The 57,671-nt window shown below is 50.0% G+C and carries 56 protein-coding genes and 1 riboswitch (1 of these 57 running past the window's edge); of the genes, 26 read left to right on the top strand and 30 right to left on the bottom strand.

The window, feature by feature from the left end; genetic code table 11:
- Both pepN and metG read right to left on the bottom strand, forming a co-directional pair.
- A protein-coding gene (pepN, locus tag ABUL11_RS03255) for an aminopeptidase N (RefSeq protein WP_350282431.1) crosses the window boundary here: on the bottom strand, nt 1–3 show its beginning. Its footprint begins 2,658 nt before the window's first position; 3 of the gene's 2,661 nt are visible here — the first part of the coding sequence; the start codon lies at nt 1–3; the stop codon falls past the left edge of the window.
- 106 nt (nt 4–109) lie between these two features.
- Nucleotides 110–2,230 carry a methionine--tRNA ligase gene (gene metG / locus ABUL11_RS03250; protein ID WP_350282430.1) on the bottom strand — a complete coding sequence of 707 codons (2,121 nt, stop codon included), beginning with the start codon at nt 2,228–2,230 and terminating at the stop codon, nt 110–112.
- A gap of 99 nt (nt 2,231–2,329) precedes the next feature.
- Here metG and apbC point away from each other — a divergent pair, with 99 nt between their 5' ends.
- Both apbC and dcd read left to right on the top strand, forming a co-directional pair.
- Nucleotides 2,330–3,415: an iron-sulfur cluster carrier protein ApbC gene (apbC, locus tag ABUL11_RS03245; RefSeq protein ID WP_350282429.1), complete on the top strand. Its 1,086-nt coding sequence runs from the start codon at nt 2,330–2,332 to the stop codon at nt 3,413–3,415.
- Between the two features lie 9 nt (nt 3,416–3,424).
- Complete coding sequence (dcd, locus tag ABUL11_RS03240; RefSeq protein WP_350282428.1) at nt 3,425–3,991, top strand: dCTP deaminase; 567 nt, start codon at nt 3,425–3,427, stop codon at nt 3,989–3,991.
- Nucleotides 3,992–4,085: 94 nt separating this feature from the next.
- Here dcd and ABUL11_RS03235 read toward each other — a convergent pair whose 3' ends face one another.
- The gene (locus ABUL11_RS03235) at nt 4,086–4,433 is read right to left on the bottom strand and encodes a cupin domain-containing protein (protein WP_350282427.1); all 348 of its coding nucleotides are present in this window, start codon (nt 4,431–4,433) and stop codon (nt 4,086–4,088) included.
- 205 nt (nt 4,434–4,638) lie between these two features.
- Between ABUL11_RS03235 and ABUL11_RS03230 the strand changes: the two genes are divergently transcribed.
- Together ABUL11_RS03230 and ABUL11_RS03225 are read left to right on the top strand one after the other, a co-directional pair.
- Nucleotides 4,639–4,959 (top strand): antibiotic biosynthesis monooxygenase, encoded by a 321-nt coding sequence (locus ABUL11_RS03230; protein WP_350282426.1) that lies wholly within the window; start codon nt 4,639–4,641, stop codon nt 4,957–4,959.
- Entirely contained in the window at nt 4,959–6,143 is a 1,185-nt protein-coding gene (locus tag ABUL11_RS03225) for an iron-containing alcohol dehydrogenase (RefSeq protein ID WP_350282425.1), read from the top strand. Before ABUL11_RS03230 ends, ABUL11_RS03225 begins: the two co-directional genes overlap by 1 nt.
- A gap of 134 nt (nt 6,144–6,277) precedes the next feature.
- Here the strand turns inward: ABUL11_RS03225 and ABUL11_RS03220 are convergent, their stop codons facing one another.
- Complete coding sequence (locus ABUL11_RS03220; RefSeq protein WP_350282424.1) at nt 6,278–6,445, bottom strand: hypothetical protein; 168 nt, start codon at nt 6,443–6,445, stop codon at nt 6,278–6,280.
- 374 nt (nt 6,446–6,819) lie between these two features.
- On the opposite strand from ABUL11_RS03220, the gene ABUL11_RS03215 reads away from it, so the two are divergent.
- Complete coding sequence (locus tag ABUL11_RS03215; RefSeq protein WP_350282423.1) at nt 6,820–9,558, top strand: cation-transporting P-type ATPase; 2,739 nt, start codon at nt 6,820–6,822, stop codon at nt 9,556–9,558.
- A gap of 302 nt (nt 9,559–9,860) precedes the next feature.
- Here the strand turns inward: ABUL11_RS03215 and fur are convergent, their stop codons facing one another.
- The gene (fur, locus tag ABUL11_RS03210; RefSeq protein WP_350282422.1) at nt 9,861–10,301 is read right to left on the bottom strand and encodes a ferric iron uptake transcriptional regulator; all 441 of its coding nucleotides are present in this window, start codon (nt 10,299–10,301) and stop codon (nt 9,861–9,863) included.
- A 212-nt stretch (nt 10,302–10,513) separates the two neighbouring features.
- Between fur and ABUL11_RS03205 the strand changes: the two genes are divergently transcribed.
- From ABUL11_RS03205 to ABUL11_RS03195, 3 genes are read left to right on the top strand one after another with little or no spacing between them, the layout of a single operon-like run.
- On the top strand, nt 10,514–11,008 hold the full coding sequence (locus tag ABUL11_RS03205) for an outer membrane protein assembly factor BamE (RefSeq protein WP_350282421.1): 495 nt from the start codon (nt 10,514–10,516) through the stop codon (nt 11,006–11,008).
- A complete protein-coding gene (gene dapB / locus ABUL11_RS03200; RefSeq protein ID WP_350282420.1) occupies nt 11,005–11,811 on the top strand; it encodes a 4-hydroxy-tetrahydrodipicolinate reductase in 807 nt (268 codons plus the stop codon). The genes ABUL11_RS03205 and dapB overlap by 4 nt, the downstream gene beginning before the upstream one ends.
- Before the next feature lie 6 nt (nt 11,812–11,817).
- The gene (locus tag ABUL11_RS03195) at nt 11,818–12,618 is read left to right on the top strand and encodes a symmetrical bis(5'-nucleosyl)-tetraphosphatase (protein WP_350282419.1); all 801 of its coding nucleotides are present in this window, start codon (nt 11,818–11,820) and stop codon (nt 12,616–12,618) included.
- Here the strand turns inward: ABUL11_RS03195 and ABUL11_RS03190 are convergent.
- Nucleotides 12,566–13,318, bottom strand: coding sequence for a lysophospholipid acyltransferase family protein (locus ABUL11_RS03190; RefSeq protein WP_350282418.1), 753 nt, complete (start codon nt 13,316–13,318; stop codon nt 12,566–12,568). The genes ABUL11_RS03195 and ABUL11_RS03190 overlap by 53 nt on opposite strands.
- 4 nt (nt 13,319–13,322) lie before the next feature.
- Between ABUL11_RS03190 and ABUL11_RS03185 the strand changes: the two genes are divergently transcribed.
- On the top strand, nt 13,323–13,508 hold the full coding sequence (locus ABUL11_RS03185; protein WP_350282417.1) for a hypothetical protein: 186 nt from the start codon (nt 13,323–13,325) through the stop codon (nt 13,506–13,508).
- Here the strand turns inward: ABUL11_RS03185 and ABUL11_RS03180 are convergent.
- The 10 genes from ABUL11_RS03180 to nhaC all read right to left on the bottom strand — a co-directional run bounded on the left by ABUL11_RS03180 (nt 13,505) and on the right by nhaC (nt 23,500).
- A complete protein-coding gene (locus ABUL11_RS03180) occupies nt 13,505–14,440 on the bottom strand; it encodes a carbohydrate kinase family protein (RefSeq protein ID WP_350282416.1) in 936 nt (311 codons plus the stop codon). The genes ABUL11_RS03185 and ABUL11_RS03180 overlap by 4 nt on opposite strands.
- 1 nt (nt 14,441) lies before the next feature.
- Nucleotides 14,442–15,893 carry an aminomethyl-transferring glycine dehydrogenase subunit GcvPB gene (gcvPB, locus tag ABUL11_RS03175; protein WP_350282415.1) on the bottom strand — a complete coding sequence of 484 codons (1,452 nt, stop codon included), beginning with the start codon at nt 15,891–15,893 and terminating at the stop codon, nt 14,442–14,444.
- A gap of 71 nt (nt 15,894–15,964) precedes the next feature.
- Complete coding sequence (gene gcvPA / locus ABUL11_RS03170) at nt 15,965–17,326, bottom strand: aminomethyl-transferring glycine dehydrogenase subunit GcvPA (RefSeq protein ID WP_350282414.1); 1,362 nt, start codon at nt 17,324–17,326, stop codon at nt 15,965–15,967.
- Between the two features lie 68 nt (nt 17,327–17,394).
- Nucleotides 17,395–17,784, bottom strand: coding sequence for a glycine cleavage system protein GcvH (gene gcvH, locus ABUL11_RS03165; protein WP_350282413.1), 390 nt, complete (start codon nt 17,782–17,784; stop codon nt 17,395–17,397).
- 72 nt (nt 17,785–17,856) lie between these two features.
- Nucleotides 17,857–18,945 carry a glycine cleavage system aminomethyltransferase GcvT gene (gene gcvT / locus ABUL11_RS03160; protein ID WP_350282412.1) on the bottom strand — a complete coding sequence of 363 codons (1,089 nt, stop codon included), beginning with the start codon at nt 18,943–18,945 and terminating at the stop codon, nt 17,857–17,859.
- A 94-nt stretch (nt 18,946–19,039) separates the two neighbouring features.
- Nucleotides 19,040–19,138: riboswitch (glycine riboswitch) on the bottom strand.
- Between the two features lie 337 nt (nt 19,139–19,475).
- Nucleotides 19,476–20,273, bottom strand: coding sequence for a carbonic anhydrase (locus ABUL11_RS03155; protein WP_350282411.1), 798 nt, complete (start codon nt 20,271–20,273; stop codon nt 19,476–19,478).
- 31 nt (nt 20,274–20,304) lie between these two features.
- Nucleotides 20,305–20,547: a hypothetical protein gene (locus ABUL11_RS03150; protein WP_350282410.1), complete on the bottom strand. Its 243-nt coding sequence runs from the start codon at nt 20,545–20,547 to the stop codon at nt 20,305–20,307.
- 376 nt (nt 20,548–20,923) lie between these two features.
- Nucleotides 20,924–21,595: a YoaK family protein gene (locus ABUL11_RS03145; RefSeq protein WP_350282409.1), complete on the bottom strand. Its 672-nt coding sequence runs from the start codon at nt 21,593–21,595 to the stop codon at nt 20,924–20,926.
- A 50-nt stretch (nt 21,596–21,645) separates the two neighbouring features.
- Nucleotides 21,646–22,023, bottom strand: coding sequence for a hypothetical protein (locus ABUL11_RS03140; protein WP_350282408.1), 378 nt, complete (start codon nt 22,021–22,023; stop codon nt 21,646–21,648).
- 43 nt (nt 22,024–22,066) lie between these two features.
- Entirely contained in the window at nt 22,067–23,500 is a 1,434-nt protein-coding gene (gene nhaC, locus ABUL11_RS03135) for a Na+/H+ antiporter NhaC (RefSeq protein ID WP_350282407.1), read from the bottom strand.
- 226 nt (nt 23,501–23,726) lie between these two features.
- Here nhaC and lplT point away from each other — a divergent pair, with 226 nt between their 5' ends.
- Nucleotides 23,727–24,992 carry a lysophospholipid transporter LplT gene (lplT, locus tag ABUL11_RS03130; protein WP_350282406.1) on the top strand — a complete coding sequence of 422 codons (1,266 nt, stop codon included), beginning with the start codon at nt 23,727–23,729 and terminating at the stop codon, nt 24,990–24,992.
- A 103-nt stretch (nt 24,993–25,095) separates the two neighbouring features.
- Here lplT and ABUL11_RS03125 read toward each other — a convergent pair whose 3' ends face one another.
- From ABUL11_RS03125 to ABUL11_RS03100, 6 genes are all read right to left on the bottom strand, one after another.
- On the bottom strand, nt 25,096–25,290 hold the full coding sequence (locus ABUL11_RS03125; protein WP_350282405.1) for a DNA gyrase inhibitor YacG: 195 nt from the start codon (nt 25,288–25,290) through the stop codon (nt 25,096–25,098).
- Nucleotides 25,291–25,306: 16 nt separating this feature from the next.
- Nucleotides 25,307–26,062, bottom strand: coding sequence for a cell division protein ZapD (zapD, locus tag ABUL11_RS03120; RefSeq protein ID WP_350282432.1), 756 nt, complete (start codon nt 26,060–26,062; stop codon nt 25,307–25,309).
- Nucleotides 26,063–26,135: 73 nt separating this feature from the next.
- Nucleotides 26,136–26,747 carry a dephospho-CoA kinase gene (gene coaE, locus ABUL11_RS03115; RefSeq protein WP_350282404.1) on the bottom strand — a complete coding sequence of 204 codons (612 nt, stop codon included), beginning with the start codon at nt 26,745–26,747 and terminating at the stop codon, nt 26,136–26,138.
- A 2-nt stretch (nt 26,748–26,749) separates the two neighbouring features.
- Nucleotides 26,750–27,610, bottom strand: coding sequence for a prepilin peptidase (locus tag ABUL11_RS03110; RefSeq protein ID WP_350282403.1), 861 nt, complete (start codon nt 27,608–27,610; stop codon nt 26,750–26,752).
- Nucleotides 27,611–27,657: 47 nt separating this feature from the next.
- Complete coding sequence (locus ABUL11_RS03105) at nt 27,658–28,878, bottom strand: type II secretion system F family protein (protein ID WP_350282402.1); 1,221 nt, start codon at nt 28,876–28,878, stop codon at nt 27,658–27,660.
- A gap of 53 nt (nt 28,879–28,931) precedes the next feature.
- Nucleotides 28,932–29,843 carry an SDR family oxidoreductase gene (locus tag ABUL11_RS03100; protein ID WP_350282401.1) on the bottom strand — a complete coding sequence of 304 codons (912 nt, stop codon included), beginning with the start codon at nt 29,841–29,843 and terminating at the stop codon, nt 28,932–28,934.
- A 28-nt stretch (nt 29,844–29,871) separates the two neighbouring features.
- Here ABUL11_RS03100 and ABUL11_RS03095 point away from each other — a divergent pair, with 28 nt between their 5' ends.
- Complete coding sequence (locus tag ABUL11_RS03095; protein WP_350282400.1) at nt 29,872–30,921, top strand: CDP-6-deoxy-delta-3,4-glucoseen reductase; 1,050 nt, start codon at nt 29,872–29,874, stop codon at nt 30,919–30,921.
- 4 nt (nt 30,922–30,925) lie between these two features.
- Here ABUL11_RS03095 and ABUL11_RS03090 read toward each other — a convergent pair whose 3' ends face one another.
- From ABUL11_RS03090 to hemC, 4 genes are read right to left on the bottom strand one after another with little or no spacing between them, the layout of a single operon-like run.
- Nucleotides 30,926–32,095, bottom strand: coding sequence for a heme biosynthesis protein HemY (locus ABUL11_RS03090; RefSeq protein ID WP_350282399.1), 1,170 nt, complete (start codon nt 32,093–32,095; stop codon nt 30,926–30,928).
- Nucleotides 32,096–32,123: 28 nt separating this feature from the next.
- Complete coding sequence (locus ABUL11_RS03085) at nt 32,124–33,125, bottom strand: uroporphyrinogen-III C-methyltransferase (RefSeq protein ID WP_350282398.1); 1,002 nt, start codon at nt 33,123–33,125, stop codon at nt 32,124–32,126.
- A gap of 23 nt (nt 33,126–33,148) precedes the next feature.
- Complete coding sequence (locus ABUL11_RS03080) at nt 33,149–33,955, bottom strand: uroporphyrinogen-III synthase (RefSeq protein ID WP_350282397.1); 807 nt, start codon at nt 33,953–33,955, stop codon at nt 33,149–33,151.
- A gap of 3 nt (nt 33,956–33,958) precedes the next feature.
- Nucleotides 33,959–34,885: a hydroxymethylbilane synthase gene (hemC, locus tag ABUL11_RS03075; protein WP_350282396.1), complete on the bottom strand. Its 927-nt coding sequence runs from the start codon at nt 34,883–34,885 to the stop codon at nt 33,959–33,961.
- A gap of 123 nt (nt 34,886–35,008) precedes the next feature.
- Between hemC and ppc the strand changes: the two genes are divergently transcribed.
- Both ppc and ABUL11_RS03065 read left to right on the top strand, forming a co-directional pair.
- The gene (gene ppc / locus ABUL11_RS03070; RefSeq protein ID WP_350282395.1) at nt 35,009–37,810 is read left to right on the top strand and encodes a phosphoenolpyruvate carboxylase; all 2,802 of its coding nucleotides are present in this window, start codon (nt 35,009–35,011) and stop codon (nt 37,808–37,810) included.
- A gap of 210 nt (nt 37,811–38,020) precedes the next feature.
- A complete protein-coding gene (locus tag ABUL11_RS03065; protein WP_350282394.1) occupies nt 38,021–40,006 on the top strand; it encodes a GumC family protein in 1,986 nt (661 codons plus the stop codon).
- A gap of 19 nt (nt 40,007–40,025) precedes the next feature.
- Here ABUL11_RS03065 and ABUL11_RS03060 read toward each other — a convergent pair whose 3' ends face one another.
- Together ABUL11_RS03060 and ABUL11_RS03055 are read right to left on the bottom strand one after the other, a co-directional pair.
- The gene (locus ABUL11_RS03060; protein ID WP_350282393.1) at nt 40,026–41,459 is read right to left on the bottom strand and encodes a DUF3482 domain-containing protein; all 1,434 of its coding nucleotides are present in this window, start codon (nt 41,457–41,459) and stop codon (nt 40,026–40,028) included.
- Nucleotides 41,459–42,850 (bottom strand): DUF2868 domain-containing protein, encoded by a 1,392-nt coding sequence (locus ABUL11_RS03055; protein WP_350282392.1) that lies wholly within the window; start codon nt 42,848–42,850, stop codon nt 41,459–41,461. The genes ABUL11_RS03060 and ABUL11_RS03055 overlap by 1 nt, the downstream gene beginning before the upstream one ends.
- A 273-nt stretch (nt 42,851–43,123) precedes the next feature.
- Between ABUL11_RS03055 and ABUL11_RS03050 the strand changes: the two genes are divergently transcribed.
- Nucleotides 43,124–43,837: a type 1 glutamine amidotransferase gene (locus ABUL11_RS03050; RefSeq protein WP_350282391.1), complete on the top strand. Its 714-nt coding sequence runs from the start codon at nt 43,124–43,126 to the stop codon at nt 43,835–43,837.
- Nucleotides 43,838–43,875: 38 nt separating this feature from the next.
- Here the strand turns inward: ABUL11_RS03050 and rpoH are convergent, their stop codons facing one another.
- Nucleotides 43,876–44,718, bottom strand: a complete 843-nt coding sequence (gene rpoH, locus ABUL11_RS03045; protein ID WP_350282390.1) for an RNA polymerase sigma factor RpoH — start codon at nt 44,716–44,718, stop codon at nt 43,876–43,878.
- Between the two features lie 283 nt (nt 44,719–45,001).
- On the opposite strand from rpoH, the gene ABUL11_RS03040 reads away from it, so the two are divergent.
- The 12 genes from ABUL11_RS03040 to ABUL11_RS02985 all read left to right on the top strand — a co-directional run bounded on the left by ABUL11_RS03040 (nt 45,002) and on the right by ABUL11_RS02985 (nt 57,337).
- Nucleotides 45,002–46,576, top strand: a complete 1,575-nt coding sequence (locus ABUL11_RS03040; protein WP_350282389.1) for an alginate export family protein — start codon at nt 45,002–45,004, stop codon at nt 46,574–46,576.
- A 28-nt stretch (nt 46,577–46,604) separates the two neighbouring features.
- Entirely contained in the window at nt 46,605–47,612 is a 1,008-nt protein-coding gene (locus tag ABUL11_RS03035) for a sulfate ABC transporter substrate-binding protein (RefSeq protein ID WP_350282388.1), read from the top strand.
- Nucleotides 47,613–47,670: 58 nt separating this feature from the next.
- Nucleotides 47,671–47,976 (top strand): DUF2325 domain-containing protein, encoded by a 306-nt coding sequence (locus ABUL11_RS03030; protein ID WP_011111207.1) that lies wholly within the window; start codon nt 47,671–47,673, stop codon nt 47,974–47,976.
- Between the two features lie 3 nt (nt 47,977–47,979).
- A complete protein-coding gene (locus tag ABUL11_RS03025) occupies nt 47,980–48,999 on the top strand; it encodes an EAL domain-containing protein (RefSeq protein WP_350282387.1) in 1,020 nt (339 codons plus the stop codon).
- Between the two features lie 90 nt (nt 49,000–49,089).
- Nucleotides 49,090–49,878, top strand: coding sequence for an EAL domain-containing protein (locus ABUL11_RS03020; RefSeq protein ID WP_350282386.1), 789 nt, complete (start codon nt 49,090–49,092; stop codon nt 49,876–49,878).
- Nucleotides 49,879–49,943: 65 nt separating this feature from the next.
- A complete protein-coding gene (gene cysT, locus ABUL11_RS03015) occupies nt 49,944–50,777 on the top strand; it encodes a sulfate ABC transporter permease subunit CysT (RefSeq protein WP_011111204.1) in 834 nt (277 codons plus the stop codon).
- Nucleotides 50,778–50,786: 9 nt separating this feature from the next.
- Complete coding sequence (cysW, locus tag ABUL11_RS03010) at nt 50,787–51,668, top strand: sulfate ABC transporter permease subunit CysW (RefSeq protein WP_350282385.1); 882 nt, start codon at nt 50,787–50,789, stop codon at nt 51,666–51,668.
- Nucleotides 51,665–52,753, top strand: a complete 1,089-nt coding sequence (locus tag ABUL11_RS03005) for a sulfate/molybdate ABC transporter ATP-binding protein (RefSeq protein ID WP_350282384.1) — start codon at nt 51,665–51,667, stop codon at nt 52,751–52,753. Before cysW ends, ABUL11_RS03005 begins: the two co-directional genes overlap by 4 nt.
- The gene (epsC, locus tag ABUL11_RS03000) at nt 52,753–53,691 is read left to right on the top strand and encodes a serine O-acetyltransferase EpsC (RefSeq protein ID WP_350282383.1); all 939 of its coding nucleotides are present in this window, start codon (nt 52,753–52,755) and stop codon (nt 53,689–53,691) included. The genes ABUL11_RS03005 and epsC overlap by 1 nt, the downstream gene beginning before the upstream one ends.
- A 106-nt stretch (nt 53,692–53,797) precedes the next feature.
- Nucleotides 53,798–54,715 carry a family 2A encapsulin nanocompartment shell protein gene (locus ABUL11_RS02995; RefSeq protein ID WP_350282382.1) on the top strand — a complete coding sequence of 306 codons (918 nt, stop codon included), beginning with the start codon at nt 53,798–53,800 and terminating at the stop codon, nt 54,713–54,715.
- Nucleotides 54,702–56,327, top strand: a complete 1,626-nt coding sequence (locus tag ABUL11_RS02990) for a family 2A encapsulin nanocompartment cargo protein cysteine desulfurase (RefSeq protein ID WP_350282381.1) — start codon at nt 54,702–54,704, stop codon at nt 56,325–56,327. Before ABUL11_RS02995 ends, ABUL11_RS02990 begins: the two co-directional genes overlap by 14 nt.
- Nucleotides 56,328–56,419: 92 nt before the next feature.
- Complete coding sequence (locus tag ABUL11_RS02985) at nt 56,420–57,337, top strand: CysB family HTH-type transcriptional regulator (protein ID WP_350282380.1); 918 nt, start codon at nt 56,420–56,422, stop codon at nt 57,335–57,337.
- 45 nt (nt 57,338–57,382) lie between these two features.
- Here ABUL11_RS02985 and ABUL11_RS02980 read toward each other — a convergent pair.
- Nucleotides 57,383–57,671, bottom strand: a 289-nt coding sequence (locus tag ABUL11_RS02980) for a hypothetical protein (protein ID WP_350282379.1), incomplete at its 5' end; no start/stop codon positions are given.

The raw sequence follows: 57,671 nt of genomic DNA, 5'->3' as shown, positions 1-57,671 counted from the left end.
CATGATCAGTAAACAACAATAAGTGGGTCAAATAAGCATTAACCCACTTATATCTCCTGATTTCAAGTTATCAAGCGTAATCAGCACAGATGCATTGCACTGCATAACACTATTTCACTCGCATACCTGGTTGGGCGCCACTATCCGGCGCAAGCAGGAAAGGTCCTCCTCCGTTCTCACCACTTGCAGCCAGTACCATGCCTTCGGATAACCCGAATTTCATTTTTCGTGGAGCAAGATTAGCTACCATGACTGTCAGACGCCCTTTGAGCTGTTCCGGATCATAGGCAGATTTGATGCCGGCGAAGACAGTACGCTGTTCAGAGCCGATATCCAGTGTCAGTTGCAGCAGCTTGTCAGCGCCCGGGACATGTTGCGCATCCACAATACGGGCAATGCGCAGATCGATCTTGCCGAAATCTTCGATAGAAATGGTTTCCGCAATCGGCGCAACGGGATGCTGTTGTGCCTGACCGTGTCGCTGCGGGGAATGTGATTCAGTTCCTGTATTCATCGTCTGTTGCATGGTTTGTTGATTGGCCGTAATCAGTGCAGTGATCTGCTTTGGGTCGATACGGGTCATGAGATGCTGATAAGGGTTGATCACATGGCCGGGCGGCAGCAGCGTGCCGGATAAAGGTTGCCCGGCCTGCTGCTTCTGCCAGCTCAATTCACCCAGATTGAGGAAATCCTCGATCTGCGCAGCAGTGCGCGGCAGGATCGGCTTCAGATAGCAGGAAAGCAGATAAAACATCTGGATACCCAGGCTGCAGGCGCGGTGCAGCTCCTGCTCCCGCGTTTCATCTCGGGCAATTTCCCAGGGAGCCAGCATGTGAATTAGTTCATTGACCTCATCTGCACGGCGCATGATATGGCGTACCGCCGCAGAAAAATCACGTGCTTCATAAGCGGCCTCGATTACCCCCGGCTGCCAGCCGGCAAAATGTTCATCCACCATTTGCTGCAGCAGACGATAATCCTCACCGCTCACCAGCTTGCCGCCAAACCGCTTGCTGATGAATCCCGCACACCGGCTGGCGATGTTGATGTATTTGCCCACCAGATCGGAATTGACACGCGCGACGAAATCGTCCAGGTTGAGATCGATATCCTCCATGCTGCCATTCAGCTTGGCGGCATAGTAGTAGCGCAACCATTCCGGGTTCAGCCCCTGTTCCAGATAGCTTTCCGCAGTAATGAACGTACCGCGTGATTTACTCATTTTTTCACCGTTCACAGTCAGAAAACCGTGGGCAAAAATCTGTGTGGGTGTCCGGTAGCCTGCGTTCTCCAGCATCGCCGGCCAGAAAAGCGCATGAAAATAAAGAATATCCTTACCGATGAAATGATAAAGCTCAGTTGTGGAATCCTTTTTCCAGTACGTATCGAAATCAATCCCCTTCCGGGCACAGAGTTTCCTGAAGCTGCCCATGTAGCCGATGGGCGCATCCAGCCAGACGTAAAAATACTTGCCTGTTTCACCGGGAATCTCGAAGCCGAAATAAGGGGCATCACGCGAAATATCCCAATCGGAAAGCTTGTTCTCTCCCGCTTCGCCCAGCCATTCCGCCATTTTATTGGCTGCTTCCGCCTGCAGATGATTCCCTTCACGCGTCCAGCGACGCAGAAAATCCGCACAGCGGGTATCTGATAATTTGAAGAAGAAATGCTCTGAAGCTTTTCTGACGGGAGTCGCACCGGAAACAGCAGAATAGGGATTTTTCAGCTCAGTCGGCGTATAGGCTGCGCCACAAGCCTCGCAGGAATCTCCATATTGCTCAGCCGCACCACATTTGGGACATTCACCCTTGACAAAACGATCCGGCAGAAACAGGTTTTTGACCGGATCATACAACTGTTCGATTGCACGCACAGCAATCAGCCCCGCTTCTTTCAGTTTCCGGTAAATATCCTCGGCATAGTAACGTGTCTCGTCGGAGTGCGTACTGTAGTACTGATCGAAAGCAATATGAAAACCGGTAAAATCGCGCAAATGTTCCGTGTGAACACGGGCAATCAACGTTTCCGGCGAAATCCCTTCCTTTTCCGCACGCAGCATGACGGGTGTACCATGGGTATCATCCGCACAAACATAATGGATGGTATGCCCCTGCATTTTCTGGAAACGCACCCAGATATCGGTCTGGATATACTCGACCAGATGTCCGAGATGGATGCTGCCATTGGCATAAGGCAGTGCGGAAGTTACCAGGATATCGCGTGTAGTCATCAGTTATCGATCGAATATAGGAAAAAAGAATTGTATAACAAACCAGCCGGCGCGATATTTGCTAACATCAATAGTTTTTGATCACAGGAGCTTTCTCAATTGATCACACAACAACAGATTGAGATGGTACTGGAGCAGACCATCGACCCCACGACCGGCAAGGATTATCTGACCAGTAAGGCGGTCAGCGATATTCAGATCAACCAGGATAATGTCTCGGTCAATATCGAACTTGGCTATCCGGCCAAAAGCGTGCTGAACACCGTTCACCAGCAGATCGAACAGGCTGTGCGTACCGTACCGGGAATCGGATCGATAACAGTCAACGTAACCAGCAATATCATTGCCCACAGCGCCCAACGCAAACTCAAGCTGATTCCCGGCGTCAAGAACGTCATCGCCGTGGCTTCGGGCAAGGGGGGCGTAGGTAAATCCGCGACTGCCGCCAATCTCGCACTGGCACTGGCCGCCGAAGGCGCAACCGTGGGAATTCTGGATGCGGACATTTACGGCCCTTCACAACCGCAAATGCTCGGTGTCAGCGGGCGGCCCGATTCTCCGGATGGCAAAACCATCGAACCGATGCGGGCACACGGCATCCAGATGATGTCGATTGGATTGCTGATCGACGTGGAGACCCCGATGGTCTGGCGCGGCCCGATGGTGACACAAGCCTTACAACAGTTGCTGAACGATACCCTCTGGCATGATCTCGACTATCTGGTCATCGATCTGCCTCCCGGTACCGGCGACATTCAATTGACACTTGCCCAGAAAATCCCGGTGACTGGTGCGGTAATCGTCACCACGCCGCAGGACATCGCACTGCTGGATGCTCGCAAAGGCTTGAAAATGTTTGAGAAAGTCGGCATTCCCATTCTGGGGATCGTGGAAAATATGAGTCTGCACACCTGTTCACACTGCGGACACACCGAACCGATTTTCGGAACCGGTGGGGGCGAGAAAATGTGCCGGGATTACAACGTTGAACTGCTCGGGGCACTGCCGCTGGATATCCGCATCCGCGAACACACTGATGCCGGCACGCCCAGCGTAGTAGCCGAACCGGACGGACAGATTGCAGCCATCTACCGCACCATTGCACGCCGGACAGCGGCCAAGATCTCCGAAATGGCACGCGATTATTCGGATGTATTCACTCAGATCATCATGGAAGACGATTAAGGACCTCGAATGTCAATCAAGTCAGACAAATGGATCCGCAGGATGGCTGCTGAATACAACATGATCGAGCCGTTCGAACCCAACCAGATCAAGCAGCGAAATGGCGAGAGCATCGTTTCTTATGGTACGTCCAGCTATGGCTACGATATTCGCTGCTCGGACGAATTCAAGCTGTTTACCAACCTGAATTCAACCATTGTCGATCCGAAACGTTTTGATTCCAACTCGTTTGTCGATGTCAAAGGCGATATATGCATCATCCCGCCCAACTCTTTTGCACTGGCACGTACCGTCGAATATTTTCGCATCCCGCGCAGTGTACTGACGATTTGTCTCGGAAAATCCACCTACGCCCGCTGCGGCATCATCGTCAATGTCACTCCGTTCGAACCGGAATGGGAAGGCTATGTCACGCTGGAATTTTCCAATACCACTCCTCTACCTGCCAAAATTTATGCCAATGAAGGCGTAGCACAGGTCATCTTCTTCGAATCGGATGAAGTGTGTGAAACGTCATACAAGGATCGCAGCGGTAAATACCAGTTTCAGCAAGGAGTTACACTGCCCAAAATATAAACCTGAGAAATACCTGCCCCCAGTATTTCTCATCCACTAATCTCCTTTCATCTCTATTCCATTGCCGATTGCTTACCACAAAAAACAGAATCTATCAGACTTCCTTCCCATCGTTTATCTGATAGGTGTATTCGGCCGGCGCAAAAAACACCAGCACGGTCAGATCTTCCGTAATGTCGCAGAAACAGTGGTCAACATTAGCCGCCACGAAAATAATACTGCCGGCTGATATCTGCCGATGATCACTGCCTATCCGCATCGTTGCCTTACCGTGCGTCACGTAATAAACCTCATCCTCGGTATGCGGCTCCTGCAGATCTTCTGATCCTGCCGGCAAGGTATAAACCCCCATACTCAGCGAAGGTACCCGCAAGAACTCCAGATAAGCTTCACCCGATTCTTTCTGCCTGCCCATCAAATCAGGCAGTTGATGGATATCCATGCGCAAAAATTCTCCTTAACTGATAATTTCGATCAGATCTCGATGAAAATTCGATCTATCAGCAATTATAAGATCGCAAACCTGAAATATTCGGTTTATGCCAAACCTAATGCATCAAAAAAACGTTTCACAAGAATCCAGGAAATCTGGCTTGCACCCGGAAAACTGCACGCCCATAATCACGGCACTTATTTAGAACCCGTAAATGCAGAGGATTTATATCATGTATGTCACTATCGTCTACGCATCCGTCAAAGCAGACAAAGTAGAAGCATTCAAGGAAGCCACCCGTCTGAATCATGAACAATCGATTCACGAACCGGGCAATAGGCGTTTTGACATTCTGCAGTCTGCCGATGATCCAAGCCGGTTCGTACTTTACGAAGCGTACAAAACCCGGGAGGATGCTGCAGCGCATAAAGAAACTGCACATTATCTGACGTGGCGCGATACCGTCGCAGACTGGATGGTTGAGCCGCGCAAGGGGGTCATATATGAGGGTCTGTACCCGGCTGTGGATAACTGATGATGCCCTTTTCTATTGCCCGACTGCCGCGCATCGAATTTGGTGCAGGCGTTCTGAAAAAACTGCCGGATATCATCGAAAGTTATGGCACCCACGTTTTATTGGTTACGGGCGCGCACTCCTTTACAGACACGCCGTACTGGCAGTTCCTGATCGATCAGCTCGAGCATCACGCCATTACCTGGCAACACGCCACGGTAACGGAAGAACCTTCCCCTGCTTTGATCGATGATCTCGTCAGAGATTATGCCAATGAGCACTTTGCCGCAGTCATCGGCATCGGTGGCGGCAGTGCGCTCGATACCGCCAAAGCCGTGGCCGGATTGTTGCAGATACAACATTCGGTGATGGATTATCTCGAAGGAGTTGGCCCGGAGTTGCCGTATCAGGGGCCCTCCCTACCATTCATCGCTGTCCCTACGACTGCCGGTACTGGCAGTGAAGCAACCAAAAACGCCGTGCTCAGCGTGCAAGGTGAGAATGGTTTCAAGAAATCCTTCCGTCACGACAAGCTGGTTGCCGAATATGCAATCATCGATCCGGAGTTACTGGCCAGTTGCCCGCCCGGTGTCATTGCTGCCAACGGTATGGATGCCCTGACGCAACTGCTGGAATCGTACGTATCCCTCAAAGCAAATGCTCTCACCGATGCACTGGCGGTCAGTGGATTGCAGGCTGTTCGTGACGCACTGATCCCGTTTTACCACCAGCAAGGCGAACTGGCGCAACATCGGGAGAAAATGGCTTACGCCGCGCTGCTCTCCGGTATCACGCTGGCACAAACAGGTCTGGGATCGGTACACGGCTTGGCATCCCCGCTTGGTGCGTTCTACCCGATTCCGCATGGTGTCGTTTGCGGTACCTTGGTCGCGGCCGCCACCCGGATCAACCTTCACAGCATGCATATGCGTGAACCGGATAATCCGGCATTAGCAAAATACCAGTATGTTGCCGAAATTTTGTGCGGGCAGCGCTTTAACGATCCGGAAGCCGCCTTAAATGCCCTGATCGATCTGTTGACACAATGGACAGAAGAACTCAATCTGCCCCGGCTATCGCACTACGGTCTGCACTCTACCGAGCTCGATAAAATCATTGCCCACTGCCGTGGCAGCAGTATGAAAACCAATCCGATCGTGCTTACTGATGATGAGATTCGGCAGATTCTGCTGGAAAGACTGTAACCATTTTGAAAACTGTAGCTTGGTTACTTATCCACCTCTGGCAACCTCAATAGATGATGAGTTTATTGCCTTCGCTCATACCACTCCCATGGGTGAGATCGGTACATATCTAGCAACACCCATACGGCTGATATTCAGCCCATTTCCGCAGCTGCCTGAACCATCCTGCGCCAACGTTGGAAAGGATCCACTATAGACTGCCAGATGAATTCCAGAATCGATTTATGTCGAGAATCCAGCGCCGCCTCCATTTTTCCGGATACCCGATCATGAGTTGCGAGATTTCCAATAGCAGCCGGCATAAAATTATTACCATCCCTTCAGCAGTATTATTTTTTGCTTAAAACCTGAAGACTTTGCTCTATTCGTTTAACGTCGAGCCTGTTTAGCAATGAAACAACCGGCTGGCCACCTAGGGAACTGGAGCAGATCACTCCTGGTCAACCAAAATAGAAATCGATAAGAGGTTAGTGGCAGACAATCATGGCATTCTGCTGTCTGATCAACTGTAAACGGTAACTTTCCAGTTCGGCCATCTCTAATAAGAAAGTCATACGCGGCAAAAAGCATACGCATCATGCCCGAATAACACGTCAGAAAATAGATCTGGCACAGCCGGCCTACCACTAGCCAGGATATTAATTACTTACCAACCATCAACAGTATATTTCTCACTATGACGGATCATCCTGTTACCAATCACACTGAAACCTTACGGCAAACAGCATGGCATGCGCTGACTCTGCCGGAGATCGAGCAGATTCTGCATACCGGCCTGGATGGTCTGAGAATGACCGAGGTCAATGATCGCTTTGCCCAGTTCGGACCAAACAGCCTGATCCCGCCCAAACGTCGCGGACCACTGCTGCGCCTGCTGCTGCAATTCCACAATGTCCTGCTGTATATCATGATTGCCGCAGCCGCCATTACCGCTGTACTGGGTCACTGGGTGGATACAGGCGTCCTGCTGGCAGCCGTGCTCATCAATGTCATCATTGGTTTCATCCAGGAGGGCAAAGCAGAAACAGCACTTGATTCCATCCGTGCCATGCTGTCACCACACGCGACAGTCGTCCGAGACGGTACTCGCTATGAGATCGATGCGGCCGGACTAGTACCCGGCGATCTGGTTCTGCTTGCTTCCGGTGACCGGGTACCAGCGGATGTACGCCTGATTTCAATCAAAGAACTGCAGATCGAAGAAGCCGCACTGACTGGTGAATCGCTACCAGTCAGAAAACGAATCGAAACAGCACTGCCGGACACGTTACCCGGAGACCGCTATGGGATGGCTTTTTCCGGCACACTGGTCGTTTATGGTCAGGCCAGCGGGATCGTCGTAGCAACCGGCAGCACAACTGAACTGGGCAAAATCAACCAATTGCTGAAAGATACTCAGCATCTGTCTACTCCGTTATTACGCCAGATCGATCACTTCGGATTCAAACTGGCTGTTTTCATACTGGCTGCTTCTGGTGCGACTTTCTTACTGGGAACCCTGTGGCGTAACCATGCACCAGCAGAAATGTTCATGATGGCGGTAGCTTTGATTGCTTCCGCAATACCGGAAGGATTACCGGCTATCATGACAGTGACGTTGGCACTGGGCGTTCAGCGCATGTCACGGCGCAATGCTATTATCCGAAGACTGCCTGCAGTCGAAGCACTGGGGTCCGTGACAGTCATCTGCTCTGATAAAACCGGGACACTAACACGCAATGAAATGACAGTACAGCGGGTCGTCTGTACTGATCATACGATCGATGTCAGCGGGGTCGGTTATGTACCGACGGGTGAATATAGTATCGATGGACAAACCGTCGACCCTACCCATTATCCAGCACTCACTCTGGCAATTCGTTCCGGTGTGCTGTGCAACGATGCTTTATTACGGGAAAAGGATGGCCTCTGGAGTGTGGAAGGAGATCCCACCGAAGGAGCTCTGCTGATTCTGGGCGCAAAGAACGGTTTTTCCAATCATCATGCCAATACAGCCTGGCCGCGACGGGACGTCATCCCATTCGAATCCCAGCATTCCTTCATGGCAACGTACCACCATGACGATGAGAATGAACCTTGGATTTTCGTCAAAGGTGCGCCAGAACGCATTCTGGATATGTGTACCACCCAGTTGCAGCAGAATGGTAAACAGCCGATTGATATCGACTACTGGCAACGGATGGTAAGCGCCACGGCTGCTAAAGGATTACGCCTGCTGGCATTGGCCTGCAAACAATCAGCCCCGCAGGAAAACAACCTGAGAATCAGCGATATTAAAACAGGCTTCACTTTCCTTGCGCTGGTTGGCATCATCGATCCTCCGCGTGAAGAAGCCGTTCAGGCCGTGGCAGAATGCCATCGGGCAGGCATCCGGGTCAAAATGATTACGGGAGATCATGCAGAAACCGCCCGTGCCGTCGGAGCACAATTGGCCATCGGAGTCGGCAGGCCAGTACTCACCGGAATGGACATCGCTGCCATGGATGATCATACGCTGCGTGATATCGTCATGAATGTCGATATCTTTGCCCGGACCAGCCCTGAACACAAACTGCGCTTGGTAAAGGCCTTACAGTCTGGTGGCCAGGTAGTGGCAATGACCGGAGATGGGGTAAACGATGCACCGGCACTCAAGCGTGCCGATGTGGGTGTTTCAATGGGAATGAATGGCACTGAAGCTGCCAAGGAAGCATCTGACATGGTATTGGCCGATGACAACTTTGCTACGATTGCTTACGCAGTACGCGAAGGCCGAGTTGTTTACGACAATCTGAAAAAATTCATCCTGTTCATGCTGCCAACCAATGGTGGCGAAGCTCTTGTCATCATAGCCGCCATTCTGTTCGAACTCACTCTGCCACTCACACCGGCACAGGTGTTGTGGATCAATATGGTGACAGTCAGTACCCTGGGATTGGCACTGGCTTTTGAACCGGCAGAACATAACATCATGAATCACCGCCCAAGGTCACCCAAGGAAGCATTGCTGTCCGGCTTCTTTGTCTGGCGGGTCTTGATGGTATCCGTACTGATGATGATTGGCGGGCTGGGCCTCTTTCTGTGGGAGCAACACATTGGGGTCAGTACGGAAACAGCCCGCACGATGGCGGTCAACGCCATCGTAATGTCCGAGATGTTCTATCTGATCAACAGTCGCCATACCTTTGCATCGGTTCTTCATCTCGAAGGATTGACCGGTAACCGTTATGTCCTGCTGGCGATTGCTGCCTGCCTGCTGCTGCAGATTGCCTATACTCATCTGCCGACCATGCAGGCCATATTCAATTCGACCGATTTGACGATACTGCAATGGTGCAAATCTATTGCTGCCGGATTGATGGTGTTCTGTGTCATCGAGATCGAGAAGTCACTCATCCGGCATACCCGTCTTGCCTCGGTCATGACATCGGCCTGATAGACTGCCCTGTCACAGTCGAAGCGATCATCAACCAGGCCATGAATCACGAATAAGCTGGAAATCCCACTCACACAATAATTTCTTTGGAATCATGGGTGCCATAATACCTGCCCTGTCAAGGATTGAAAGAGCACATCACACTTGCAGAATCGGCCTTGATTCCGCAGAGTACATCAAACAATTAGACTTCACGCAAGTGAGATGCGGGCCCGATCGCTCTGGATGATCATACCAACGTACAGGAAGATACGGCCAAAGCTCGTCGCCGCTTCTCAATCTCCAGACAAGCACATTGTTACCTATTTGCGATGCGGACAATTTTCCTTGGTGCAATCAGCGTACAGTGACAGAGAATGCTCCTGCAATACGAACCCGCGCTCCTTGGCAATTTTTGCCTGGCGTTTCTCGATTTCCGCATCGTAAAATTCTTCTACCCGACCACATTGCAGACATACCAGATGGTCATGGTGATTATCGCTTGCCAGTTCGAATACTGCCTTGCCGCTTTCGAAATGGTGGCGTTCGAGCAAGCCGGCCTGTTCAAACTGGGTCAATACGCGGTAAACCGTTGCCAAACCGATATCCTCCCCTCCATTAAGCAATTCTTTATATACATCTTCTGCCGAGAGGTGCCGAATCAAACTGTTCTCGAACAGATTCAGTATTTTCAGACGCGGGAGAGTCGTCTTCAACCCCATCGTTTTAAGGTCTATATTCTTCAAATTCTCCGATTTTTTCATAGGTTATTTATCCAGAAATATTTGCCGTATCTATGAGACAATTACGACGTTTTAGCCTCCATCGTAATTTCCTTTTGATCCGAGGGAACCTCGCTACTCGCCATAAAGATACGTATTATTACAGTCATTTTCGTTTACACTTTACCCCGCTCCGGGAGAGCTGACCGTCCATAGTATCCTATCCCAGGCGGATTGAAAAATATTGATCTGGTATGCATGCATTTTTCCCACGACTGTTACTCCTGTTGCTGTTTCTTCCTCTGACGCACTGCACCTATCTTCCTTCACTGCCTTATAAAATCGATATCCAGCAGGGTAATGTCGTGACAGATGAAATGGTGGCAAAACTGAAACCTGGGATGACTCGTTCACAAGTTCGATTCACGCTGGGTACACCGTTGGTCATGGATATATTTCATGGTGACCGGTGGGATTATATCTATCGCACTGCACCAGGTGGTCGAGTCGCCGAAGAAAAGAAACTGACCGTTTTCTTCCAGGATGACCGGTTATCACATATTCAGGGAGATTTTCCGCAACCGCCGGCTTTCAGCGAAAGTGAGCCCGCTCAAAATATCTTTGCGCCCGAACAAACATTTACCCCTGTCCCGGATACCGACAACAATATGAATGAAGAGCCGGACAAAAAAGGGACGATCGACTTCCTCAAAGAAAACCAGACAAATTTTTACAAGGATGATCAATGACGCCGTTAAACATAGCCGTTGCCGGAAGTACCGGCCGCATGGGCCGGGCAATCATGGAAACCATTGCAGAAGCAAACGATCTGCGATTATCCGCGGCACTCGAGCAGCCGGGCAATCCATATCTGTCGCAGGATGTAGGCAACCTGACCGCAACACCTCCGGGGGTCGCCATCAGCAGTGATTATGTTTCTGCACTGGTTGGCAGCGATATACTGATCGACTTCACACGCCCTGCCGGCACGCTGTCACACCTTGCTGCATGTCGTAAACTGGGGGTCGGAATGGTGATCGGTACTACCGGATTTTCACCGGAAGAAAAAGACATCATCCATGCTGCCGCCCAAGACATCGCCATCGTACTGGCACCCAACATGAGCGTAGGAGTCAACCTGCTGTTCAGGCTGCTCGAAGTAGCCGCAAAAGCGTTGCCGGAAGGCTATGATGTCGAAATTATCGAGGCACATCATCGCCATAAGGTTGATGCTCCCTCCGGAACAGCTCTACGCATGGGTGAGGTAATTGCCCAGGCCCAGAGCAAGGATCTCGAAAAAGTTGCAATTTACGGCCGTGAAGGCAATACCGGTGAACGTCGTGCAGATACGATCGGCTTCTCGACCATACGTGGCGGAGATATCGTAGGCGACCACACGGCATTATTCGCCGGAATCGGTGAACGCCTGGAAATCACTCATAAAGCCAGCAGCCGTAAAACATTTGCTGCCGGGGCACTGCATGCAGCACGTTTTCTCATGACCCGGAAATCAGGATTGTTCGATATGCAGGATGTATTGGGGCTGCGCTGATTCTCAATGGCAACCTATGCGATCGGTGACCTGCAGGGCTGCCATCGGCATTTTCTCGAACTGCTCGACCTGATCGGTTTCAACGCTACCCGTGATAGACTGTGGCTGGTCGGTGACATCGTCAACCGCGGACCGGATTCGCTTTCATTACTGCGCACCTTGATAGAACTGGATAATGCCGCTACAGTCGTACTCGGCAACCATGATCTCCACCTTCTGGCCGTAGCAGCAGGCTCCACCCGGCAACAACATGGAGACACCCTGCAACCGGTTCTGGAAGCGCTCGACAGCAACAGGCTGCTCGATTGGCTACGGCATCGGCCGCTGTTTCATCACGAAGATGAATACACACTGGTTCACGCCGGCCTGTTACCGAATTGGAATATCGAACAGGCGAAAATTCTGGCGCAGGAAGTCGAGACAATCATCCGCAGCGACCGATTTCAGGCATTTTCCCGTTCGATGTATGGCAACGTGCCTGATCACTGGCATGACCGGTTGCAGGGAGAAGATCGCTGGCGGGTCATCATCAATGCTATGACACGCATGCGTGTCTGTTCGCCGGAAGGCAGAATGAATTTTTCCTGCAAGGGTGAATTGCCATCTATTCCGCACGGTCTGCTACCCTGGTTCGAGATTCCCTGGCGAGCCAGCAAGGATACAACGATCGTGTTCGGGCACTGGTCGGCACTGGGATTACATCTGACGCCCAACCTCATCGCCCTGGATACAGGCTGCGTCTGGCAGGGCTGTCTTACATCCGTCCGACTGGAAGATCGGAAGGTATTTCAGGTATCGTGCGTATGACACTGAGTGACAGGGTCTGCGCAATGGCTTTCTCTGCCAGACGCGCCAGCTCGCGCCGGTTTCTGCCAGCTCCCGGAATGGGTTCCCTGAAAATCAGTTCTACCTGAATCTCCGGCTCTGTCAGTATCTGTATCAGGGATTGCAGTATCGTTACGCTGACATAGGCAACACTCGAATTCCGTGAACCGTCGCGGTTACGATAACGGATTGCAACCGGGTAAAGCAATGTTTCGGCCGTTACGGCAGGCTGCAGTAGAGAAGCATGAAAATGCTGAAGCACATCCCCATCACCGGTCGTACCCTCAGGGAATATCACGACCGAGCGTCCATCTTTCAGAGTACTGCTTATTTGCTGATTGATTCTTAACGTATCCCCGCGTTTCTCGCGTTCGATAAACAAGGTTCCAGCATTGCGACATAACCGGCCCAGTATCGGCCAGGTGCTGATTTCCGCCTTGGCAACGAAATGCACCGGATATACCGCCAGAATGACCATGATATCCAGCCATGAGATGTGATTGGCTACAAAGACAATCCCTTGCGGACCACAAACAGGCAATGTACCGCCAGGACACAACTCCACCTTGAGAATTCGAAGAAACTTTTGTGCCCAGTTACAAGCCATCCGGTTCTGCCTGGCCGCACTTACATACGGCAGAGCAAACGATTGCACCAGTCCGAAGGTGATATGTAAAATCAACCTGATGAACCGGATACTTCTGGTTAACCTGTTAACTCCGGTTGCGGCCATGGCGGATAGCGGAACGTCGATCCGAGAAAAATTTGATTTGACAGGTCTGCTCTATGGCGCCGAATCAGAACAGATACCTGTTTATCTGGTGGATTACAGTCCCAGCAACAGTCCTGTTGCCGGAAATAGTGCAGACTAGAATATACGGTAGCCAAAAGCTTCAAAGTAGCGCTGGCCAATCTCATCACGCTGATATTGATGATTCTGACCGCCACGATGAGCAATTTTCAACGTGCCCATAAGTGATGCAAGTTGCCCGGTCGTCTGCCAATCCATGTCCTGGCCGATACCATAAAGCAATCCAGCACGATAGGCATCTCCACAGCCGGTTGGATCGATAACTTTCTGCGGACGAACAGCAGGGATCTGAAATTGCTTACCTTGTGCGTAGATTATCGAACCCTCCGCCCCTTTGGTCTCAACAAGTGCCTTGACCCGGGTGGCCAGTTCACTCAATGTATAGCCTGTGACTGACTGTAACAGCTGAGCTTCATAATCATTGACCGCTATATAGTCTGCCTTGTCAATGAAATCAGTCAGCTCATCACCACTGAACATCGGCATACCCTGCCCCGGATCAAACATGAAGGGAATACCGGTTTCATGAAATTCCCGGGCATGGGCGAGCATCCCATCCCGACCATCTGGAGCGATGATACCAAGACTGACATCGACAGCATCTCTCACACTGTTCTGGTGGGAAAAATTCATTGCACCAGGATGAAAGGCAGTGATCTGATTATCGTCCAGATCAGTAGTAATGAATGCCTGTGCCGTGAAGGTATCCTGTATCCGGCGGATATAGGTCTGCACCAACCCGAGCTTTTCCAGTCTGTAGGTATAGGGTTGGAAATCATCCCCGACCGTTGCCATTATCAACGGTTTGCCCTCCAGCATCTTCAGGTTGTAGGCGATATTTGCCGCGCAACCGCCAAATTCCCGTCGCATTTCCGGCACCAGAAACGCGACATTCAGAACATGAATCTTGTCTGGCAGGATATGGCGTTTGAAACGATCTTCAAATACCATGATCGTGTCATAGGCGATGGAACCGCAGATCAGTGTATGCATATCAGCCCGCCGGATCCCAAACCAGGTCGAGTTCACGGGCAGCCTTGACATCATCGATTTTCCGCAGGGGCATATCGTGTGGAGCGGCCTTAACCATATCCGGCTGGGTGGCTATTTCATCCAGAATCTCCTTCATCGCAGCAACAAAGCGATCCAGTGTTTCTTTGGATTCGGTTTCAGCCGGCTCGATCAGCAAGCATTCGGGTACCAGCAAAGGAAAATACGTGGTGGGTGCATGAAAACCTTTATCCAGCAGACGCTTGGCAAGATTCATGGCAGTTACCCCGGTCCTGTCTTTGATTTCTTTCATCGTTACGATGAATTCATGACTGGCACGGCGATTGGGATAGGCAATCTCGAAACCCAGTTTGCGCAACTCGGCCATCAGATAATTGGCATTGAGTGTTGCATACTCGGAAATGCGGTGCATCCCTTCTGCCCCCAGCAATCTGACGTAAATATAGGCACGCAGCAATACTCCGGCATTTCCCATGTGAGCGGATAAACGCCCGATGGTTTGAGGACGATCTTTTTCGGTCAGCCAGCGGTAAACCCCTTGCTCATGTGCCACGATCGGTACTGGCAGATAGGGCAACAGGCGTTCACCCACACCGACGGGTGCCGCACCTGGTCCACCACCCCCATGAGGGGTCGAGAAAGTTTTGTGCAGATTCATATGGATGACATCGAATCCCATATCCCCCGGCTTGACTTTACCCAGTACCGCATTGAGGTTGGCACCATCGTAGTACAGCAAACCACCTGCCGCATGTACGATCCGGCTCATTTCAGCGACTTTCTTTTCGAATACGCCCAATGTGGAAGGATTGGTCAGCATCAGGCCAGCCGTTTTGGGCCCGACTGCTGCTTTCAGGGCATCCATATCCACGTCCCCATCACGATTCGTGGGAATCTCGATAACCTTGTAACCACACATGACGGCAGTAGCAGGATTGGTACCGTGCGCGGCATCCGGGATGATGATTTCGGTACGCTCGGTATCTCCATGCGCTTCATGATATGCACGAATCATCGTAATACCAATCAGCTCACCCTGCGCACCTGCCATCGAAGTCAGGCTGACGGCTGCCATACCCGTGACGTCCTTCAGAATCTCCTGCAGCTCATACATACAGGCCAGAAATCCCTGGCCTGTATCCTCAGGTGCCAGCGGGTGGCGTGACAGGAATTGCGGTAGCATGGCCAGCGAATTACAGGCACGCGGATTGTATTTCATGGTGCAGGAACCGAGCGGATAAAACTCCGTATCTATCGAGAAATTTTTCTGGGACAGGCGAGTATAGTGGCGTACTGTGTCCATTTCAGAAACTTCGGGCAACAGGAGAGTAGATTTACGCTTCAGATTATCCGGAATATTGTTTTTGGCTGGCCGGGTTGCCGGAGCCTGAGAATAATTCCGACGATTCTTGCGGGAATGTTCGAATATCAGCATGTTTTATCTTATATTGGTGAGATTGGTTCAGTACAGTACGCGTAGTACAGCTCTATTCCGGTTTATCCGTCTCAGGCACTGGCTGCCAGTGCCTGCCGCAGCACTTCGGTGTATTTATCCAGATCCTCAGCCGTTTTGGTTTCCGTTGCGCAAACCAGCAATGTGTTCTTCAAATCCGGATAATGATTTTCAAGCAGCACACCGCCCAATACACCTTGTGCTTTGAGTCTGTTCAGGACTTTATCAGCTGGTACGGATAACTGAAGGGCTGCCTCATGGAAGAATGGGCTATGGAATGCCTTTTTCACACCAGGTAATTTTTCCAGCTGTTCTATCAGTGCCACCGTATTTGCATGAGAATGAGCAGCGACCCGATACAACCCCTCCGGCCCCAGCAGCGACATATAGATCGTGGCTGCCGTCACCATCAACCCCTGATTAGTACAGATATTGGAAGTTGCTTTCGAACGGCGAATATGCTGCTCCCTTGCCTGTAATGTCAGGGCAAAACCTTCCTTACCTTCCAGATCGGTAGTCCGCCCGATGATACGTCCGGGCATCTGCCGTACCAGCTCCTGTTTGCAAGTCATGAATCCGAAGTACGGCCCGCCACTGGAAAGCGGAATCCCCAGAGGCTGACCTTCTCCAACAGCGATATCTGCTCCCCGACGTCCCCATTCTCCTGGTGGTTTCAGCATGGCAAGTGAAACCGGGTTGACTACCGCGACTGCCAGAGATTGCTTGTCGTGTGCCCAATCGGTCAGTGCATCGACCTGTTCAAGCACACCGAAAAAATTAGGCTGGGGAATGATCAGCGCCGCAAATTCTTCCTGTGCAAACTGATCGAGCGTATCGATGGCTACCTGTCCGGTTGCAGGATCATAGGGAACCTCGACCACCTCGATTGCCTGATTTCTGACAATGGTGCGCATCACATTGCGGTAAACCGGATGCACAGTCTGAGGAACCAGAATGCGCCTGGAGGTCCTGTGCTGGCGCACAGCCATCAGCGCTGCCTCGGCCAGCGCTGATGCGCCGTCATACAGGCTGGCGTTGGATACATCCATTCCGGTCAGTGAAGCCATCATGGTCTGGTATTCGTACAATAACTGCAATGTACCCTGGCTGGCTTCTGCTTGATAAGGCGTATAGGAAGAATAAAACTCACCCCGGGTCGTTATCTGCCAGACCGCAGCTGGAATATGGTGTTCATAGGCACCTGCGCCGATAAAACTGAGATAAAACCCGTCTTGCTGCGCGCGTTCGTACATGAGACGTGAAATTTCCATTTCACTCAAACCGGGTGGTACCTGAGTCAATTTTCCAGTCTTGAGATCGGCAGGAATTTCATCGAATAATTCATCAATCGACTTGGCACCGATGCTGGCAAGCATCTCGGCCACATCTTCTTCTGTATGGGGAATAAAAGGCATGATTGGCTGTAATTTATCCAGAAAAACTCATAAAAATGATGATTTGTAACAGCTTCGTTGAATAATTCTTAATGCGCCTCGCTATCCAGCAGTTTCTGATATCCACTGGCATCGAGCAGACCATCTATTTCACCAGCATTGGCCGGTTTGAGCTTGAACAGCCAGGCTGTGTAGCAATCCTCGTTTATTTTTTCCGGAGATGTTTCCACTTCAGAATTGACTGCAATAACCTCTCCGCCAAGTGGCGCATAAATATCCGATGCTGCCTTGACCGACTCCACTACTGCACAATCTTCACGCTGCGCCAGCGTACGCCCGACATCGGGCAATTGAACGAATACCATATCTCCCAGTAACTCCTGGGCATGCTGGGTAATCCCTACTGTGACACCGCCATCTGCTTCCAATCTGACCCATTCATGTGACTCTGTATATTTCAGTTCTACCGGAACGCTCATTTACCTGTACTCCCCAAACTTAAAGTTTAAAAAATTTAATGACTCTGTATTCGTTGTCATTTCAGCAAACAATCAGACCAATGCCTGACCATTGCGAACAAACGGGTATTTAACGACCTTTGCCGCGAGTTGTTTATCTCGCACGACGACATGTACCTGCTCACCGACAGCAATTCCTGCAGGAATACGCGCCAGCGCAATCGACTGGTTCAAAGTTGGTGAGAATCCGCCGCTGGTAATCTCTCCTCCTGTTTTACCTTCCTTCTGTGTAATTACTTTCTGATGATTACGCAATACCCCTTTATCCAGCAGCACCAAGCCGACCAGCTGTTGATTAACTGGTGTTTCCAGCAGTACTTGCTTCCCTATAAAATCACGCTCGCTTTTCAGATCTACTGTCCACGCAAGCCCTGATTCAAGCGGATTGACGGTCTCATCCATATCCTGACCATAGAGATTCATACCTGCTTCCAGGCGCAGAGTATCACGCGCCCCCAGCCCGGCTGGAGCCACACCTGCTGCATACAGTTTTTGCCAGAAATCAACCGCCTGGCCGGCAGGTAAGGTGATTTCAAAACCATCCTCACCGGTATAACCGGTACGTGCGATGAAATAATCACCCAGCATCACAGACTGAAATGGCTTCAAATCTTCTGAAATTGCCTGGGAATCGGGAATGACATTCCAGACTTTTGTACGTGCATTGGGTCCCTGGACTGCGATCATAGCAAGATCACGACGCGGCGTAATGGTCAGATCGGGGGCAAGCTGGCGGGATTGTGCGGTAATCCAGTCGATATCCTTATCAGCCGTACCGGCATTGACTACCAGACGGAACCAGGACTCGGACAGGAAGTAAATGATCAGATCGTCGATGATTCCACCTGTGGGGGTCAGCATGCAGGTATAGAGTGCTTTGCCCGGGATGGTCAGTTTATCGACATTGTTGGCCACCAGTCCTCGCAGAAACTGGCGTACGTTTTCGCCACGAATATCGACGGTCAGCATATGAGACACATCGAACATACCGGCATCACGCCTGACACAGTGATGTTCATCCAGTTGAGAACCATAGTGCAGGGGCATATCCCAACCGCCAAAATCTACCATTTTGGCATTCATGGTCCGGTGCGCTGCATTTAAAGGAGTTGTTTTCAGCATCTGTTTTCTCTCAAAAGTAAAAAGGAAGTTTTTATCCCTACCGCTCAGCATCGCCCGATATCATTTACATTCGCGAAGCAGCCGACAGATATCAACTTACCCCTCTGTCCTTTTACCTGAGAGTTTTACGGTCAACTTCCCGCATGCCCCTTCGGTGGCTGAAATTGTTTCAGCACTCTCCAGATTGCCAATCACAAGCAGTTACTCAAGCCTTACGGCCACACCTGAGCGATTCCGGGGGGTTACGCCTTCGGTGACACTGTACTGTATCTACTTAATACAGTGCACTCTCCTGCCTGGATGAAATATCAGCAGAGCGAACTATACCTTAGCTTGGGATATTAAGACAAGGTGAAGCGAGGCTGTAAAAACCAGGGGAACTACTGGTGCTTAATCCACAATGTGATGTTTCTACTGCCAGACTGGCAAACATCCAAATTACGATAAAATCTAGGAGAATTCATGCAAGCAAGAATCTTCCCCGGCTACCGGAATTCTACCGAGGAAGATAAAAAATGACTCATAACAACTTAGTAATTTGAAAGAATCGATCTTTCATGGAGATCTTGTGCTGATCTGGCGTTGTTATGGTAAAAAGATTTCAACTGCTCCAGTTGAGCAGCCGAAATTGTGATCGATTTCTTTAGAATGTACCATTGCACTCCCTCACTGCAGGGCGGAGTCGTCAATGAACCAGCTAAAGTCAGATATTTCAAATTAGCAGCACTCATCCCCGAAGGTAATAATTTTTCCGGATTGAATCTGATTCCTGAAGTTGAGTTTGCTTCACCTTCATGATGAGGCATATTGTCAAGAATAGTCTGGAACGCAGCATTTTCTTTACCGATATCGATCACTACACCCAGTACCGCAATTCTTCCATCTTTATTAATATGTACGAAATGTAATTCTGCAGGGAATTTTCTACCGCCGGAAACATGCTCACTGGGTTCGTGGAAATGCAACTGAACCAATGGTAGCAACTCCTTCCCAACTTTCAATCCCCCGGTAAAACCTTTGGAAGTGTTGACCTGTATGGCATGCCCTGTGTTAAAGAAAGTCGGCGTATCTGTGCCATATTTTGCGGCAAGTTTATTTAACGATCTGGAATCAACAATGCTTGCATCTGCCAGATCTACTGGGGACTGATGCTGGCCGATGCCGCATTCTGCATAAGGATAACGTAATGGCACCGGTCGAGTAACATCTTCAAGAGCACCCCAATCGGGTTCTTCATCATAAGACCAGTGAGGTGCTGCAGAAATTGCAACGCTCACGTAACTCGTAAAGATTATTGAAACCAGGTTCGCCACTATTTTTGTTTGCATGAATTAACTCCGAGCACAATATATTATTAAACTAACAAGTATGTTTTCTGCAATAGTCGATCATCAAAGATTTTTTGTCTAAGCTGGTCTCTTGTGAAGACTGTGATTCAGCTTCTTTCTTTCCTGCTTCGATCCGTGTCGGTTGTTTATTCCCGGTCGAGATGTTTTTCGTTTGACCGGCTTCTGGCGACGATTCGGACTGATTTCTCTCCGATTCAGCAAAACAGGAAACACTCAAACTCAACACAGCTAACAAGAAAAGCTTAATTCGCATAATTTTCCTCCTCCCACAAATATGCAAACCACATTCGCTATATATTGAATATACGTTTAGATTATCATGAGATAAATGACAAAAGGTTATAAAAATAATCGACAGAACGTACCTATATAGCCTGACTTCGAACTTCCAGAAATGATATCTTCTCAATCAGCTTCATAAGCAATGGCAACATCGCCCACATACCCTATGCCATAGAAATCTCCTGCAAAGAAATGATTAATGTTCAAGCAAGGTAGCTTGTGGTTTTCTTGTTGCTGAACAGGTATTACCTGCATCGCTCTATATTTGTAAAACCTCAGTTGGAAAACAGGATATCGGATTGATCGATTATTACCCTGAACAAGTCTGATTTTATAACTTCCATCGATTATTTAAGTCGCCAATACATTTGATGTGTAAATAGCCAATAACCGGCACCAAGAAGGGTCGTAACAATACAGGGAACCAGTATTGCTGAGAAACGGTACTGTCCGAAACAAACTGCACCCGCTACTCCACCCGATATAAATCCGATAATCAGTATCAGATACAACACTATTCTTCTGGTATCAGCAGGCTGACCACGAACCCTCAAACCCAGAGCAACCCCTAAATCAGTAAACAGTCCCGACACATGAGTAGTTCTAACAACCGCGCCACTATAAGTACTGGTCATAGCATTTTGCAGCCCACACGCTGCGGATGCAAAATAATGGCCAACCGGGGAACCGTGATTCAGCAGAAGCATGGAAATTCCAAGCAGGAATGACTCGGTTATCAACGCCAGACTATAGTTTCTTCCGAGCTTCAATGCGACATTACCAATGATAAAACCGCTATAAGCAGCCCCGACGATAAAACCAACCATTACCAGCAGTAAATGCGCTACTGCCTGCATATTATGATTGGCCAGTTCCAGTGAAAGAAAGGTCGAGATACCGGTAAGATGTGAAACTGCCTGATGCTCGAATCCCAGAAGGCCAATGGCATTCACATAACCGGCGTTGAATGCCAGCAGAAATCCCCCGATTTCGACCCATTTTGGCAATTTGTGAATCACTGATTCATTTCCTATATTCTTTCGATATCACCGTTTCACTCTACACAGCCTTATGCGCTCGGCTGACAAGGGTAGTAACTCCGGGAAATGAATAACCAGAATATCAGTACGCCTACGAAAATCCCGTATGTTGCCAAGGGAACCAGGCAGCCTTTCCATGGTTGACGATGGCTCAGAAGAACATCCTCCTCCCCTGCCAGCTTTTTTACTGACCCCCACAACTTCCTTAAATTATCATCCAGGACAACTTCAAAAATGAAGAATGCTGCGGTAACCATACTCCCGGCAATCTGAAACAACCCGTACAATTCGGGATAATGCACTGAAAAATCACAATCGAAGAATTTCACCAGCAACCCACCAGTCACCGCGAAATAGACAGTCAACATGGCAAAGCGAAGTGTGCTGTAATGCCTGATACTATTCATCAATTCTGCTAATTTCCGGTCTTCCAGTTCTTTTTCCATATTTTCAGGTTGTTTTTTGATAATGCCTGGAACGCAGTAAACCTACTCCCAGTACCGCCATACCAATTGAGATAAGAGGATTCAACAGGTTAAGTAACGCATACGAAGCGTAATCCAGAGTGGGTACCCCCAGTGTTGCTGTGTAGAAAACCCCGGCTGTCGTCCACGGGATCAGGCCAGTGGTTAAGGTAGAGCCCTCCTCAACGGAACGCGACAAAACTGCCAGATCCAGATTTTTTTCCTGATAAACCTTCTTGAACAACTGGCAACTCAGAATGATGGAAATATAGGCTTCCCCCATGACCAGATTACCAGCCAGACCAGAGGCAATAGTCGCTGCAATCAAAGTACTGGCCCGTCTGATCGGTGCGATCAGTCGTATCAGCAGCACCTGCAAAAAACCGGCATGATGCAAAATACCGCCAAGTGCCAGTGCCATGATGGATAACAGCAAAGTCCAGGCCATACTGTATAAACCGCCACGCCCCAGTAATTCATCAATACTGGCGATACCGGTATCACCAGGTGTGTTCAACCATAGGGCATTGATGACATCGATACCGTTCCTGCCCTGATAAACCACAGCAATCAGCAGCGCCAGCAGGGTACTGCACGTCATGCTGACTTCGGCAGAATAGCGTTTGATGCTCATACCAAGCATCACCAGTAGTGGCAGCAACGTCACCATACCATTCATTCGAAAGGAATCTGCCAGGGCACTGCGGATTTCGGCCAGATGCGCTTGTGGCAGGTGATGATCACCATACTGCAAGCCCCATACGGTAAAAATACTCAAAACGATCACGAATGTGGGCATCGTGGTATACAGCATTGAACCGATATGCCGGTACAAATTTGTATCGGCACTCATCGCAGCCAGGTTGGTAGTATCGGATATTGGCGACAGCTTGTCGCCAAACGTTGCACCAGAGACGATCATGCCGGCTGTCAAGGGCAGCGGAATACCCATAGCATCACCGATTCCGATCAACACTACACCGATAGTGCCAGCGGTTCCCCAGGAAGTACCGGTTGCAACGGACATCAGGCTGCACAACACGAATCCGGCAGCCAGAAACAACGCCGGATCGAGCCAGTCGAGACCAAAATACAGCAAACTCGCGATCGTGCCACTCTGCATAAAGCTGGCAATGACCATGCCGATCAGCATGAAAATGTAAATTGCCGGTAATGCCCTGACGATACCTTCATTCATCATGCCGCGAATGGCAATGAACGAATAACCCAGAATACGTGTGTGTACACCGGCCCAAACCAGCGCCAGGAAAATCAGCGTGTGCAGGCTGATCTCAAACACAAACAAACCGAGCGCGATCAGCAGCAATATCCCCGTAAAACAAACCGCTGCCTGCCAGAAAGCAGGCAGCGGCTGCGCCACCGGCAATTCTTCTAACGCTGTTTTCTCATTTGTCGTCATTACGGAAAGCTTACTCTCTCAAATTCTATTTTCATCATATTTTCGATGAGTGCTTACAATGCTGCAATACTCCGTGCATCCTTCCTTACCAAACAAAACCGATAATTTAAAAACTGGAATTCGCCCTGCCTGATTTTCATGATATAACGCTGCAAAGCTGAAGCGGCCTCTGGCAAGAAATCGGAGCCAGTCCTTCGAGATATCGATAACAGACCAGGAGAAAAATTTGGGACGCGGGTTTTATACCATCATGGGGGCACAATTTTTTTCATCGCTGGCAGATAATGCGCTACTGGTCGTGGCCATTGCCCTGCTGATCGATCTGCATGCACCGGCGTACCTTACTCCCATGCTTAAGTTTGTATTCGTACTGTTTTATGTATTGCTGGCGCCTCTTGTCGGTGCCTTTGCTGATTCCATGGCTAAAGGCCGAGTCATGTTCATCAGTAATTCGATCAAGATTATCGGTTGCATATTGTTATTTTTTGCTGCACACCAGTTTTCTGCACTAGGGGCATACGCAGTCGTCGGATTGGGGGCGGCTGCATATTCTCCGGCCAAATATGGCATCCTTACGGAATTGCTGCCTCCTGAGAAACTGGTCATTGCCAACGGCTGGATGGAGGGACTGACTGTCGCATCGATCGTTCTCGGTACAGTCATCGGCGGCCTGCTCATCACCCCTTCAGTGGCTTCGGTTCTGCTCTCTCTGGATCTCCCTCTGATCAAAACAGCAGTTGACGCCAGCATCATAATCATCATGCTGTTCTATGGCATTGCCGCCGTCACTAATTTGTTCATCCCCGATACCGGAATCGATCACCGGATACTCAAGAAGAACCCGATTTTTCTATTTCATGATTTCGTTCACTGCGTAAAATTGCTGTGGTTCGACAAACTGGGCCAGATTTCACTGGCTGTCACCACCTTGTTCTGGGGTGCTGGCGCGACACTGCAATTCATCGTACTGAAATGGGCTGAAACAGCGCTTGGCTATGCGTTAAACCAGGCGGCACTGCTGCAGGGAGTCGTTGCAGTGGGCATTGCGTTGGGTGCCGTACTGGCAGCAAAGCTGGTTTCACTCCGCCGGTCGCTGGATGTCATTCCGCTCGGCATCGTCATGGGCATCGTGGTAATTCTCATGATCACGGCTCGAGATCTCTGGATATCAGTTGTGCTGCTGGTTGTCATCGGTGGATTGGCAGGTTTCTTCGTAGTGCCAATGAATGCTCTGCTGCAACATCGCGGACATATCCTGATGGGTGCTGGGCACTCCATCGCTGTTCAGAATTTCAATGAAAACCTCGGTATTCTCACCATGTTGTCACTATATGCGCTACTGATCTGGTTCGATGTGCATATTTATACCGTCATCATCCTGTTTGGATTGTTCGTGTCCATTACCATGATCATGGTTCGCAAATGGCATCTGAACAATCAGAGTAAGCAGGATTCACTACACCTGATCGGTATGCAAAAACGGCAGTTCTGATTGCACTGCATGCGTTTTAAATACAAATACTATGGAATGTGCTGCTGTTGCAGCACATTCGAGATACCAGCAACACAGTCAATAAGTAATATTAAAAGATAAATCAGGCTTCTGTGTCGTCTTCCTGGGGCCGTTCTTCTTCCGGTATTCGATAACTATCGGTGGCCCATTGCCCCAGATCAAGCAATTTACACCGTTCGGAGCAGAAGGGACGATATTTGCTGGATGAATCCCAAACAACCATTTCACCGCATTGGGGACAATTTACGACTGGAGATTTACTCAATATCACCTCCATTCATCTGCACTGATTCTCATAAACTGCAGAAGGTCAGCTCAAAAGGGATATCTTCTTCATAAACTTCTACCTTGTGATCCGATCGCCAGGGAACAAAGCGGATATTGAGAGCATATTTATTGGCACTGATTTCAGGAACACAGGGAAATTCACTGCTGATATGCAACCTCAGAAGATGTGCCTGATGCTCCGAACCAGCCTGCTGGAATAATCCCTGAACTGCGGTGTAATAACAATTCTTACCGCTGTTTCTCAGCATATTCAGCACGATATTGATTCCACCGCGGATCGGGGTAAAGGGCGTGATCCAGTCCTTGATATCTGCTCTGCGTATTTCTGGAGCCAGATTCAGCCAGTAATGATAGGCTGGCAGATCGAATTCACACGCAGCACCGGGAATGCTCATACGCTGTTTGATGCTCATCAGCCATTCATCATCGCGCAAATGTCCACCAATTCGGCCCGGGATATCCAGCAGGCCCCGAAATGCAGTATGAATATCCTGCAATATATGGTTGAGTGCTTTTTCTGATACTTCGGGATTGCTGCGTAAACTTTCCAGCATGATCCGCTGTTTGTCCAACTCCTGCAACAGGTCTGATTTAAGATCAGATCGGCTGGTGACGTCAAGAATTTCAAACAGCGCAACCAGAACAGCATGATGTTCGAAGGAGGTATCCCTGGCCGAGAAAAAATCAATCTTGTCGAACAGATCTTCCAACCTCAACAACATGCGGATGCGTTCACTCAGGGGTAATTCGTAACAGATCACAGTAAGTAAAATGGTGTTGGAACTGTAAAGCATAGCAGAAAACTGCAATATACACGCATCTTACAAGAATCGTTCAAAGGCCGTGTTTGCGGGCAAGCGCCAGGTATTTCCGGTGCAGTTCCTCTACCTGCTGTTGCAGATGCTGCTCATCAGAATCATTCACGATCACATCATCTGCTCGCGCAAGACGTTCATCCCGAGAACATTGCACTGCCATCACATCACGCACTTCCTGTTCACTCAATTTACTGCGCAGCATAGTGCGGGAGATCTGCAGGGATTCGGGACAGTCGACCACCAGCACGCGATCCACCAGTTTGAGGTAGTTACCGGTTTCCAGCAGTAAAGGTACGACTACAATACCGTATTCGGCTTGGATAAGTGGAAGGTGTCGCAGAGTTTCCTGATAAATCAACGGATGAAGTATGGATTCGAGACGGTGCCTTACAGCTTCGTCGGAAAATGCCAGTCTGCGCATTGCTGACCGATCCAGTGAGCCATTGTCCAGGATAAAACGGTCACCAAATGCAATACGGATCGGTCTGATTGCCTTGCCGGCAGAACGTGTCAGTTCGTGTGCAATCTGGTCAGTATCGATGATTTCGACGCCCAGTTCCCTGAACGAATCGGCTGCTCTGGTCTTGCCACTTCCGATTCCGCCAGTCAATCCGATAATCAGTGCCATTATCAGAACATGGCAAGATAAGCCTGATTGATCTGCTTACCCCAGAACAGGGCGATCAGCCCGCCTCCGGCCAGATAGGGGCCAAAGGGAAGTGTCATGTTTTTCGAATGGCCGCCAGATAAAATCAGAATTGTACCAACGACGGCACCCACTACGGAAGAAAACAGAATGACCAGTGGCAGCAATTGCCAGCCCAGCCAGGCACCGATTGCAGCCAGCAGCTTGAAATCACCATATCCCATACCTTCCTTGCCGGTCAGCAATCTGAACAGCCAGTAAACGCTCCAGAGCGTGAGATAACCCGCAACCGCACCGATCACGGCCGAATGAACATCGGTAAAACCGTTATTCAGATTGACGATCAGTCCCGTCCACAACAAGGGCTGGGTAATACTATCCGGCAAAAGCTGGGTATTCAGATCGATAAAGGTCAGGACGATCATCGCCCAAATAAAAATCAGGATAGCAAACAGGAGGCCACCGAAACCAAAATGCCAGGCAGCCAGACCGCTCAGAATAGCTGTCAGCGCCTCGACCAGAGGATAGCTGAACGGAATACGCGTATGGCAGCCGGAACACTGCCCGCGCAAAAAAAGGTAGCTGATGATCGGAATATTCTCAAAAATGGAAATTTTATGCCCACACTGCGGACAACCGGATCTCGGTATGGCCAGGTTATACACCGGCAGCGCTGTTATCTGCTCCCCGCGCAGTTCTGCACATTGTTGCTGCCACTCACGTTTCAGCATCTCGGGCAGCCGATGAATCACTACATTCAGAAAACTGCCCAGGATCAGGCCGATTATCGAGATAAACGAAGCGAAAAAAAGAAGTGAAGTCTGCAGGGTATCAAGAAAGTTCATGTACTGTCTGTCCGTTCCAATCCAGTTTCAGAGATGGCAATAACTTATCAGCCAACGACCTGCCCCATTTTAAAGATGGGCAGATACATGGCAACGACCATTCCACCAATGAGCGTCCCCAGCACGACCATGATGATCGGCTCCATCAGACTGGAGAGCGCTTCTACCGCATCATCCACTTCTGCCTCGAAAAAATCTGCAATTTTGCTGAGCATGGCATCAAGCGAACCTGATTCCTCACCGATGGAAACCATCTGCAACACCATGGAAGGAAACACACTGGTGGCTGTCATGGCATCTACCAGACTGCTGCCCGTACTGACTTCATTCTGTATATTTCGGGTGGCTTCGAAATACACCTGATTTCCGGCCGCACCCGCCACGGAATTGAGCGCTTCGACCAGAGGAACACCGGCAGCAAACATGGTTGAAAGTGTGCGAGACCAGCGCGCGATAGTAGCTTTACGGATCACTTCTCCAAAAATCGGTAACCGCAGCGCCAGTCGATCCATCACATGCTGCACCACTGTAGAACGCTTCCATGTATAGAAGAATGCGTACAGTCCGCCACCGACACCTCCAAAAATCGCCCACCAGTAATCCACGAAGAAATCAGAAATCGCCATCACCATCAGGGTGGGGGCAGGCAGATCGGCACCAAACCCCTGAAAAAGCTCTTTGAAAGCCGGGATCACAAATATCATGATTACCGCAGTAATGATGGATGCAACCACAATAATCGAAACAGGATAGAACAGGGCTGATTTGATTTTTCCCTTAATTGCCTGAATCTTTTCCTTATAGGTGGCCAACCTGTCCAGCAAGCTGTCCAGGATACCAGCAGCTTCTCCGGCGGCCACCAGATTACAGAACAGGGAATCGAAATAAAGCGGATGTTTTCTGAAGGCATTGGCCAGACTGCTACCCGTTTCCACATCAGATTTGATGTCCATCAGTAATTTTCCCACAGCACGGTTACTGTGTCCTTTACCCACAATATCAAATGCTTGCAGCAAAGGCACCCCTGATTTCATCATTGTCGCAAGCTGACGTGTAAACAGTGTTATGTCCTTATCCGTGATCCTTCCACCAGCTCTGGCTTTGGTGACTTTCGTCACTCTGATGCCCTGACGGCGCAGTGTGGAAGTCACTACGACGGTACCGGCAGCACGCATCTCACCTTTGAGAGCCTTGCCAGCTTTATCCTTTCCTTCCCACAGAAAATTGAATTCCTTGATTTTCTTTTCTGATGCCGCAACTGTCGCCATACCCGTTCCCTTTTGGTTTTCTGATTCGGATCATGGCTATTACGGCAGAAATTTCAGAATGATTTAACCGGTATTTTTCTCATTTCTGCCAGACAGTCAGCAACAGTCGGGTAGCGCAATCGAACCCGCAATTCCCGTTTGATGCGATCATTGGTCAAACGTCTCGATTCGAGCATGAAGGACAGGAGGCCCGGAGAGATCACTTTCCGCGCTTCCTGACGGGTAATTCTTTCCGGGCGAGGCAAAGCAAAATGATCTGCCACCAGATCGAAATACTCTCCCATTTTCAAACAGGAATCATCGCTTGCATGATAGATTCTGCCCGGCCTGCCAAGATGCAGCACTGCCACGATAATGCGGGCCAGATCATCAGCGTGAATATGGTTGGTATAACTATCCTCGGTCGACAACAGCGCGGGTGTCCTTTGTTGTAAACGCTCAAGCGGAAGCCGATTGTGTGCATAAATCCCTGGTACACGCAGAATGGATATCTGTACTTGATTACGGATCCCCCAGCTTCTGACTTGACGTTCTGCATCCAGCCGCCTGAATGCACGTGCATTCTTTGGATTGACCGGATGGCTTTCACTGACCCTGCTACCGCTGCAATCCCCGTAAACCCCGCTGGTACTGATATAGATCAGCCGTTGTGGTAGTATTCTCGTTTGTGTTTTTGATGAATGTCTGGAAAGTGCGGACAACAGGTGCAAGGTACGTGTATCACGTTCGCCGTGACCCAGAGGCGGGGCAAGATGCAATACCCTATGCGCAGCAAGTCCGGCTATTTTGTCGAGGCTTGCAGGTTGATCGAGATCGCCCACTATCGGTCTGATACCCAGTGCATGCAGATGGCCGGAATTTTCTGCTCTGCGACATAAACCAAACAGTTGGTAGCGCTTTTCGAGCAGACCAGCCGCTCTTGAAGCAACATCACCACATCCTACGATCAACAGCTTATTTTTCATAATCCCTATTTAAAATCATACCTCCCCGATGGCGTCTTACCGTATTACCTTCAGACCAAGCAACCGTACCATCACTACTGAGTCGGCCACCGAGACCATTCTTGAAACAGCACTACGCTATGGATTGTCCTTACCTTATGGCTGTCGTAATGGTTCTTGCGGCACATGCAAAGGAAAAATTATACAAGGGATCGTCGATTACGGCGTTCATAACGAAGAAACGCTGACGGAACAGGAAAAAAACCAGCAACTGGCACTCTTCTGCTGCGCCCGGTCGCTCTCTGATCTGGAAATAGAATGCCAGGAAATCGAAGCAATCAAAGACATCAGGATTCGCACCATGCCTTGTCGGGTACACAAACAGGAACATGTCGCATCCGATGTCATGATTATTTACCTGAAACTGCCTGCAAATGAACGATTGCAGTTTTTACCGGGCCAGTATATCGACATCCTGATGAAAGACGGTCAGCGCCGCAGCTTCTCTCTGGCCAATGCTCCCGCTAATGATGAATTTCTGCAGCTACATACCCGCAATTATGCGGGCGGGGTATTTTCGGAATACGTTTTTTCTCACATGAAGGAAAAAGATATCCTCCGGTTCGAAGGCCCTTTGGGATCATTCTTTCTGCATGATGCACCCAAGAAAGACACTCCCATTATCTTCCTTGCTGGTGGCACCGGTTTCGCACCGGTAAAAAGCATGCTGGAACATATTTTTCAGACGGAAAACACTCGCTTTACCCACAACACAATCAGGTTGTATTGGGGCGCACGAACCAGAGATGGCCTCTACTTGAATGATCTGGCTGAAAAATGGGCAGTCGAGAATGAAAACTTCAGTTATATCCCGGTGCTATCTGATCCACTCATAACCGATCATTGGCCGGGAAGAAGCGGCCTGGTCCATCAGGCTGTCCTGGAAGACATGAACACGTTGTCTGACTGTCAGGTTTACGCCTGTGGCGCGCCTGCCATGGTAAAAGCTGCTTTTGATGATTTCACTCACCAGCGCAACTTGCAAAGTGAAAATTTCTTCTCCGACGCATTCGTTCCTTCCAGACCGGAAACAGCCTGATAAATCAGGCTGTACCAATCCGTTTCAGGGCAAAATCAAGCCCTTTGCGATAATGCTCGCTCGCTGCTTCCTGTTTGCCCAGTCTCTCGAACAATTGGGCCAGAGCAAGATGCACCGGATATCCTGGTTCGATTGACAAGCTGGCTTCAAGGTAGCTCTGTGCCTTGCCCCACAACTCTCCATAAGTGCAAAGTCTTCCCAGCGTCAGCAGCAAACCGGCATTGTTCGGATATTTCGTAAGCCAGCTTTCTGCGCGCTGTATCTGCCAGCTGACCACACCACTCTTACAATCGGCATATAACGTCACGAGTTCCGGATAGGGCCGAACATCCAGACCGTTTTCGATGATTTTCTGAGCTGTAGCATTATCCCCCAGGGAAATCAGGGCACGAGCAGCGGCTACCGCAAGTTTGCCATCGAGTTTTTCCCGACACGACAAACTCCCCCAATATTTTCTCAACGAGGCAATATCTTTCGCATTCTTTCTGATATTTTCCAGATGAGCGCGGAATCGCAGTTCATCGATGAGAGTTCTATCAACAGCAGAACGATTCGCCAGCACTTTTGTCAATTCCAGTACAGCATCCCAGTTCCCGGCCATCTGACGCGCTTTCAACTCCAGTAACAGCACTGCCGTACTTTGCAGGCCACCGGTCGAATAGAGTGACTGCAATGCAGCCAGCGCATCGCCAGGGCGCCCCTCATCCAGCAATAACTCTGCTTGAGCAATCAATGCGAGTGATCGGCCCGCTGGTACCTGCTCTCTGGCAACAGTCAGCAAACGGTCACGCAGTGCATAGTTTCTCTGCTGATGAGCTGACCGGGCTCCTACAACAGCGTTTAAAGCCTTGATCGTTGGTTTGTCCGCCAGTCTGGCAGCCTTTTCCGAAAGCGCCACAGCTCTGTCATAGCGGGTTTCAAAGAATGCCTTCAGTCCGGACCGTGTCAGCCGTTCGACTTTCCTGTTGCGCAGACCGGACAAACCGGACAACGCCCTCAGCAATGCATAAAACAGGATAAAAGCAAGCAGCAAGATCAGAATAAACGTATTGAACGCAAGCTCGACTTTATAAGGCGGCACCGTAAACAGTACCGAACCCGTATTGTAATATGCGGTCAATACAATGGCGGTCGCCGCCGCAAACAGTGCCAACACCCACAATACCAGCTTCATCCCCCTCCCCTTTCATGGTAAGTTAGTTCTAACGCACGGCTTTCAGAAGTTTTTCGGTATCCGGCAACCGTGATCCGATATCGATGCTAGCCAGCCTCTCCAGCTCTTTCAGTACATCTCTAACCGACTGAGCCTCGATATCAAAATACCGCTGTATCCAGTCTGATGCCGATTTCACAGCGGAACCAAAGCCCTCCTCATCCCGGGTCAGCAAGGCAAAGCGGGCCAGTATCAATTGCAACCCGATGTTTTCTTTCAGAAGGTGAGCTTGAGAAGGTGCCAATAAGGGTATTCCCTGATCTGTCTTTTCAATTTTGACCAGTCGACTGAGATCCTCGCCGATTTCACGCAGATAACGCTGCCACCATTCTGATTCGGGCACATCCTTGTACTTTTCAGACAAATCGATGCTGATCAGATGGGCTTCCATTGCCAGTGGAAGCATTTCGATCTGTGCTGCAAGCGTGTCAATATCCCGGGAAATTTCAGAAACATCCACGACAGGTTGTGTTTCCAGTCGTTCAATCTCTCCAGTCAATATTACAGTCAGTTTTGAAGTACCGAGAGTATCACTCGATTGCAGCAATTCGTATGCGTATTTCAGCAGGACAAGTGCGGAACGCACATCACCGGTTAATCGCAATTGACGGTCAGTCGCGACGATAAGGCGTTCAACCGCCCCCAGAATCCAGGCATCGGATCGGGTACCATTACCTTCGTCGGCAGGCAGTTCAACAACTGCCGGGGAGAATGCAGGATCGGCCTGCAAATTTTCTTCAAGGAGATTTAACCGCTGTTCCACTTCTGCTTTCCTCGCTTCAAGCTCGTCAAGCATTTTGCGGGAACGATTGCTGAAAACATCTGCATCTGCCAGGTATTTCGTCAGAGAGTGCTCCATTGCAGCAATGTATCCCTGCTTACCAGCCCAATTCCACAGCATGACAGCCACTGCAAGTATCAGGATGATCAGTATGAAAAGAGCCAGGCGACGGGCTAATCCGGGAGTCGAGGTCTGCGTGTGCTTATTCATATGATTGAATGTTTTTAGCGAGATTACATTTTTTCGAAATACTCCAGCAAGCCTCGTATTGTTCCTTCGTCTCCGAGAGGAGTGCGGTATATTTTTTTAATCCCGAGCTCCCGGGCTTTGCGCTCTATCCGCTCATGTGCAGTGAACACCGGCGTGGCTTTGAGCAATTGTTGGCCGGTTTCACCGATCATGTCAAATAAATTATCCAGACCTTCACTGCTACTTATGACCACTGCCTGAATCCCGTCATCACACCAGTGTTTCAGCAACGGCAGCGGATCAGCTTCCGGTTTGTGACGACGATAACATTCAATGTATTCAACACTGGCTCCGCGCTCACGCAATGTATCTCCCAGCAATCTCCGTCCATCATTACCGCGAAAAATCACTACCTGCCTGCTCTGCATCATCTGCAACTGATGCATGCGCAGCAACGCCTCGCTGTCAGAACCTTCTTCAGGAACAATCACATGGGTGATGCCATAGCGCTCCAATACTCTGGCACTTCCTTTACCCACGGTTGCTACCAGTACATGCCACGGCCAGCTGCGGTTGATCTGAACCAGTGGGATGACTTTCTCCACGGCATTCGGGCTGACAAATACGGCTAAATCGAACTCATCGAGTCTTGCAATCAGATCAAGCAGGGGTTGTTTGTTTTCACTGTCGGAAATTTCCAGCACAGGAAACAACCAGGGCTCTCCGCCCAGTTCTCTGACCCATGTTGCCAAACCACCTGCCTGATGCAGAGGACGTGTAACCAGGATACCTTTACCAGCCAGCCGATTGAAGGACAAATCCACCCCGGTTTCAACCCCGATCCAAGTCACTTTTCACGCCAGTGCAGCAAGAATTTCCTCCGCACCATGAGCTTTCAGGTTTTGTGCCAATTGCTGACCCACCTGCTCGCCTGATTCCGGTTTACCACATAATTTATCCGCAATCATCCTGGATCCATCAGGAGTCGCCACAAAACCGCGCAAGGTCAATACACCTTCGAGAATCTCAGCAAAACCACCCAGAGGCACTTGGCAGCTGCCCCCCAGCATGCGGCTCATGGCACGTTCCGCCTCCACACAGTAAGCTGTTGCAGCGTGGTGCAACGGCTTCATCCACTCCTCCATATCAGGATCATTGTCACGACATTCGATACCCAGCGCACCCTGTCCAACCGCAGGAAGGCTCAATTCGGGTGGCAGCAGCATACTGATGCGATACCCCAGTTCCAGACGCTTCAATCCGGCTGCAGCCAGAATGATCGCACTGTATTCTCCCTCATCCAGTTTTCTCAGCCGCGTCTGGACATTGCCACGCAACGGTCGCACTTGCAGATGAGGAAAACGCGCACGCAACTGGGATTCACGTCGCAGGCTGGAGGTACCCACCATACTCCCGGCAGGCAATTCTTCCAGACTGGAGAAATCATTCGAAACAAAAGCATCGCGCGGATCTTCCCGTTCCGTAATGGCTGCCAGTGTGAATCCGGATGGAACAATCATCGGTACATCTTTCATGGAATGTACGGCGATATCCGCACGACCATCTTCCAGCGCCAGCTCGAGCTCCTTGATAAAAAGTCCCTTGCCACCGATTTTCGACAGGGAAACATCCAGAATCTGATCTCCTTTGGTCGTCATGCCAAGTATGGTGATATCAGTTTGCGGGTATAATTCGAGCAGACGGCCCCGGATGAAATTCGCCTGCCACAAAGCGAGCTGGCTCTCGCGTGATGCAATAACAATTTTTTTAGGACTGGACATAGCAGAAATCCGAATTTACGGCAATGCGGCCATTCTAGCATGGCCGCCCCCGGTACGGATGATGACGGATGACTGCGCCTTCATCCCGGCCCCTAAATCCACCATTACAGGAGACGCGCAATAATGAGTCTGAATATCCGAGCAAACGTTATCCCAGAGAAAAACACACCCAACGAAAAAGATTATCCGTTGCGGGAAGATATTCGTTTGCTGGGGCGTATGCTGGGGGATACCATACGAGAGTTGGAAGGTGAAACGATGTTCAACCTGGTCGAAACCATTCGCCAAACATCCGTACGCTTCCGGCGAGATCAGGATGAAGCGGCCGGACACGAGCTCGATACCATCCTCAATCATCTCAGTCACAAAGAAACCATCGCTGTCGTACGGGCATTCAGTTATTTCTCACTGCTGTCAAATATCGCCGAAGATCTGCACCACAACCGCCGTCGTCGTGCTCATTTGCGTGCAGGTTCTCCTCCCCAGGATGGTAGTGTCACACTGGCCCTGCAACGTGTAGTATCAGAAGGCATTGATGCTGAACAATTGCAGAATTTTTTTGCCAGCGCACTGATCTCCCCGGTACTGACAGCTCATCCGACTGAAGTGCAGCGACGCAGCATCCTGGATTATCAGCTGAAGATTCAGCGCCTGCTCAAGGAACGGGATCGTACCCAGCTCACACCCAATGAAATGCGCCACAACGAGGAAGATTTACGCTCCGCCATTCAAACACTGTGGCAAACCCGGGTGCTGCGTTCCGTCAGGTTGACAGTGCAGGACGAAATCGAGAATGGCCTGATCTACTACCACTACACTTTCCTCAGACAAATTCCCTATATCTACGCCAAGATCGAGGATATCCTGGAACGCCACATGGACAAGGCAGCACCACGTATTGCCTCATTTCTGCGAATTGGCAGCTGGATAGGCGGAGACCGGGACGGCAATCCTTTCGTTACCCATCAGATCATGCTGCATGCCGCCGAGCGGCACTCGGCACTGATACTCGATTTTTACATCAACGAAGTAGAGAGAATCGGCCAGACCATGAGTCTGTCCGAACGTCTGATCAAAGTCAGCAGTGATCTGGAAGGATTGGCTTCCACTGCACCCGGTCTGCCGGCCAGCAGGATCGATGAGCCCTACCGGCGTGTATTTCTCGGCATCCATGCCCGTCTGATTGCAACCAGCAGACATCTGGGATCTTCCGTTCGCGCATACTGCCAGGAAAGCAATGCCGAACCCTACGCCGATAGTGCCGAATTCGTACATGATCTCGATATCGTCATCCGTTCGTTGAGACAACACCGGTCAGACAGACTGGCTCAGGGTATTTTACGTGATCTGCGACGGGCGGCAGATGTATTCGGTTTCCACCTGGCACCGCTGGATATGCGCCAGCACAGCAAGATTCATGAACAGGTCATTTCCGAACTTTATGAGAAAAATACCCGAGACAACCGGAATTATCTCGAGATGTCTCGCTCTGAACGTGTCGAATGGCTGCTGGCCGAACTCAGGCATCCACGTTCACTGGTTTCCTCTTTTTCAGATTTTTCTGACACTACCCAGGGTGAATTGCGCATTCTGAAAATGGCTGCTGAAATCCAACGCCGTTTTGGCCACGCCGCACTGCCTAACTACATCATCTCGATGGCAACTGGTGTTGTACATATTCTGGAAGTGGCACTGTTGCTGAAAGAGGCCGGGGTATTGCAATTTGGTGATGACCCGCGCTCGACCGTAAACATCATCCCGCTATTCGAAACGATCGATGATCTGCGCGGCTGCGCCAATGTCATGGATGAACTGTTTTCTCTTACGGATTACCGCAAGTTACTGCTTTCACGGAACAATCTGCAGGAAGTCATGCTGGGTTATTCTGACAGCAACAAAGACGGTGGATTCGTCACTTCAAACTGGGAAATCTATAAAGCCGAAATCGAGCTGACTCGGGTATTCAATCGCCACGGAGTAAGGCTGCGTCTATTCCATGGCCGCGGCGGTACGGTAGGACGTGGCGGTGGTCCCAGCTATCAGGGAATACTGGCTCAGCCACCAGGTAGTGTCAGCGGCCAGATTCGGTTGACCGAACAAGGCGAAGTCATTGCCAGTAAATATACGGATCCTGAAATCGGGCGGCGCAATCTCGAAACCCTGGTTGCCGCTACCATCGAATCCACATTGCTGGATCGTAATGCTGTCCATTATCACGCACCCCATTACCACCAGATCATGGAAGAGCTGTCTTCCAGTGCGTATGATGCCTATCGCAATCTGGTCTATGAAACACCGGGATTCAAGCAATTTTTTCTGGAATCCACCCCAATCCGTGAAATTGCCGGTCTGCATATCGGCAGCCGACCAACTTCACGCAAACCTTCCGACAAAATCGAAGATCTGCGGGCGATTCCATGGGTATTCAGCTGGAGCCTGAATCGCACAATGATTCCTGGCTGGTACGGGCTTGGCACAGCCGTGGAGAATTTCGTGCAGCAAGCCGGGAATGAGCAAGAGGCATTAAAACAACTGCAGGAAATGTATCGCACCTGGCCTTTCCTGCAAACGCTGCTGTCCAACATGGACATGGTACTGTCAAAGAGCGACCTGGGTATCGCTTCACGCTACGCCGAACTGGTAACCGATATTGAATTACGTCAAAGTGTTTTTGCCAGCATCCGCACCGAATGGGAGCGTTGTGTGAAATGGCTGTTTGCCATTACCGGCTATACCGAGCTTCTGCAGGACAATCCTACTCTGGCGCGCAGCATCCGCATCCGGACGCCTTATATCGATCCACTGAATCACTTGCAGATCGAACTGCTCCGTCGCTATCGCTCGGGAGATGATGATGATACCGTTCGTCGTGCAATTCATCTGACCATCAATGGAGTCGCTACCGGGCTCAGAAACAGCGGTTAATATTTTTCAGAAACCACTTGCTTGTACTTCTGTGATTAAAGTAACTGTAATTTACGATAACAGCGGGTAATATTTAAACATTGAATGCTAGCCGGTTATCGGCATTAAAATCTAAATTGTTTGCGTTCATGAACAGGTGGGGGCCATAATTGAAGCGTTACTCCTTACCCGGCTCTTTCCTGAATCTGACTGTCACTACCGGGAGGAATAATGAAACAAGAGAGTCCTCGATTAGAAAACGCTACACCTATCGAAAAAGAAACAACCCGCTCTCTTCTCAGCTACCTCACCCGGCTCAAACCAACCAGACCGGTAATTTTTACCTCTGTTTTTTTATCCTGCCTGCTACTTTCGCTCGGTTTCGTTTTTTTACAACCGGCAATCTATCAGAGTTATGCCACCTTGCTGACCGTTGCCAAAACAGCTATCGATCAGGCAAGCAGGGAAGCCGACATTCAGCACGTTGCCATTCAAAAACAAGTTCTTCTCGGTTCGGAACTGCTGGCCGAAACAGCGGATCGCCTGCAGAAAGGCAATGATACTGAAGCTGGGATCAATCTGACACCCACCGCCATTCGTGACATGCTGAATGTCCGACCGGTAACCGACACTAATCTGGTTGAAATGGTGGCTGAAGGGAATAAACCCGAGTTACTGCCACGCCTCATCAATACCTGGATCGACGTCTATCTGGATGCACGATCAGCAGAAATTGCCCGATCCAAAGGTTCGACGGTAGAAATGATGCAAGAGGAACTGGGTGCGCTAACCGAAAAGATAGGGCAAAAAAGGCTCGAACTCGAGCAATTCAGACAGCACAACGAAATCGTCTCGGTCGAACGGCAAGACAATGAAGCACTGGCACGTCTCAAAGGGCTGACTGATTCACTGAATAAAGCCAGTGAAGAAGAAGTCAGAGCCAAAGCACACCTCGACACCATCAGGAGATCGATCGAAAAAGGACAGATCGTCGTACCCACTGAAGATACACGCACGCTGAGTGCGCTCGAAAAACGTGCACAGGAGTTACGGGAGCAGCTGGAGGAACTGGATCGGCGATACACCCGTGACTACATGGCTTTATCCCCTGATCTCAAGGTAATTCCGGATAAACTACGGGCACTCGAAGATGAAATTCAGCATATCCGTCGGCAAGGTCAAACCGTAGTCGTCAGTGAGGCCGAGCAGGAATATGTTGCTGCCAGGCAGGCTACCCGTTCAATCCAGGAACAGCTCGATCAGCACAGAAAAAAAGCGGCTGAATTCACAACTCGCTTCACCGAGCATGACGCACTGAAATCCGATCTGGAAGAACTGGAGCAGCTCTACCGCGATACTCAGGCAAGGCTAGCTCAGATCGAGGCGCAACATACCGGAAAGTATCCCTACGTCGATGTCATTGAACGTGCTTTCCTGCCTCATCACCCGATCAGGCCGGATTACCTGGGGAACGCCATGATTGCGACATTGGCGTCTTTATTGCTGGGTCTGGCTGCGATCTGGATCCTTGAATTCCTGATGCACAAGGATCAGGAAAAGCTGGCGATCCATCTGTCTGGAATCCATCTTCACAATCAGGATAATTTACCCCACAGCGCCTTCGATGTCCTGCCGTCAACACCGGTCAATTTGCCTCGGGAACCCGCTCAGATGCTCGAACATACCAGTATGAACGAGCTTCCGCCGCAACAGATCGCTACCCTGTTTCAGGCAGCAAACATCCGCGAAAAACAACTGCTTGTCTTGCTGCTAAGTGGTCTGACATTGGATGAAATCACCCATCTACAGGATGATGACATTGACCTTGAACACCACTCAATCACGGTCAGAAGCGTGCCTGCCAGAATGATTCCTCTGCATCCTGTCCTGGCTGCGCTCTACGGCAAACACGGTCATTGCCTGACGGATCCTGCCGGGAACCGTTTGAATCAGGAAGATCTGGAAGCGTTACTAACCTGCCTGCAAATCGACGCTGATCTGCCAGCAGACAACCGGGTTTCGGCTGAAATATTGCGTCAGACCTATATTCTATACCTGGTAAGGCAAGGCACCCGCCTCGGTGATCTCGAATCGATCACGGGCTATATCGCACCAACAGAACTGTCTAATTACGGCACTTATGCTCCTGCAGGTACCAGATACCCGATCGAATCAATCAATTTGTTTTACCCGATCGATCACAAGCAGGATGCATGACAGATCCCGTAACACAATTCTATAGCGCCGGATTTCTCAACAACGCATCGACCAGTCTTTTTTCGATCAAGCTGTACCGCCGGGTGTCTTCGGTGTGAAGTTCTTGTGATTTACCCCAGGATGGATTCTGCCTGAGCATATCGATGATCTGCTGCCAGCCGCCCGGCAGCTCACCACGCTCCGGCTGCTGACTTACCTGATCGGCGTGACAGGCAGCATGTCCCCGGTTCATCAGTTTATCCAGCAGTTGGTGCTGCCGCAGATACAGTAACTGTAAGGTGCTGTCATCCACACATAACCACCGGGTACCCCGTATCTTCGCCTGAATCTCCTTGCCGTAGCGTCTGAACGTAGACCAACCGGTTCCGGCAAGTGCGCCCAGCATGCTGGCAGCCCCCAGACTCAATCCTCCCGTCATCAGATCGATTCCCGCTCCGGCAGCGGCACCCTTGAGTGCCGCACTGCCGATATCCAGGCCATAGGCTTTTAGTACACCGGGTGCAAACAGGTCAAGCTGCCAGTAACCGTTCTGTACCGGGATCTTTTGCAGTTCGATATCCTTATCCGTGAAATTGAACATCTTCAGTAAATCGGCCAGACAATGCTGCTCTGCCTGGCGGATGAAATCCTGCAATCTGATTGCCGCGGATGAAGTATCAGCCGAACTGCGTTCATCACCCGTATGTTCCCGGTAACACACTGCGGTAATAATCAATCCGGCAATCCGCCTGGCAGCAGACATGCAAAGCTGGTTCCAGACTCTTGCACGGTGATCGATCAAACGTTGCAGGCGGGTATAGTGCACTTCCAGCAGGCTTTGTATTTTCTGGTATAAACGCTTTTCTGCTTCAAAGGCAAATGCCACGGTATCCAGTTCAAGCGAGGCGTATATATTGAATGCCGCCAGTTTTTTTCTCCACAAATCGAGTTCGGCCCGGTGCGCCGCAGTAAAGTTGAATATCGGAATCATCGGCTTCATTGCCTTGCCGAGTATCTCGATTTCGATAAGATATTTTTCCAGCACCGGCTCACGCACATCGATTACATATAGCAGCACATCACTACGCAATATCTGCCGAATAACCTTGGCTTCCTGTTCCAGAGGATCATGGAGAGGGGTCGCAGCAACAAATTTTTCCAGCAGTTCGCTCTGCGTGCTGCGTTTGTTTCTAGCTGCAATCACCTGCAGCCTGTCCTGCAGCGCATAGACATCTTCGATTCCGGGGGTATCGTGTAAATTGAGTACTGCCTCACTCCCGGCAAAAATGGTAGCTCGCTCGACATGGCGAGTCGTCCCCGCTGCGTCATCCACTCTGCCAAAGCTGGTACTGCGCAGCAAAGTGCGAATCAGGGAGGTTTTGCCGGTATTGGTATGGCCAATGACAGCAATCTCCAGCAGCGGTGCCTCCTGCATCGAGACTGTCCCGGCAGATTTCGTATCAGTATGCATCATCAGGAAAGGATATGTTCGGCTGGAATCTCACAGGCTTGTGCCAGCCGGTACCAGGCCTGCCTGCGTGATTCCGCCACCTGAATTGCAGGGCTGCTTTGCAACAGCATCAGCCAGACTTGACCTGACACCAGCGTTGCAAGCTCTCTTATCATCCGCTGCACTCCACGATCGGGTAATCGATGTGCTGCAACGCCAATGACTAACGCTCTTTTGGATTTCTTGAGCATTTCCGAGACCCGGATAAACGTTTTCTGATCCGCCACATTTTCCTGGCAAACCATTCCTTCCGGCCAGATGGCATGACTATCCAGCTCGATGCCGATCACCAATGCATTTGCGGGAAAACGACGGCTGTGTTTCGCACGGATAATCGGTTCCGCCAATTCTTTTGCCATTCCGGAATCACGGTCGATCACACTGGTCACGAATTCTTTTGCGATCAGGCTCTGCCGCAACGTGACATAGTAAGGCAGGTATAAATCCAGTTTGTAACGATACTCGGACAGCTTCAACATGAAAAAGGCAAGCAGTATCAGGATCAGCCGGGGCAACAATCCATAGACAATTAGTGCTCCCACCAGAAATTCCGCCCAGGCGCTTCTGATGACTGAGTCTTGCACACCTGCCCCGATCCGGCTGGCTGCGATCTGCTGACCGTCAGGAACAACCAGGCCGATATGCTGCATGGGAATACCCAACAGACGAGTCAGCTCTGGCAGACTGTTTTCCGGCAGCAATGTCGTCCCCCAGACGAAATCATACTGCTTTGCCAGCATCAGCAGAATCAGCACCCCCATCCCTGCAAGCAGATAGATCAGCCAGAACTGATGAGTCAATATACTGATTCGCCACCTGCCTACCCTGCCGGACAGGCAAGTCTCCCACCAGGCACGCGCAGCAAGCGTACTAGTGGAATCACTTTCTCTTTTCTTGAGCTGAAAAGGCAGCCAGCAGGCCAGTTGCGCAGCGATGCCCGAGCTCAATCCCTGAACATTCAACAAAATCCCGGCACACCACAACAACATCGACAGGAAATTGAACCCAAGCAACACGACCAGCAGCCAGTAAATGTTCAGCGTCGAAGATTCGCCGGTTGCATTGACCGCAGCCAGCCCTCCGAGAACCACCGCCAGCAGCAGAATAATTCTGCTTGCACGTATAAACAACTTCTCCGGCTGCTGGAGCACATCGTCCAGATGATTGTCATGAACCAGATGATGAGCGCGATCCAGCAACCTTTCCAGAAAAGCGGGATAACTGAAACCGGAGACAGGGTATGCTTCCATACTCGCAATACCGGCGTAAGAAAGTGCCTGAGGCTGGCCGGTTTCAATATGCCGCAATTGTTCCAGTCGAACCAGATCATTGAAATCGTGGTTTTTTAATGCCATCACTATCGATATCTAAGCAGGAAAAATAAAAACGGGACTACCCCGTCACACCCGGGCAACCACCCGGAAGGCCTGTTACCAACCGGGGAGGCAAGCAGCACAGACGATCAGGATATGACAGTGAAGAACGGTCATCTCGCTCCGGAATATCGTAAACAACCTGATCCCCGTAAAAACTTGGAAAACCGTACAATCCACACTCTACTGAAGAAAACAGAGTATTCGCAAGAGAACAGTAAAGCCCGTTCATTTATTCCAGGAAGGATGTCATCAATGAAACCCGTCGCAATTCTCAGGTTTTTCCCGATCGAAGGGCCCGGCTATTTTGCCACATTTCTCGACCACCATCACATCCCCTGGCAACTGATCTGTCTGGATTTAGGAGCACCCCCACCGGAGAATCCGGACAAGTACAGCGGGTTGGTGCTGATGGGCGGTCCGATGAGTGTACACGATGATTTACCCTGGATTGACCCGGTCCTATCGCTCATCAGGCAGACGACAAGCGCCGATATTCCGGTACTGGGCCACTGCCTGGGTGGACAGCTTTTATCAACCGCTCTGGGAGGCGTGGTAACAAACAATCCGGTCAAAGAATTGGGATGGGGATGTGTGGATGTGGTTTCTCCCTCTATCATTGCGCGTGACTGGTTTGGTACTGATCTCACGAAATTCGATGCCTTTCACTGGCACGGCGAAACCTTTAGCATACCGGTAAACGCAGGCAGGCTGCTATCCAGCCCTTACTGTCCCAATCAAGCCTTTGCCTTGGGGATTCACCTAGGCCTGCAATGTCATATCGAAATGACCGCCGAGATGGTAAAAACATGGTGTGAGGCAAATGCTGACGAGCTGGTACAAAGCGGGGAAAGTCCCGCCGTCAGCAGCGGCGAAGAGATTCAGGCGAACCTCGATGACCGCATTGCAACACTGCAATCAGTCGCGGATCGCCTGTACAAGAAATGGATTGAGGCATTGAAGCCCTAACATGTAGCCATTGATCCAGGACATATTCATACTGGCTGTCAGATGGCGATCTCAGCCCGCATTTTCTTCATGGCTTTTGCTTCGATCTGACGCACACGCTCCGCAGAAATACCCAGCTCATCAGCCAGTTCATGCAAGGTTGCAGCCTTGTCTTCCCCTAACCAGCGGGCCTCGATGATACGACGGCTGCGCTCATCCAGACTATCGAGCGAATTTTTCAGCCTGGCATGCGTCAGTTGTTCCAGCTGTTCCTCTTCCAGCTCTCTGGAGGGATCCGATCCATCCGTCAGCCAGGCAATCGGGCTGAAATCATCTTCATTACTGTCTGTTACCGGCTCCAGGGAAATATCCCTCCCGCTGAAGCGGGTTTCCATCTCGACGACTTCCTCAGCTTTGACACCCAGTTGTTCTGCCATCGAAGCCACTTCAGCCTGGCTCATCGTATCCAGTCCTTTTTTCATACTGCGCAGATTGAAAAAAAGCTTTCTCTGCTGTTTGGTCGTGGCAATCTTGACCAGCCGCCAGTTACGCATGATGAACTCATGAATTTCCGCCTTGATCCAGTGAATTGCAAAGGAAACCAGCCGAACCCCCCGTTCCGGATCAAAACGTCTGACAGCTTTCATCAAACCGATATTACCTTCCTGTATCAAGTCCGCATGCGGCAGCCCGTATCCCAGGTAACCGCGAGCGATGGTAACCACCACGCGTAAATGGGAAAGCACCAGCTGGTGCGCTGCATTGACGTCGCCCTCTTCTCGCATACGTTTAGCCAGGGAAGTCTCCTCTTCCCGGGATAAGACAGGAAAGCTGCCGGTCGCACGAATATAGCTGTCCAGATCACCGCCTGCTATCACCGGTAAAGCCATAGTCTCACTCATTATTTTCTCCATTGATTGAATGCACTCTACATGATTTGAAGTAAATAGACATATCCTAGCACTCTTAGTTCACGAGTGCTAATTTCATCAGTACCTAATTACCTCTCTTAACCGCATATTCATGCTACCGCTCGATCAAAACAATTTTACATATATTAAATTCAGATAAAGAAATCATTATTTATTATTTTTATAAATAAGAGATTGTTGTTATCTTTGCTTCGCTCGAACGACGTCGAGAGCCATAACCCAATAAACCTACAACTATAAAACAGAGGCATAAATGAGACACCGTACATGGATATGGCTTTATCTGATTACTCTCCCGTCGCTGACAAATATGGTTCATGCAAAAGAAATGCTTTCAGACAACCGGAATGGTCAGACAACAGCAGTTGATTCCGGTTCTGCAGCATCCAAGGAAGTGATTATACAAACTGCGGCAAACGAACAAGCTGAATCGACCAAACCCACATTCATCGCTGGTGATGCACCCTCCAGCTTTTACCAGCGCGCGCGCAGCTACAGCACTCACCCGGAGTCCGATCCTCCCCGTTATGTACGTACGCTATCCAAAACAGGGATCGATGCTTTCAAAAATCTTTACTGGCTGGATGTCGGCTTGGATTACCGCGTACGTTATGAACATCGTCACAATGATATCCGACGCTCACGTATCACTACCGATAATCCTGTTCTACTCCGAACACGGGCCTATCTGGGTATCAAAGAAATTCTGGATCCTCTGCGCTTTGTGGTCGAATTTGAAGATGCACGTCGCTATAACGGTAAATTCCCTAAAGATAATCGCGACTGGAATGAATTCGAACTGATTCAGACCTATGGCGAACTCTATTTCAAGGATGCGCTGGGGCGCGATGACCTGGGTAATTATCGTCCTGTCAGAATCCGGGGTGGTCGCATGGCATGGGAAACGCTGGATCGGCGCTTACTGGGTAGTAATCAATGGCGCAACACTACCAATAATTTTGAAGGCTTCCGCGTTACACTCGGCCAGGAATCGAATGACTGGGAGTTCGATGCATGGGGAGTGCAACCGGTCATAAGACTGATAGACAAATTTGACCGGCGCGACAAAGGCCAGTGGTTTTATGGCGCAATCGGACATTTTCGTCAATGGTCAGAAATAATCACCATTCAACCCTACTATATGGGGTTAATACAGGATGACGATGGTGGAACACGAGTCAAACGTGAAATCCACTCTCCTGCCATACGAGCCTATGGTGTTGTACCCAACACTGAAGTCGATTTCGATCTCGGTGCCATTTATCAATTTGGCCGTGATGGTGGACAGAAAAAATCAGCGCATTCCTATCTGCTCGAATTCGGCTATACCTTTCAACAAGCTGCTTGGAAACCCCGCGTCAGTGCCTTTTACGGCTATGTAAGTGGTGATCGGGATCCTAACGACAGCACAAACAACCGCTTTGAAAGATTCTTCGGTTTTGCACGACCCTGGTCAGCTGATGACTACATCATCATGGAAAACATCCAGGCACCGAAAATCAAGGTAGAGTTCCAGCCACATCCGGACTTACAAATCGACGGAGGCTACAACGGCTTCTGGCTCGCCAGTAAGACTGACCGTTTCAACAACCTTCTCAACGGCAGTGGAAATAACCGTGATCGCAGCGGGAACAGTGGCAGCTTTATCGGGCATTCAGCCGATATTCGCGCCCGTTACAAGCTGACACCTCATATCAGTACCACACTGGGCTATTCACACTGGTTCAACGGCGGATTCATAAAAAACCAGCAGTTGGCGGAACTGGGAGAAACCACTGCCGGGACGGATTTTTTCTATGTTGAAGTCGCTATCAGCGCATTCAAATAACATCAACTTATCTATAAAAGGGAATCAAATGAAATTCAATATATGGTTGTCAGTCGGATTATTGACATTTGCTCTGGCAGGTGCCAGTCAGGCATTTGCTGACCGGACTCTTCTCAATGTTTCCTACGATCCGACACGCGAGCTGTATGAGGAATATAACCGCGAGTTCATCCGCTACTGGCAGGAAAAAACCGGGGAGAAAATTACTGTCAAACAGTCACATGGCGGCTCCGGCAAACAGGCACGTGCGGTCATTGACGGTGTGCCTGCAGATATAGTGACACTTGCCCTTGCTCATGACATTGACGCGATCAGCGAGCAATCGGGGCTGATCCCGGCAGAATGGCAGAAACGCTTACCCAACAACAGTTCGCCCTATCTCTCAACGATCGTCCTGCTGGTACGCAAAGACAATCCCAAAGGAATCAAAGACTGGGATGATCTGATCAAACCGGGTGTCGCCGTCATAACGCCCAATCCGAAAACATCGGGTGGTGCACGCTGGAATTATCTGGCGGCGTGGGGTTTTGCACTGAAAAAATACGATGGCGATGAAGCAAAAGCACAAGAGTTCCTCACCCGACTTTATAAGAATGTCTCAATACTTGATTCAGGGGCACGTGGATCAACCATCAATTTCATCCAGCGCGGCATAGGGGATGTTCTGATTTCCTGGGAAAACGAAGCTTTTCTGGCGCTCAAGGAATATGGCCCGGAGAAATTCGAAATAATCATTCCCTCGATCAGCATTCTTGCCGAACCCCCTGTCGCTGTCGTCGACAAGAATGTCGACAAACATGGCGTACGTAATATTGCCCAGGCCTACCTCGAGTACCTGTACGGCAAAAAAGGGCAGGAAATTGCGGCACGCAACTTCTATCGACCGAGCGATCCGGAAATCGCCAAAAAATATGCTCATCAGTTCCCGGCAATCAATCTATTTACGATCAATGACGTATTTGGAGGGTGGCCGCAAGCCCAGAGCATCCACTTCAAGGACGGCGGCCTGTTCGACAAAATCTATGTAAATCAATGATCGATTTTGTATCCGGCACATTGATTGCTCATAACCTCAAACTCGAAAAGAATCAGAAATGACAGTACTTATAGTGGGTGGAGATTACATTGCATCTCTCAAACAGAGAATCACGGCACACGGCTATTCCCGTATAGAACACTGGAACGGTCGTAAAAAAGGGTTCAACAAGCGAGCACTGCCAGGCAGAACAAAGCTGGTCGTGATTATCTACGATTACGTCAGCCACAACCTTGCCAATTCAGTGAAAGATCAGGCCAGCCGTATCGGGATCCCGATGATTTTCTGCCGTCATGCCATGCACGAAATCGACACGATCTTCGATGAGAAAAAAGCTGAAGAAAGTTGTTGCAACTTTGTATAAGTAATGAACAAGTCCAGTGAAGCAAGAAGTGCGCAGATCCCGTTGAAATGGATGAACGATTTACCCGCTTCTCTTGCTTCAATTCAGATAGCTTCTTTGCTGGAGTTACAAATGCTGCCATCAACGTTAAAAACACTGGTACACGGTAATTATATGATTCGTACGATAGAACGCATTATCACAAGCACCGGTTTTTCCTTACAACACTCTGATAATGGCGAGATTACTGGTCTTTTTTACCACTGCAAGTTATCAAGCGCTTATCAACCTGTTTTTGAAGCTGTCCGGAACAATATCATTGGACAAGAAGCTCGTATCCGCGCTGATTTAAATGGAAATGGGGAAATACAACTTTCTCCCTGGCATATATTCGCACTCGCCCCCGACGATGAACAGCTCATCAAGCTGGATCGCCTCTGCCGAACGATTCATGCCCTCAATTTTCTTGACAATATTACTAACAAACAGATGAAGCTGTTCGTCAGCGTACAGCCCCGTTTGCTGGAAAGTGTCAAGGATGATCATGGCAGCGCATTTGAGCAAATACTAGACATTATCGGAATACGTACCTCCAGAATCGTTATCGAGATCCCAGTTGAAGCCAATCGTGACTGGCGGCTGCTGAAACGCGTGATCATGAACTATCGTGCACACGGGTATCTGATCTCAGTCAATTACAGCGGTACCAATAATGACCGGATATCCGAACTTGGCAAGTTATATCCTAATGTCATACGTATTGATGCACGTGATCTGTTACGGCGTAGCGTACTGGATCCGTTGATAGTCACTGCTCATGATCAAGGAGCAGATGTTCTGGTAGGCAACATAGAAACTTCATATCAACTGACAGATGCAATACACGCAGGTGCAGATCTGCTACAGGGAAATTTCCTGGCCAGATATTCGCGTAAAGCCGACAACATCCTGACTCCCTTCTCCTGGCAGATACCAGACGAGCGGAATGGATACAGATTCGACAATGAATCACTGCAGGAAAATCAACCTTACAGAAGCATATAACCCGTTCTATTTACGAAACATCGAATCATGTACCCGAAAACAGCCTTGCATATAAAAACAGCGACAAACAATCTTGAAAGGAGCGCTTTCATGAATAGAACCACTGCCAAGCCTTTTACCGTAATGGATGAGTTCGAATTGATCAAAGCTGCTACCGACTACTCGCTGGAACAGGATGAAAATGGCCGGATCAGTGGAAATTTCTACCATTGCAAACTGACCAGTGCCTTTCAGGTAATCCTCGATATTCATGAAAATAAAATAATCGGCCACGCAGCCTACATTCGCTCTGAATCAAATGGTGAAGTCTCGCTCTGGCCCTGGCAGGTATTTGCACTTGCCTCCAAAGATGAACAATTGATCGACCTCGATCGCCTGTGCAGGGCAATTCACGCACTGAATTATTTTAAGAAGAACTTTGATATCAACACTGGTCAGCTTTTCCTGAGCGTACATCCACGCCTGCTGAGCAGCATCCAGAATGAACACGGACGAACATTCAAAGATTTTCTGGATTTGACCGGAATCAGTACTTCACGGGTCGTGATTGAAATACCCCCAGCCCTGAATCACGACTGGAAACTGCTACAGAAACTGATCATTAACTACCGCTCATACGGTTATCAAGTAGCCCTTAATTTCAGCAGTACCAACGGACACTGGTTACTGGGAACAGATGATCTCCATCCGGACATCCTGATCGTGCAAGCACACGAGTTATTACAGTATCAGATGAATGACTATCCGGAAGACAACAGCACCCGTGATGCCGGCTTCCGCCTGCATGTCAGAAAAATCGAAACGCAAGAGCAGCTGACAGCGGCAAAACAGGCAGGTGCACATTATCTGCAAGGCAATTTTTTAGGGAAAGCAGTGTAACTCACAACATGATCCCGGCAATCACCCAAAAGGATTTTTACAATCGAATAACAGGAGCCTGAATTTTGAGCACTTTCAAACAATACAGTGTATTACCAGGCTTCAATCTGGCACTGGGATTCACCTTGCTTTACCTGAGTCTGGTCGTACTGATTCCTCTGTCGGCAGCATTCATCCACAGCGCGAAACTGACCTGGCCGGAATTTTGGAGTACGGTGACTGCACCCCGAGTCGTCGCATCCTATCGGCTGACATTTGGAGCCTCGTTTGCAGCCGCAGTGGTTAACACATTTTTCGGATTGCTGGTAGCCTGGGTACTAGTACGTTACCCGTTTCCGGGTAAGCGCCTGGTCGATGCCCTGATCGATCTGCCTTTCGCACTACCCACCTCCGTTGCCGGTATCACGCTCACCGCAATCTATGCGGGTAACGGCTGGCTCGGCCAGTATCTGGAACCATTGGGAATCAAGGTCGCCTTCACCCCGGTCGGTGTTTTCGTTGCACTGACATTCATCGGGCTGCCGTTCGTCGTTCGCACCGTTCAACCTGTACTGGAAGATATCGAGAAAGAACTGGAAGAAGCTGCTGCCATGCTGGGCGCAACACGCTGGCAGACTTTCCGGTATGTTATTTTCCCGGCAGTTCTGCCTGCACTGACCACCGGTTTTGCACTGGCTTTTGCCCGCGCCATCGGAGAATACGGCTCCGTCATTTTTATTGCCGGTAATATCCCGATGGTCTCGGAAATCACTCCATTACTCATCATCACCAAACTCGAACAATATGATTACGCTGGTGCAACAGCCATTGCCGTCGTGATGCTGGTGATTTCATTCATTCTTCTGCTGATCATCAACCTGCTGCAATGGTGGGTTCGTCATCGCAGCATAAAAGCATAAAGGAAAATCATGACTGCCGTCCCGTTACTCCAAACCTCTCCGGCACCGCACAAGGCCGTGATTACACAGGAATCGCCATGGGCACGTTGGACACTCATCCTGCTGGCACTCTCCTTTTTGTCTCTTTTTATTTTACTGCCACTGTTAGCAGTTTTCTTTGAGGCATTGAGAAAAGGATGGGAGGTTTATCTCGCTGCCATCACTGAACCTGATGCTCTCGCCGCCATTCGGCTGACACTGATCGCAGCAGCCATCGCCGTACCACTCAATCTGATATTCGGTATCGCAGCCGCCTGGGCAATTGCCAAATTTGAGTTCCGCGGCAAAAGCATCCTCACCTCCCTGATCGATCTGCCATTTTCCGTCTCTCCCGTCGTCGCCGGATTAATTTATGTACTGATATTCGGCTTGCAAGGTTGGGCAGGCCCATGGCTGAGGGAACACGATCTTTCCATAATATTTGCCGTACCCGGCATCGTGCTGGCAACGACTTTCGTGACCGTGCCGTTTATTGCGCGCGAGCTGATCCCATTGATGGAGGCACAAGGAAGTGAGGAAGAAGAAGCTGCCATTATTCTGGGAGCAAGCGGCTGGCAAACACTCTGGTACATCACCCTTCCCAACATCAAATGGGGATTGCTGTATGGCACCATTCTCTGCAATGCCAGAGCAATGGGCGAGTTTGGTGCCGTCTCGGTCGTTTCCGGGCATATTCGTGGCTTGACTAACACACTTCCGCTGTACGTCGAAATTCTTTACAACGAATACAACTTTGTTGCCGCTTTTGCAGTGGCTTCTTTGCTGGCGTTACTTGCACTGATTACGTTGGTACTGAAAACACTGGTTGAAGCAAAAGTAGCTCAACAAACCTCCAGAGGAAATCATTCATGACTATCGAAATACATGATCTATCCAAGCAATTCGGCTCTTTCACCGCACTGAACGACATCAACCTGACAGTGAACCCTGGGGAACTACTCGCGCTGCTGGGTCCTTCCGGCTCCGGTAAAACCACTCTGCTGCGGGTCATTGCCGGCCTTGAAACAGCTGATTCCGGTCAAGTGCTGTTCAACGAGGAAGATTCAACCGACAAACACATTCGTGATCGGCATGTGGGGTTTGTCTTCCAGCATTACGCACTTTTTCGCAATATGACCATTTTCGAGAACGTAGCATTCGGCTTGCGTGTACGCCCCAGAAAACAGCGCCCCAACGCTCCGGAAATCAATCGCCGCGTGACTGAACTGCTGCAACTGGTGCAACTCGACTGGCTGGCAGACCGTTATCCGCATCAACTTTCCGGAGGGCAGCGCCAACGTATTGCGCTGGCACGGGCACTGGCGGTCGAACCCAGTGTTTTGTTACTGGATGAGCCTTTCGGCGCTCTGGATGCCAAGGTGCGCAAGGAACTCCGTGCCTGGCTGCGCAAACTGCACGACGACATGCACATTACCAGTATCTTTGTCACACACGATCAGGAAGAAGCACTGGAAGTAGCAGATCGGATCGTCGTCATGAATCGGGGCCGTATCGAACAAATCGGCACCCCTGATGAAGTTTATGAAAAACCGGCCAATCCGTTCGTGTATGAATTTCTAGGGCACGTCAATCTGTTCCACGGACGTGTACATCATGGCCATGCATGGATCGGTGATCTTCAAGTCGATGCCCCGGAGTACTCAGAAGCGGAAGATCTCAATGCCATCGCCTACGTGCGGCCGCATGATCTTGAAGTGGATCGGACATTAAACGGGGAACCTGCTCTGGCTGCCCATATCGTTCATATTCTCGCTATCGGACCGGTCGTACGGCTGGAGCTGGCAGGCAAAGACAACCAAAGTGCAAACAGCATTTACGCCGAGATCAGCAAGGAGCGTTTTCGCGAGTTGCAACTGGCAAGAGGAGATCAGGTTTTCATCAAGCCGCGCAAGCTCGATCTGTTTCCAAACCATGCCCAAAACGGATCGATACATTGATGACAGCCTCTGAAAAAATGCATTCACCGGAATTACCCTACCTTCGCACGACAATCAGCAACGTTGTCATAGAGTTGCGTAATTTACGCGAGACTTCACTGGAAAACCGGCAGAGACTCAACAATCCACCCAAACTTCCCTCACGCAAAACGCTGGCGGACATCATCGACAAATTGAGTGCTGCATTGTTTCCAAACCGTCTGGGTCAACCCGACCTGACCGGTGAAAGTATAGATTACTTCGTAGGGTACACACTGGATACCGCCTTGCGCGATCTGTCGGCAGAGGTAATCCGGGAGCTCCATTTCGCTTCCGGACTCGAGACCATCAGCCATACGGTTCGAGAACGGGCGGTGGAAATCACTCATGTATTTGCCAGACAGTTACCTGCCATACGTCATATCCTGGACAGTGACATTCGTGCAGCCTATGAAGGCGATCCGGCTGCACACAATATCGACGAAGTGCTGGTCTGCTATCCGGGTATCACTGCCATCATCCATTATCGGCTGGCACATGAACTGCACAAGCTGGGAGTCCCTCTGATCGCACGCATGATTTCAGAAATCGCACATTCTCTGACGGGTATAGAAATACATCCCGGAGCACAGATTGGTGACAGTTTTTTCATAGATCATGGAACCGGAGTCGTCATCGGGGAAACCGCAATCATCGGCCGTAAAGTACGCCTGTACCAGGCAGTCACTTTAGGCGCCAAACGTTTCCCGATAGATGAGCAAGGTGCATTGATCAAAGGAAATCAGCGTCATCCTGTCGTCGAAGACGATGTCGTGATCTATGCAGGCGCGACCATCCTCGGACGTATCACGATCGGATATGGCTCTACGATAGGCGGGAATGTCTGGCTGACACACGACATTCCACCCGGGAGTCACATCACCCAGGCACAGATGCGTCATGAAAAAGCACCCGGTTAATTTCAACTACATATATTTATTTCGTATATGTAAATAACGCCGGATTATTCAGAATAGCTCAGCTACACAAAACACGTTTTTCCCAACAATTTTCAGGAGGATTTAAATGACGGATATTCATCAGGCACAGACAGCATTAGGTGATGTTGCGGCCCGTACACTTGCCAATGCGACTAAAACCATTCCCATGATGGGCACGATCACGCCACGGTGGCTGACTCATCTGCTGCAGTGGGTTCCGGTCGAGGCAGGTATCTACCGCGTCAATAAAGTCAAAGATCCTGATGAGGTTGAAGTCGACTGCTCCAACAAGGATGAACGTGAATTACCTGCCACTTACGTAGATTATGAGGAATGGGGGCGTGAGTATGTACTTAATGCAGTCAATACCGTGCTGGATGTCCATACTCGCGTCGCTGATCTTTACAGCAGCCCGCACGACCAGACCCGTGAGCAGCTCCGGTTGATCATTGAAACCATCAAGGAACGCCAGGAAAGCGAGCTGGTGAATAACAAAGAATATGGTTTGCTCAACAATGTTGCTAAGAGCATGAAGATCAAAGCGCGGACAGGTGCACCTACTCCGGATGATCTGGATGATCTGATCTCGCTCGTCTGGAAGGAGCCGGCCTTCTTTCTGGCACATCCCAAAGCCATTGCAGCATTTGGCCGCGAGTGCACACGACGAGGCGTACCTCCTCCCACCGTGTCGATGTTCGGCTCACAATTCCTCACCTGGCGCGGGTTGCCTCTCATTCCATGCGACAAAATAGGCATTACCGGAGGGAAAACAAATGTTCTGCTGCTACGCACGGGTGAAAGCCGGCAAGGAGTGGTAGGACTCTATCAGCCTGGACTGCAAGGCGAACAGGGTATGGGATTATCCTTACGTTTCATGGGGATCAACCATAAGGCCATCGCTTCTTATCTGGTCTCACTGTATTGCTCACTGGCCGTATTAACTGAAGATGCACTCGGTGTTCTGGAAAATGTTGAAGTGGGTAAATACCATGAATACAAATGAGCTCAACCAGCGGACAGATAAGGTATCAGGTGAGGCATTCGCTTATATACCCGATATCGAATCACTGACGCAAATGGGCAATGCGTTATTCAACACACCTCCGCTTTCCCGATCGACCGAACCGGCCGCTTTGACGGTTCCCGGTCATGAGGTCGGTCGTCCGCACTCGGCCACCGGATCGAGCTATCCTTCGACTATTCCACTGCCTTTCGAAGCGGAACTAAAAGCGCTGTTTGCACCGAATCAGTATCGTGCACCGGCCCATACCGGCCTGTCTGGTTCAGACCATTCCAATCATCCACAACGTGGGGCCTCATTTTATTTCCTCGATGAAGTGATAGTACCCGTTCGTCATGATCAGATAGCCCAAATTCCTGCTGCCCATCCCCCCTTCGATATCCATGCGATCCGGCGTGATTTCCCCATTTTACAGGAACACGTCAATGGGCATTCTTTAGTCTGGTTGGACAATGCAGCAACAACACAGAAACCCCAGGCCGTCATCGATCGGCTGACCTATTTCTACACGCACGAAAATTCCAATATTCACCGGGCCGCACATGAACTGGCAGCCCGTGCGACGGACGCGTATGAGGAATCGAGGAATAAGGTTCGCCAGTTTCTCAATGCCTCCTCCACCGATGAAATCATCTTTCTACGGGGAACGACTGAAGCGATCAACCTCGTTGCCCAAAGCTGGGGACAGCAGCATATCGGCGCCGGAGACGAGATCATCATTACCTGGCTGGAACATCATGCCAATATCGTTCCATGGCAGATGCTGTGTCATGAAACGGGCGCCCGATTGCGCGTGGTACCGGTCGATGAAGACGGACAGATTCTGCTGGAAGAATATCAGAAGCTACTCAACTCACACACCAGGCTTGTTGCCTTCTCCCAGGTTTCAAATGCACTCGGTACCGTCACGCCTGCCAGACAAATAGTGGAAATGGCACACCGCGTCGGTGCACGGGTACTGGTCGACGGAGCACAGTCAGTTTCACACATGCGGGTCGACGTCCAGCAACTCGATTGCGACTGGTTTGTTTTTTCCGGGCACAAGGTATTCGGCCCGACTGGTATCGGTGTTTTGTATGGCAAGGCGGAACTGCTCAACGACACACAGCCATGGCAGGGTGGCGGCAATATGATTCAAGATGTCACTTTCGAAAAGACAGCTTATCACGGTGCCCCTGCCCGGTTCGAGGCGGGGACCGGTAATATTGCCGATGCAGTAGGACTGGGCGCCGCAATCGACTATGTGGAACGTATCGGTCTTGAAAATATCAGCCGCTACGAGCACGAATTGATGACCTATGCCACCAGATGCCTCAAATCGATAGCAGGGCTGCGACTCATTGGTACGGCACCAGATAAAGCAGGTGTACTGTCTTTTACCCTGAAGGATTTCTCTACGGAAGAAGTCGGTACTGCTCTCAATCGTGAAGGTATTGCGGTCCGTGCCGGTCATCATTGTGCCCAGCCTATTCTGCGCCGCTTCGGCGTGGAAAGTACCGTCCGCCCCTCGCTGGCTTTTTATAACACGTATACGGATATCGACAGGCTGGCCGCTGCCATAGACCGTATCCGGGGAAAGAAAAACGCATTCTGAACACCATGCGGTACAGATAACAGGCCTGCATAACTTCTGTACCACATCCATTCCTCCACGCCACCACACGTATCGACAACAGGTATAAACACGTGAATTTTCAGCAACTCCGCATCATCAGTGAAACAATTCGGCAGAATTACAATTTGACGGAAGTGGCCAATGCCCTGTTTACCTCGCAATCCGGGGTCAGCAAGCATATCAAAGACCTGGAAGATGAACTGAACATCGATCTGTTCATCCGAAAGGGCAAACGCCTGACCGGACTGACTGCACCGGGCAAGGAACTGGTCAAAATCGTTGACCGCATTCTGCTGGATACCAGAAATATCAAACGACTGGCAGAACAGTTCAGTCAGCATGACCAGGGTGAACTGACCGTGGCTACCACCCACACCCAGGCACAATACGCCTTACCGGGTGTCGTTAGGCAATTCAAAGAAATATTCCCCAAAGTACATCTCGTACTTCATGAATCCAGTCCCGGTGAAATCGTATCCATGCTGTTGAATGGTCAAGCGGATATCGGTATCGCAACTGAAGCGCTGGAGAGTACTTCCGAACTGGTATCGTTTCCGTACTATACCTGGCATCATGCGATCATCGTACCGGCAGAACATCCGCTGCAATCGATACACCCTCTCACACTCGAAGCCGTTGCTCAATTTCCGATCATTACTTATCACAAGGGTTTTACCGGGCGTTCCCGAATCGATCAGGCGTTCTCTCGCGCTGAATTGACACCCAATATCGCCATGTCCGCTCTCGATGCAGATGTCATCAAAACCTATGTCACTCTGGGTATGGGAATTGGTATCGTTGCATCTGTCGCATTTACACCGGAACGGGATACAAAACTGATCAAACTGGATGGTTCTCATCTGTTCGAGCAGAATACCACCTGCATATCCATACGACGTAACCACTATCTGCGCGGATACGCCTACCGGTTCATCGAGCTGTGCATCCCTTCACTGAGCAGAGATACCATCTGCTCAGAAATACAATAGAACGACTACTGATGCGAGATTGGCATGAGTCCATATCCCAGCATTTCAAATGACTGATTGGTGCCGCCGTGTAATGTAAATTCTACAGTTCGGCGCGTTCAGAACTTCATGGATTGTTGTCCGGCTAACACAGAAGCGTTCTGCCAGCTGTGTTATTTCCAGAGTCAAGTCTAATAAAGATGCAAAATTTCCTGATGATCCGGTAAAGTCAAGCCTGTGCGTTTGTGTACGTTCATCTGCAGTGTTCTCCTGAATACTGTAAATAGCACTAGAGATTCTTATATATAAAAGAAGAGAGGAGATTGCGTGTTTAAGAAAATCAGTATTTTTGTTG

It is taken from the genome of Nitrosomonas sp. (assembly GCF_040256045.1).
Lineage (GTDB): Bacteria > Pseudomonadota > Gammaproteobacteria > Burkholderiales > Nitrosomonadaceae > Nitrosomonas.
This window is presented reverse-complemented; position numbering and strand designations above follow the sequence as displayed.

Excerpts from the sequence above, each read along its gene's own strand:
- metG (WP_350282430.1), bottom strand. The coding sequence starts at position 2,230 with ATGACTACACGCGATATCCTGGTAACTTCCGCACTGCCTTATGCCAAT.
- dcd (WP_350282428.1), top strand. The coding sequence starts at position 3,425 with ATGTCAATCAAGTCAGACAAATGGATCCGCAGGATGGCTGCTGAATAC.
- ABUL11_RS03235 (WP_350282427.1), bottom strand. The coding sequence starts at position 4,433 with ATGGATATCCATCAACTGCCTGATTTGATGGGCAGGCAGAAAGAATCG.
- ABUL11_RS03230 (WP_350282426.1), top strand. The coding sequence starts at position 4,639 with ATGCAGAGGATTTATATCATGTATGTCACTATCGTCTACGCATCCGTC.
- ABUL11_RS03225 (WP_350282425.1), top strand. The coding sequence starts at position 4,959 with ATGATGCCCTTTTCTATTGCCCGACTGCCGCGCATCGAATTTGGTGCA.
- ABUL11_RS03220 (WP_350282424.1), bottom strand. The coding sequence starts at position 6,445 with ATGCCGGCTGCTATTGGAAATCTCGCAACTCATGATCGGGTATCCGGA.
- ABUL11_RS03215 (WP_350282423.1), top strand. The coding sequence starts at position 6,820 with ATGACGGATCATCCTGTTACCAATCACACTGAAACCTTACGGCAAACA.
- fur (WP_350282422.1), bottom strand. The coding sequence starts at position 10,301 with ATGAAAAAATCGGAGAATTTGAAGAATATAGACCTTAAAACGATGGGG.
- ABUL11_RS03205 (WP_350282421.1), top strand. The coding sequence starts at position 10,514 with ATGCATGCATTTTTCCCACGACTGTTACTCCTGTTGCTGTTTCTTCCT.
- dapB (WP_350282420.1), top strand. The coding sequence starts at position 11,005 with ATGACGCCGTTAAACATAGCCGTTGCCGGAAGTACCGGCCGCATGGGC.
- ABUL11_RS03195 (WP_350282419.1), top strand. The coding sequence starts at position 11,818 with ATGGCAACCTATGCGATCGGTGACCTGCAGGGCTGCCATCGGCATTTT.
- ABUL11_RS03185 (WP_350282417.1), top strand. The coding sequence starts at position 13,323 with ATGAACCGGATACTTCTGGTTAACCTGTTAACTCCGGTTGCGGCCATG.
- ABUL11_RS03180 (WP_350282416.1), bottom strand. The coding sequence starts at position 14,440 with ATGCATACACTGATCTGCGGTTCCATCGCCTATGACACGATCATGGTA.
- gcvPB (WP_350282415.1), bottom strand. The coding sequence starts at position 15,893 with ATGCTGATATTCGAACATTCCCGCAAGAATCGTCGGAATTATTCTCAG.
- gcvPA (WP_350282414.1), bottom strand. The coding sequence starts at position 17,326 with ATGCCTTTTATTCCCCATACAGAAGAAGATGTGGCCGAGATGCTTGCC.
- gcvH (WP_350282413.1), bottom strand. The coding sequence starts at position 17,784 with ATGAGCGTTCCGGTAGAACTGAAATATACAGAGTCACATGAATGGGTC.
- gcvT (WP_350282412.1), bottom strand. The coding sequence starts at position 18,945 with ATGCTGAAAACAACTCCTTTAAATGCAGCGCACCGGACCATGAATGCC.
- ABUL11_RS03155 (WP_350282411.1), bottom strand. The coding sequence starts at position 20,273 with ATGCAAACAAAAATAGTGGCGAACCTGGTTTCAATAATCTTTACGAGT.
- ABUL11_RS03150 (WP_350282410.1), bottom strand. The coding sequence starts at position 20,547 with ATGCGAATTAAGCTTTTCTTGTTAGCTGTGTTGAGTTTGAGTGTTTCC.
- ABUL11_RS03140 (WP_350282408.1), bottom strand. The coding sequence starts at position 22,023 with ATGAATAGTATCAGGCATTACAGCACACTTCGCTTTGCCATGTTGACT.
- nhaC (WP_350282407.1), bottom strand. The coding sequence starts at position 23,500 with ATGACGACAAATGAGAAAACAGCGTTAGAAGAATTGCCGGTGGCGCAG.
- ABUL11_RS03125 (WP_350282405.1), bottom strand. The coding sequence starts at position 25,290 with ATGGAGGTGATATTGAGTAAATCTCCAGTCGTAAATTGTCCCCAATGC.
- coaE (WP_350282404.1), bottom strand. The coding sequence starts at position 26,747 with ATGGCACTGATTATCGGATTGACTGGCGGAATCGGAAGTGGCAAGACC.
- ABUL11_RS03110 (WP_350282403.1), bottom strand. The coding sequence starts at position 27,610 with ATGAACTTTCTTGATACCCTGCAGACTTCACTTCTTTTTTTCGCTTCG.
- ABUL11_RS03105 (WP_350282402.1), bottom strand. The coding sequence starts at position 28,878 with ATGGCGACAGTTGCGGCATCAGAAAAGAAAATCAAGGAATTCAATTTT.
- ABUL11_RS03100 (WP_350282401.1), bottom strand. The coding sequence starts at position 29,843 with ATGAAAAATAAGCTGTTGATCGTAGGATGTGGTGATGTTGCTTCAAGA.
- ABUL11_RS03095 (WP_350282400.1), top strand. The coding sequence starts at position 29,872 with ATGGCGTCTTACCGTATTACCTTCAGACCAAGCAACCGTACCATCACT.
- ABUL11_RS03090 (WP_350282399.1), bottom strand. The coding sequence starts at position 32,095 with ATGAAGCTGGTATTGTGGGTGTTGGCACTGTTTGCGGCGGCGACCGCC.
- ABUL11_RS03085 (WP_350282398.1), bottom strand. The coding sequence starts at position 33,125 with ATGAATAAGCACACGCAGACCTCGACTCCCGGATTAGCCCGTCGCCTG.
- hemC (WP_350282396.1), bottom strand. The coding sequence starts at position 34,885 with ATGTCCAGTCCTAAAAAAATTGTTATTGCATCACGCGAGAGCCAGCTC.
- ppc (WP_350282395.1), top strand. The coding sequence starts at position 35,009 with ATGAGTCTGAATATCCGAGCAAACGTTATCCCAGAGAAAAACACACCC.
- ABUL11_RS03065 (WP_350282394.1), top strand. The coding sequence starts at position 38,021 with ATGAAACAAGAGAGTCCTCGATTAGAAAACGCTACACCTATCGAAAAA.
- ABUL11_RS03060 (WP_350282393.1), bottom strand. The coding sequence starts at position 41,459 with ATGATGCATACTGATACGAAATCTGCCGGGACAGTCTCGATGCAGGAG.
- ABUL11_RS03055 (WP_350282392.1), bottom strand. The coding sequence starts at position 42,850 with ATGGCATTAAAAAACCACGATTTCAATGATCTGGTTCGACTGGAACAA.
- ABUL11_RS03050 (WP_350282391.1), top strand. The coding sequence starts at position 43,124 with ATGAAACCCGTCGCAATTCTCAGGTTTTTCCCGATCGAAGGGCCCGGC.
- rpoH (WP_350282390.1), bottom strand. The coding sequence starts at position 44,718 with ATGAGTGAGACTATGGCTTTACCGGTGATAGCAGGCGGTGATCTGGAC.
- ABUL11_RS03040 (WP_350282389.1), top strand. The coding sequence starts at position 45,002 with ATGAGACACCGTACATGGATATGGCTTTATCTGATTACTCTCCCGTCG.
- ABUL11_RS03035 (WP_350282388.1), top strand. The coding sequence starts at position 46,605 with ATGAAATTCAATATATGGTTGTCAGTCGGATTATTGACATTTGCTCTG.
- ABUL11_RS03030 (WP_011111207.1), top strand. The coding sequence starts at position 47,671 with ATGACAGTACTTATAGTGGGTGGAGATTACATTGCATCTCTCAAACAG.
- ABUL11_RS03025 (WP_350282387.1), top strand. The coding sequence starts at position 47,980 with ATGAACAAGTCCAGTGAAGCAAGAAGTGCGCAGATCCCGTTGAAATGG.
- ABUL11_RS03020 (WP_350282386.1), top strand. The coding sequence starts at position 49,090 with ATGAATAGAACCACTGCCAAGCCTTTTACCGTAATGGATGAGTTCGAA.
- cysW (WP_350282385.1), top strand. The coding sequence starts at position 50,787 with ATGACTGCCGTCCCGTTACTCCAAACCTCTCCGGCACCGCACAAGGCC.
- ABUL11_RS03005 (WP_350282384.1), top strand. The coding sequence starts at position 51,665 with ATGACTATCGAAATACATGATCTATCCAAGCAATTCGGCTCTTTCACC.
- epsC (WP_350282383.1), top strand. The coding sequence starts at position 52,753 with ATGACAGCCTCTGAAAAAATGCATTCACCGGAATTACCCTACCTTCGC.
- ABUL11_RS02995 (WP_350282382.1), top strand. The coding sequence starts at position 53,798 with ATGACGGATATTCATCAGGCACAGACAGCATTAGGTGATGTTGCGGCC.
- ABUL11_RS02990 (WP_350282381.1), top strand. The coding sequence starts at position 54,702 with ATGAATACAAATGAGCTCAACCAGCGGACAGATAAGGTATCAGGTGAG.